This window comes from Pseudomonas citronellolis (assembly GCF_029335315.1).
Taxonomy (GTDB): domain Bacteria; phylum Pseudomonadota; class Gammaproteobacteria; order Pseudomonadales; family Pseudomonadaceae; genus Pseudomonas; species Pseudomonas citronellolis_A.
The window spans coordinates 1-46,618 of sequence record NZ_JARJLT010000184.1; the positions used below are offsets into that span (position 1 = coordinate 1).

Here is a 46,618-nt window from a genome sequence, read left to right on the forward strand (position 1 = left end):
CGGGCGCACGGCGAGGATGCTCGAGTGCACCCGGTACAGCGACTGCTCGGTGGTGCTGCCGATAATCTTCGCCAGCCCGGCGCGGTACAGGGTGCCCATGACCACCACATCCACCTGCTTCTCATTGGCGAACTCGGCGATCACCCGGGTCGGCGCGCCCTTGATCAGGTGCAGGTAGGGCCGGCCGATGCCGAAGCGCTGGGCGATGCGGTCCATGCGCTGGCGCGAGCGGCCGCTCATCTGCTCGGCGACTTCCGGCGACCAGGCCACCGGGCCGGCGGCGTAGGCCAGGAAGTCGCTGGGCACGTCGTAGGCCTGCAGCAGGTGCAGCTCGGCGCCGCACTGGCGGGCCAGGGCCTGCGCCGATTCGACGATGTGGTCGTTCAACTGGTCGACCCGCACGTCGTCCTGGGACAGGTCCAGGGCGGCGAGGATGCGCTTGGGCTTGGGCTCCTCGGCGGTGCTGACCAGGTGCAGCGGCACCGGGCTCTGGCGCAGCAGCTGCCAGTCCAGCGGAGTCATGATCGCGCGGCTCAGCGCCGGTTCGTACTGGGTGTCCTTGATCACCAGGTCGATCTCCAGCTCGCTCACCAGGCGCAGGGCGTGCTTGAGCGGGTCTTCGGTCCAGATCGCCTCGGTGGTCACTTCCACGCCGTGGGCACGCATTTCCTCGGCGCGCGCTTCCAGCCAGCGCTCCTGGCGCTGCCGGGTTTCTTCGCGGGCGCGGGTCTGCAGCACGCTGTCGAGTACCCCCAGGCCCACCGGCAGGGCGTCCAGGGCAACCATGTGCAGGCGCGCGCCGCTGGCCAGGGCCAGTGCGCAGGCGCGGTGCAGGGCGGCGGAATCACGCAGGAGCGGGTCGCAGATCAGCAGCAGGCGCGAGTAGGCATTCATGGGGACCTCCGGGTGGGACAGGGGTGGATGACCCTAGCCTGCACCCTCGCCCGGAAACCCCCGTTGATATGCATCAAGCGCACCGCCGGCGCTGCGGCGAATCGCCCCTCAGGCCCGCGCGGCGCGGGCCTCGGCCAGCAGGCAGAGGATTTCGAACATCAGCGTGGCGCCGTTCAGCGCGGTGCAGCCGCTGGGGTCGAGGTCCGGCGCCACTTCCACCACGTCGCCGCCGACCAGGTCCAGCCCGCGCAGGCCGCGCAGCAGCGCCAGCGCCTCGCGCATGCTCAGGCCGCCGGCCTCGGGGGTGCCGGTGCCGGGGGCGAAGGCCGGGTCGAGGCCGTCCACGTCGAACGACAGGTAGGTCGGCCCGTCGCCCACCACCTGCCGCGCCAGCTCCACCACGCCGGCCACGCCGAGGCTATCGAACTCGTCGATGAACACCACGCGCATGCCGCTGTCCAGGCTGAAGTTGGCCGAGCCGCTGTGCTCGGAGCCGCGGATGCCGATCTGGATGGTCCGTTTCGGGTCGAGCAGGCCGTCTTCCACCGCCCGGCGGAACGGCGCGCCATGGAAGAATTTCGAGCCGTAGAGGCTATCCATGGTGTCGGTGTGGGCGTCGATGTGGATCATGCCCAGCGGCCGCTCGGCGGCCAGCGCCTTGAAGATCGGGTAGGTGATGGAGTGGTCGCCGCCGGCGGTCAGCGGGGTGACGCCGTGGCGCACCAGCTCGCGGTAGAAGGCCTCGATGTTGGCGTGGGCGCCTTCCAGGCTGTACATGTCGTCCAGGTAGACGTCGCCCAGGTCGCGCACCCGGCACAGGTCGAACGGGCACACCGCCGAGAAGTGGTTGCGCGTGCGCATCAGGCACGACTGCGCGCGCAACCCGCGCGGGCCCAGGCGCGCGCCAGGGCGGAAGGACGTGCCGCCGTCGAAGGGCACGCCGACGATGCCGATGTCCGCCTCGGCGAAGCTTTCGGCGCGCGGCGCGCGCATGAAGGTGGCGATCTCGGCGAAGCGCGGGCGCTTCTGCGGGTCGTAAGGGGTGCCGCTGAGCGGGTCGGTGAGCATCTGCCGTTCTCCAGGCTATGGGCTGAACGGCGATTATTCGAGATGCGGCGCGGCGCGAACATTTCCGCCAGTGAAGTAAATACTTCAGCGATTACTGATGTATCTATCGCCGCCCCGGCTATTGAAAGCGCCGGGGCGCGCCGCGCAGACTGGCGGCCCCCGAACCACGAGAGCGGCCATGCAGGAACCCCGCTACAACCTCCGCCTGCTGCGCATCTTCCTCGCGGTGGTGCGCCACCAGGGCTTCACCGCCGCCCAGCAGGAGCTGAAGATGTCCACCTCGGCCATCAGCACCTACATGGCCCAGCTGGAAGGCCAGATGGGCGTGGCGCTGTGCAACCGCGGGCGCGCCGGCTTCAGCCTGACCAGCGCCGGCGAGCTGATCCACCGCCAGGCGCTGGAGATCTTCGAGCGCATCGAGCGCTTCGAGGATTATGTCGCCGACCTCCAGGGCGAGCTGCGCGGGCGCCTGGCCGTGGGCCTGCTGGACTCGATGCTGAGCGAACCGCGGATCAGCGTCGTCGACCTGCTCGGCGCCTTCACCAGCGAACACCCGCAGGTGCACCTGAACCTGCGTATCCTCAGCCCTTTCGAGTTGCAGCACGAGGTGCTGGAGTCGCGCCTGGACCTGGCCATCGGTTCGTTGCCCACGCGCCTGGCCGGGCTGAACTACCTGTTCCTCTACCAGGAGCGCCATGGCCTGTACTGCAGCGACCGCCACCCGCTGTTCGACCACCCGGCGCCGAGCCTGGCCGAAGTGACCCGCCAGCGCCTGATCGGGCGCGGCTACTGGAGCCAGTCGGAGGCCGAGCGCCACGGCTTCCAGGCCTATTCGGCGACGGTCGACAGCATGGAGGCGGAACTGATCCTGGTGCTTTCCGGCAGCTACATCGGCTACCTGCCGGAGCACCTGGCCGAGCGCTGGGTGCGCGCCGGGCAGTTGCGCCAACTGCTGCCGGAGACCTGCGGCTACGCCGCCGATTTCTCGGCCATCGTCCGTCGCGGGCGCACCCGCGAGCCGCTGATCCAGGCGCTGCGCGAGAAGATCAAGCGCAACTTCCAGCTGCCCTGAGGCCTCAGGGCGTGCGCGAGGCGGTGCTGCGCAGGCTGCGCGACACCTGGTTCTGGATGGCGTAGGCCGGGTCTTCGAGGGTGCTGGCGTTGCGCACGTACTGCTGGGCGAAGCCGTCCACGCCCAGCTCGCGGTACTGCTGCACATGCTTGAGTTCGTGGGCCCAGAGCGCCAGGTCGTGCAGCGCGCCGTCTTCGTTGCGGAACACCACCACGTCGATCAGGGTCACCGCGACCACGTCCTGGTTCTGCAGCATGGCGCTGGCGGCGTCGATGTCCTGGCCCTGGCCGACCCGGTAGCGCACCGACTGCAGCAGGTCGTCGGGGTACCAGGCCTGCAACTGCACGCGCAAATCCAGCGGCAGCGGCTGTACGCCGGCGGCGACCATCTGGTCGCGGGATTGCGTCAGCCACTGCGCCAGCGCGGGCGCGGCAACCTTGCGGGCGTCGTCCTGGAGCACCCCGAAGACCCCGTCGGGGTCGGCCACGCAGATGCAGCCGCCGAGGCAGACTTCCGACTGGCCGGGGGCGCAGGCGTGGGCGGCGAAGCTGGCGCCGAGGCAGGCGGCGAACAGCAGGCTAAGCAGCGGGCGGGATTTCGGCAAGGCGGGCTCCAGGGGGCGGCAGGCGGGCGAGTATACCCGCCCTGCTTCAGACAACGGCCGGGGGCGAATTGCTCCCGCAGATGCGGCGGACGGATGGTCGGGGGCGGAAGCGCGCTTTCCGGGGGCGCGAATTTCCGCCCCAACCGTAGGAGCGCGCCCTGCGCGCGATCGCGGGCGTGGCCCGCTCCTACGCCGGGGAGATGGGGCGGCTCAGTCTTCGTCGCTGGGGTGGTCGGCCAGGCCTTCCAGTTCGGCGCGCGCCACGGCGCGTTCGTCGAGCTTGCGGCGGGCCGCTTCGGGGAGGTCGGTGTAGCGGATCACGCCGCGTTCGACCAGGACGTTGACCACGTCTTCCAGCACGCGGATCACTTCCAGGTCGGACTGGCGCAGCAGGTCGAGGCGGCTACGCACTTCGGTGCGGGCGTCGAACCACAGCTTGAGCTCTTCGCTCTGGTAGGCCAGCGTGTCGTTCATGCCGCTGAAGGGCTGGCTCTCCACCCTCAACAGCTTTCCCTGCGCATCGCGTTGTACGTAAACCATGCGGATCGCCCCAACCGTCGTGACCAAAGGTGCGAACGAAGCTCATCCTGCTCGTCGCTTGCCTGCTGGGACCACCGATCGGCCCCAGGGTTCGGCGCAGCTTAACAAGACCGGCTCAAGAAAGCAGGCTGACCACCGCGAAGCGGCTCAGGTTGGCCTGGGCCACCACGGTCTGGGTCACCGCCGAGTAGCTCGAACCGCTGCTGCGCACCAGATTGAATACCGAAGACGCGTAGTCCTGCGCCCATTGCTGCTCGTCGCTGTCGGCCTGGCGCGCGAGGAACTCGCGGATTTCGCTCTGGCGCTGGCGCAGCTGCTCGCGCAGGGTGCCGATGCGGTCCAGGGCGTTGATCACCTGGTCGAGCATCCGGCGCATGTCGCGCTGGTCGCTGCCGGCCAGGCTCTCCGGCAGTTCCAGCAGGCTCTGCTCGCGCACCTGGGCGCGCCCGGCGCGCTCCTTGGCGAAGCGCTTGCCCTCGCCCTGCACGCTGAGCTGGCCGCCCTGCTGGCGCCACTCGGACTCGGCCATGGAGAAGCTCAGCTGGCCGTCCTCGCCGACTTCCGCGCGGATGCCGGCCGCCGCCAGGCCCTGGTTGAAGCTGCGCAGCAGCTGCTGGTCGCTAAGCGCCTCGTCGAGCACCACCACGCCCGGCTCGCCCTGGGCGCGCCCGGTGCTGAACAGCAGGGTCTCGCGGCCGCCGTCGCGGGCCTGGTCGAGGGTCTGCAGGCCGTCGATGGAGAAGCGCGTGCGCGCCGGCTCGTGCAGGTGCAGTTCGAGGTTGGCGTCGAGGTTGCCGGCGCTGCGTTCGCTGCGCTGGGCCAGCAGGTCGGCGGCCTGTTGCAGCGGCTGCTCCAGCTGCTTGCGGCCGCTGCCCTGGCCGCCGGCCAGTTCGCGACCGAGGCTGAGCTTGAGCTGGTTCAGGCGGTCGGACAGCTCGCCCAGGTAGCCTTCGGCGCTCTGCATGGCGCTGAGCTGCTGGTTGAGCTGGATGCTGAAGGTGGCGGCCTTGCCGTTGCCGCGCTCCAGGCGGGCCGTGCCGTCGCCGCGCGCGCTCTTGCGCTGGCGCAGGTTGCGCTCGCCCACCGGCAGCGGCGCCTGGCGCGGCTGCTGGGCGTCGATGGCGGTGACCGCCGGGAAGGGATTCTCGACCTTCATGGCCCCGGGGTCCTCAGAGCAGGCTGAACAGCGACAGGCCGTTGACCGTCAGGTAGGTCTTCTGCGTCGCCTGCAAGGCCAGCTTGTAGTTGCCCAGGTCGATGCTGGCCTTGCTGTAGTCCAGGGTCGACAGGTCGCCCTCGATCTTCTGGTTGACCAGCGACACGTCCTGGTTGCTGTTGTCCAGCAGGGTCAGGGTGTTCTGCCGGCCGCCGAGGTCGGTGATCGCCGAGAGCACCTTGCCCTGGCTGTCGTCCAGCAGGTTCATGGTGTCCTTGATGCTCTGCAGGGTCGCCGGGTCGGTGCTGTCCAGCGCCGGGTCCTGCAGCGTGGCCACCAGTGAATGCAGGTTGTTGAGGAAGTCCATGCCGCTGCCGAACAGCGGCTGCACGGCGACGTTCTCGTCGACCATCACGCCGTTGGCCACCACGGCCTGGCGGGTCTTGTCGTTGCCGGTAGCCGAGTAGGTGCCGGTGGCCGAGTCGTAGGTCACCGCCGGGCTGTCGGTCAAGGTGCCGGAGAACAGGTAGCGGCCCTCCTCGTCCTTGACGTTCAGGTAGCTGACCAGGGTCTTCTCCAGGTTCGACAGTTCGCCGGCCATGGCGCTGAGCTGCTCGTTGGAGTTCGAGCCGTTGGCGGCCCAGAGCAGCAGGTCGCGCATGTCGAGCATGGTGTCGGAGGTCGACTGCAGGTTGGTTTCCTGGATCGACAGGTTGCTGGAGACGCCGGTGATGTTGCTGCCGTACTGCGCCAGGCTCGCCTCCGAGCGCTGGATACGCAGGATGCGCACCGCGGCGATGGGGTCGTCCGAGGGGTGCTGGATGCGGTTGCTGCTCGACATCTGCTGCATGAGCTGCGACATCTTCTCGGTGTTGCGGCTCATCGAGTTGAGCAGTATGGCGGTGCTCTGCGAATTGGTGATGCGCATGGGGCGTCTCGTCGGGTTACGGGCTACGGCGCTCAGAAGGCCGCGAGCATGCTGTCGAACAGGTCCTTGGCGGTGCTGATGACCTTCATGTTGGCCTGGTAGGCCTGCTGGTAGGTCATCAGGTTGACCGCCTCCTCGTCCAGGTTCACCGCGCTGACGCTGTCGCGCTGGTTCTGCGCCTGCTGGGTCACGGCCTTGGCGGTGTCCAGGTCGGCCTGGTTCTGCCGGCTGTCGCTGGCCACCTGGCCGATCAGGCCGGCGTAGGCGTCGTTGAGGGTCACGGCGTTGCCGTCGACGGTGATGGTCTGGTTCTTCAGGTCGATCAGCTTGAGCAGGTTGCCGTTGTTGCCCTTTTCGCCGGTGGTGTCGGACAACGCCAGGTCGGAAGGCTGCAGGCCGGTCAGGCTGAGCAGCTTGCTGGTGCTGCCGGTGTTGACCTGCAGCAGCGCCTGGCCGGCGTTGCCGTTGAGGTCGTAGCCGCCGGCCAGGGTGTTGTTGACCAGGTCGGCGACCTGGGTGGCCATCTGCGTCAGGCTGTCGAGGTTCGGCCGCAGGGTCTGGTATTCGGTGTCGTAGAGCGCGCCCATGGCGCCGCCCAGGCCTTCCTGGTCGATGGAGAACTGGGTGCCGGCGAAGGACAGGCTGACGTCCTGCTCGCCGGTGCTGGTCAGGCTGACCTTCAGCTGCGCGGCGGAGGTGCCGGCCACCAGCGGCTGGCCGTTGGCCAGGGACACCGCCACCGAGCCGTCGGCGGCCGTGGTGGTGCGGATGCTGCTGTACTGGCTGAGCTGGGTGATCAGCGCGTCACGCTGGTCCTGCAGCGCCGAGGGGTCGGCGGCGGAGGCCTGGGCGGCGACGATCTTCTTGTTCAGCAAGGCGATGTTCGAGGTCAGGCCGTTGATCTCGCCGACCATGGTGCCGCGTTGTTCCTGCAGCGACTTGAGCTGGGTGGCGATGTTGCCCGACAGGGTGTTGAAGCGCTGCGCCAGGTTGCCGGTCTCGGCGATGATCTGCTGGCGCAGGGCGGTGGAATCCGGGGTGGCGCTGGCTTCGCTCAAGGCGGCGAAGAAGTTGTCGAGGCCGACGCTGATGCTGGCGCCGTCGCTGGACATCAGGTCCTCCAGCGCGCCGAGGTACTGCTGGGCGTTGCTGTAGTAGTTCTGCGAGGTGGTCGAGCGCCACAGCTGCTGGTTGAGGAAGTCGTCGGACATGCGCCGGATGCTGCTCACCTGCACGCCGCCGCCGGGGTTCAGCGAGCCCTGCCCGCCGAGCGAGCTCATCACCGGGTTCAGCCGGCTGAAACCGGGGGTGTTGACGTTGGAGGTGTTCTGCCCGGTTATCGACAGGGCGATCTCCGAGGCGCGTACGCCGGTGTAGGCGATCTGCGTCAAATTGCTCACGACTGCTTCCCTTTCGGCTGAAGGCGGATCGGTTGGGCGAAGGCGGCGGACAGCGCCTGGTGCTGTGCGCCCTGTTCCTGATAGGCGACGGGATCGGCCTGCGGCTTAAGCGCCGCTTGCGGTGCCGCCGTCGCGCCGCTCTGGCTCGCGGCCGCGTGGCCACGGCGGGCCAGGTCGTCGAGGATGCCGCGGGTGTAGTGGCGGGTTTCCTCGAAGGGAATGCGCTCGACCCAGGCGTCGCTGCTGACTTCGCCGGTGCGCGGGTCGCCGTTGCTCTTGAGCCACTCGTCGACGCGGCCGGGGCCGGCGTTGTAGGCGGCCAGGGCGAGGGCGCGGTGGCCGTCGTAACGTTCCAGCATCTCGTCCAGGTAGGCGCTGCCGAGCTGGCGGTTGTAGGCGCCATCTCGGGTCAGGCGCTCTTCGTCGAAGTCCAGGCCGAGCTTGGCCGCCATGTCCCGCGCGGTGTCCGGCATCAGCTGCATCAGCCCGCGCGCGCCGCGCGCCGAGACGGCGGCGACGTCGCCGGAGGATTCGTGGTCGATCAGGCTCTCCACCAGGTCGGAGAACGCCGCCGTGCCGCGCTGCCAGAGGCGCCCGACGCTCTGCACGCCGCGCTGCCAGTCGGCGGCCACGGCCTGTTGCAGGCTGCGCGGCAGGCCCAGGCGGTCGCCGCCGGCCAGCGCTTCGCCCTGAGCGTCGGCCTCGTGGCCGGAGAGCTGGCGCACCAGCAGCGCGGCGATGCCGGTCTGCTTGCGCTCGGCCAGGTTGTCGGCGAGCACGCCGTCGTAGAAGTCGCGCATGGTGTCGAGGTCGCGGCTGCGGGTGATGCCGCCGGCCGAGAGCACGTCGCCGGCCTTGCGCATCTGCTTGAGGATCTGCTGCAGGAACAGCGCCTCGAACTGCTCGGCCGCCGCCTCCAGGCGCGCCTGCGGCTGGCCTGGCTGGCCGGGGGCGACCTTGAGCGCGGTGGGTAGGGAAACGATGCTCATGCGCGCGCCTCAGATGATGATGAGTTCGGCGTTCAGCGCGCCGGCCTTCTCCAGCGCCTGGAGGATGCTCATGACGTCGTCCGGGGTGGCGCCGAGGCTGTTCACGGTGTCGATGATGCTTTGCAGGCTGGCGCCCTCGGGCCAGCGGAACATCGGTTTCTTGTCCTGGCTGACGTTGACGTTGGACTGCGGGGTGACGGTGGTCTGGCCGCCGGAGAACGGCGCCGGCTGGCTGACCTGGGGGTTCTCGCTGATGGTCACGGTGAGGCTGCCGTGGGACACCGCCGCCGCCTTCACGCGCACGCCCTGGCCGATGACCACGGTGCCGGTGCGGCTGTTGAACACGACTTTCGGGCGCTCGCGGCCTTCCTGCACCTCCACCCCTTCGAGCAGGGCCATGAAGCTGGTGCGCTGGTTCGCCGAGACCGGCGCGCGCACGCTGACCTTGGTGCCGTCCAGGGCCTGGGCGCTGCCGGCGCCGAGCAGGCTGTCCAGCGCGGTGACGATGTGCGCGGCGGTCTGGAAGCTCGGCTGGCGCAGGTTGAGCATGATGTCCGGGCGGCTGGCGAAGTCGCTGGGGATCATCCGCTCGATGCTCGCGCCGTTGGGGATGCGCCCGCCGTTGGCGGTGTTGATGCTGACGCTGGAGCCGCTCTGCCCGGTGGCGTTGAGGCCGCCCACGGCGACCGCGCCCTGGGCCAGGGCGTAGGTCTCGCCGTCGATGCCGCGCAGCGGCGTGAGCAGCAGCTGGCCGCCGCGCAGGCTCTTGGCGTCGCCCAGCGAGGAGACGGTGACGTCTACCGTCTGGCCGGGGCTATAGGACGGCGGCACCTCGGCGGTGACGCTGACCGCCGCGACGTTCTTCAGCTTGGGGTCGACGTTGGCCGGCAGGTTCACGCCGAACTGCTTGATCATGTTCACCACCGACTGGCTGGTGAACTTCACCTGGGTCTTGTCGCCGGTGCCGTCCAGGCCGACCACCAGGCCGTAGCCGATCAGCTGGTTGCCACGGACGCCTTCGACGTCCACCAGTTCCAGCAGCGGCACGCCATGGGCGACCGGCGACAGGCAGAACAGGGCCAGGGGCAGGAGGTACTTCAGGGTCAGGCGCATGGCCGGTGTCGCCTCACATCGGGAACAGGGGGTGGGTGAAGAAGCGCGTCAGCCAGCCGGCCGAGTTGCTGTCGTTGAGCACGCCGCGCCCGGCATAGGAGATGTTGGCGTTGGCGACGTTCAGCGAGGACACCTGGTTGTTGCGGTTGATGTCGTCGACCCGGACCAGGCCGGTGAGGCGGATGAACTCCGAGCCCTGGTTCAGGCGCAGGTTCTTCTCGCCACGGATCATCAGGGTGCCGTTGGGCAGCACCTGGTGCACGGTCACCGCGATGGAGCCGCGCAGGGAGTTCTGCTGCTCGCTCTTGGCGTCGCCCTTGAAGTCGCGCTTGCCGCTGGCCGAACTTTCCAGGCGGTCGTAGTCGTGGCCGAGGACCTTGGGAATGCCGATGCCCAGGGTCGAGCTCTTGTCGAAACTGGTGCCGGCGCTCTTGCTCGACTGGGTCTGCTCTTCCAGCACCACGGTGAGCACGTCGCCCACCCGCAGGGCGCGCTGGTCCTGCACCAGGCCGCCGTAGTAGCCGGGGCGGTAGAGGCCGCCGCCGGTGGTCGGCGGCAGGCTGTAGTCCAGGCGCGGCGGCTGGTAGGCGCTGGAGTCCTCGTCCGGGAGCATCTCGTTGAAGCTCGCGCAGCCACCCAGCAGCAGCATCGCGAGCAACGTCGGCAGGTGGCGGCTCATGACGGTCATACGGTCTGGTTGAGGAACTGCTGCATGCCGGAGGCGGCGTCCAGCACCTTGGCGTTGGCCTCGTAGGCGCGCTGGATGGCGATCATGTTGACCATCGCTTCCACCACCTGCACGTTGGAGCCTTCCAGCACGCCCTGCTTGAGGGTGCCCAGGCCTTCCTCGCCCGGCGTGCCTTCCACCGGCTGGCCGCTGGCCACGGTCTCGCGGTAGAGGTTGCCGCCCAGGGCCTCGAGGCCGGCCGGGTTGGTGAAGTTGACGATGGTGATCTGGCCCAGCTGGGTCGGCTGCGTCTCGCCCGGCAGGATCGCGGTGACGGTGCCGTCGCTGCCCACGGTGAAGCTGGTGCTGCCGGCCGGCACTTCGATGTTCGGCTGCAGCGGCAGGCCCTGGGCGTTGACGATCACGCCGTCGGAGTTCAGTTGCAGCTGGCCGTTCTCGGTGTACAGGGTGTCGCCGTTGGGCGCTTCCACCTGGAAGAAGCCGCGACCGACGATCGCCAGGTCCATCGGCTGGCCGGTGGTCTGCATGCTGCCTTCGGTGAACACCTTCTGCGTGCCGGCGACACGCACGCCGCTGCCCAGCTGGATGCCCGAGGGCACGGTGTTGACCTGGTCGGCCTGCGCGCCGGGCTGGCGGTCGATCGAGTAGAACAGGTCCTCGAAGACCACGCGGTCGCTCTTGAAGCCGGTGGTGTTGACGTTGGCCAGGTTGTTGGCGACCGCCGACAGCGCGGTGTCCTGCGCCGCCAGACCGGTCTTGCTGACCCAGAGTGCCGAACTCATGCTCAATCTCCTTCACGGGCCGCGTCCTGCGCGGCCGACACGTTGTATGGCCGCCGCGTCAGTCGCGCAGCAGGCGGTCGCCGGCGGAGGACAGGTCCTCGGCGGCCTTCATCATCTTCACCTGGGTCTCGAACATGCGGTTCAGGCTCATGGTGGCGGTGAGCTGGTCGATCGACGACACGTTGCTCGCCTCCAGGTAGCCGCTGACCAGGCGCACGTTGTCGGCGGCCTCGGCCGGCTGGCCGTCCTTGCGCACCAGCAGGCCGGCAGCGTCCTTCTTCAGGTCGGCGGCCGGGGCGTCGACCAGCTTGATGCGGTCCACCTCGGTCATCAGGTAGTCGCCGCGCGGCATCACCGAGACGGTGCCGTCCTCGCCGATGTTCACGCTGTCGTACTCGGGCAGGACGATCGGGCCGCCCTCCCCCAGCACCTGGCGGCCGTTGAGGGTCAGGCGCCCCTCGCTGTCCACCACCATGCTGCCCTGGCGGGTGTAGGCCTCGCCGTCGCCGTTCTGCAGGGCGATCAGGCCCTGGCCGCGAATCGCGAAGTCGAGGTCGCGGCCGGTCACGGTGAGGGTTCCCGGGGTCATGTCGACGCCGTTGTTCTCCAGGCTCGCCAGGTGCCGGCTGTCATAGCCGTAGCCGCTGACGTCGACCGCGCGGGCGCGCTCCATGTCGGCGCGGAAGCCCGGGGTGTTGGCGTTGGCCAGGTTGTTGGCGCGCACCTGCAGCGACTGCAGGGTGCGGCTGGCGGCGGTCATGGCGGTATAGGCCAGGCGGTCCATGGGTCAGCCTCAGATGGCGCTGAACAGCGCTTGGGTGAGTTCCTTGTCGGTGGTCAGCACCTTGGTGTTGGCCTGGTAGTTGCGCTGGCCTTCCATCAGGTTCACCAGTTGCGCGGTGAGGTCGACGTTGGAGCCTTCCAGGGCGCCGGCCACCAGGTCGCCGAACTGGCCGCCACCGGCCGCGCCGATCAGCGCGCCGCCGGAGGCCGAGGTCTCGGTCCAGGCCGTGCCGCTGACCGCTTTCAGGCCTTCGGGGTTGACGAAGTTGGCCAGCACCACCTGGCCCTGCAGCAGGCGCTCGCCGTTGCTGTAGTTGACGTAGACCATGCCGTCCTCGTCGACGGTCAGGCCGGTCTTGTCGCCGGAGGCGTAGCCCGAGGCCTTGTTGGTGGTGACGGCGAAGTCGGAGCCGTACTGGGTGGTGCCGGTGTAGTCGACGGAAATCGCCAGCGGGTTCACGCCACCGGCCAGGCCGGCGACGTTGAGGGTCGTCGGGGTGGTCGGCGAGGTCAGCATGCCGGCGGCGTCGAAGGTCAGCGCCTGGGTGCCGGCGGCGGCGCCGTCGACGTAGTAGTTGCTGGTCCAGTCGTTGTCGGCGTTCTTCACGAAATACTGGGTCAGGGTGTGTTCCTTGCCCTGGGAGTCGTAGACCTTGGTGGTGTAGGTCGAGTTGTAGCTGGCCGAGGTGGCCGGGTCGAAGGCCACGGTCGGCACGTCGCCGTCGGCGTCGAGGTTGGCGACGAACTGCAGGCTGTCGGTGGCCTTGGCCGGCAGGCTCGCGGTCTTCACCTGGATGTCGCCGAGCACGCCGGACTGCAGGTTGCCGGCGGCGTCCACCGAGTAGCCCTGCAGGCGCTGGCCGGCGGCGTTGACCACGTTGTTGGCGTTGTCGGTGTTGAAGACCCCGGCGCGGGTGTACTGGGTCTCGCCGCTGGCGCTCTTGACCACGAAGAAGCCGGCCCCGGAGATGGCCAGGTCGAGGCTGCGGCTGGTGTTGGTGAGGCTGCCGCCGAGGCTGATGCTCTGGGTGTTGCCCAGCACTTCCACGCCCATCGCCTGGCTGTCGGCGTAGACGCTGCCGAACTCGGTGCGCGAGGACTTGAAGCCGACGGTGCCGACGTTGGCGATGTTGTTGCTGACGGTGTCCAGCTGGTCGCTGACGGCGTTCAGGCCGGTCAGGGAGATGTTGAAGCTCATCGGTTCTTGCTCCTGGGCGGGCTTCAGGCAGTCGCGCTGCCGAATTCGACGATGTTGTAGAAGGGCACGGAACCGGCGCCCTCGACGTCCAGTACCGGGCCGCTGTCGCTGACCCGCACGTGGGTGACCTTGCCGCTGACCTCGACCTTGGGCTTCTCGCCGCTGCTGGTCTCGACCTCGACGCTGTACTTGCCCGGTTCCAGGCCCAGGGCCTGCGGGTCGACGCTGAAGCCGACGGTGCCGGCTTCCTGCGGGCCGAGGGCGACCTCGGTGACCTGGCCGGTGGCGGCGCTGGTGAGCTTCAGCGTGGTGGTGGTGGAGGCGTGCTCCAGCTGCACCTGGGCGTCGACCTTGGCGTCGTCCAGCTGCAGGCTGTCCACCGAGACCGCCACCTTCTGCCCCACCAGCCCGGCGGCGGTGAGGTTCTGCAGGTTGTCGGCGAGCACCAGGCTGTTCTTCTGGATGGTGTTGAGGTTCTCCAGGCTCTGCACCTGGGACAGCTGCGAGTACTGGTTGACGAACTGGGTGCTGTCCACCGGATCGGTCGGGTCCTGGTACTGGATCTGCGCGACCATCAGGGTGATGAAGTTGTTCTGCAGCTCGGACACGTCGGTCAGGTTGACCGCGACGTTGTCGCCGCCGCTGCTGCCGGTGCCGCTGGAACTGGTGCCGTTTACGGTGGTGCTCATGTCTCGTCTCCCAGCTTCAGCAGGCCCTGCTGCATGCTGCGCACACGGTTGAGGACGTCGACGTTGGTCTCGAAGCTGCGCGAGGCCGACATCATGTCGGTCATTTCCTCGATCTCGTTGACGTCCGGGTAGAACACGTAGCCGTCGCGGTCGGCCAGCGGGTTGTTGGGCTCGTAGCGACGCTGCGGCTGGGCGCCGGAGGTGACCACGTCGAGCACCTGCACGCGCGCCCCGCCCAGGCCGGCGTCACGCACCAGTTCGTCGTTGCCGTAGACGGCGGCGAACATCGGCTTGCGCGCCTGGTACACGCTGTCGGCGCTGGAAGAGGCCGACTCGGCGTTGGCCAGGTTGCTGGCCACGGTGTTCAGGCGCACGGTCTGCGCGGTCATCGCGGAACCGGCGATGCGGTAGATGGAATCCAGGGCCATGCTCAACGTCCTTCGATGGCCTGCTTGAGGCCGCGGAACTTCATGCCGAGGAAGGTCAGGCTGGTCTGGAAGCCCATGCTGTTGCGCGAGAACTCCGACTGCTCGACGCCCTGCTCGACGGTGTTGCCGTCTTCCGACGGCTGGTTGGGAATGCGGTACTTGGCCTGCGCCGGGCTGTCGGCGAAGGCCAGGTCGGCCTGCCCGCCGTGGGGGTCCAGGCGCTGCATCTCGTCGGCGAAGTCGATGTCGCGGGCGAGGAACCCCGGGGTGTCCTGGTTGGCCAGGTTGGCGGCGAGCAGTTCGCTGCGTTCGCTGCGTACCTGCAGGGCGCGGATGTGTACGCCCAGGGATTCTTCTACACGGATGCTCATCGGTTGGCGGTCTCCGGCCTGACTCTTGCTGGCATCCGTGTGAGCAGGAACCGTGCCTAACTTGAGCATAGCGAGCAAAGCCTTGATTTCATTGAGTTTAATTCGGAAACACGGACAACCGCCGGCGCCCCGGCTTCCGCTTTGGCGGTGCCCGGCGGCGCCAGGCGGAAAAACCCTTTCCGCTCTTTTCCTGGTCCTCGCCGGCACCCTCGCCAGCCCCGCGACCCAGGCCGCCAGCGAAGTCCGCGAGCAGGTCGAGAAGGCCGTGGTCGCGCAGCTCGACGCCCAGCTGCGCGACGAGGCGCGGCGCAACGGCTGGCAGGGCCTGCGCAGCCAGTACAGCCACGAGCTGCTCGGCACCCTGCCGGCGACGCCCTGCTCCACGCCCCTGCAGGCGCAGCGGCGCAGCGACGACCCCTCGGCGCTGGCGCGGCAGCGCTACGAAGTGCGCTGCGCCGACGGCGAGGGCTGGTCGGTGATGGTCAGCAGCCAGGCCGACGTGTTCCTCCCGGTGCTGGTGACGGCGGCCATCGTCGACCGCGGCCATGTGCTCGAAGCCGGCGACCTGCAACTGAAGGCGACCAACATCGCCCGCGCCCACCACGGCTTCTTCACCCGCCCCGAGCAGGTGCTGGGCCAGGGCGTGCGCCGCCGCCTGCGCGCGGGCCAGTTGCTGACCCCGGCGCTGCTCGGCGCGGCGCAACTGGTCAAGCGCGGCCAGCAGGTACGCATCAGCGCCAACCACGACGGCATCCAGGCCAGCACCCCCGGCCAGGCCCTGGCCGACGGCCAGCAGGGCGAGGTGATCAAGGTGCGCAACCTGAGCAGCGAGAAAGTCATCCAGGCCCAGGTGGTCGAGGCCGGGGTGGTCAGCAGTACATTCCAGTGAGCCCGACCGTGCTCTGCGCAGGATGGCCGCCCGGCCCGAACGCGAGGTTGGCGGGGAGATCGGTGAAACGGCGGATAACCGCGAACGGTTATCCGCCCTACGTTGCGGTCGAGCCTGGTGTAGGGCGAATAACCCGGAGGGTTATCCGCCGCCTCGGCGCGGTCATTCGTCCCGCGTGTCGGCCAGGTAGGCCTGCTCCAGTTCCAGCAGGTCGCGGCGGCGCTCCTTCAGGCGCCGCGCCGGCACGCCGAAGTACACGCCCCAGGGCTGGGTGCTCTTGCTCACCAGGGTCATGGCGCCCACCGAGCAGCCCTCGGCCACGGTGACGCCGGGGAAGATCACCGACTGGGTGCCGACGATCACGTGGCGCCCCAGGCGCACGTCGGCCTCGCTCAGGCCCTTGTACTGCAGCGGCACCGTCGGGTTGGTCAGGGTGCGCCCGCTGTAGTCGTCGCTGCCGGTGAACACGTGGCAGCCGTAGGCCATCCCGGAGAAGTCCTCGAAGGTCACGCTGCACTCGCCGGCGGAGACGTTGCAGTACGCCGCCAAGTGCACGTTGCGACCGAAGCGGATGCGCCCGGACAACAGGCAGAAATCATCGATGCGCACGTTGTCGCCGATTTCCATCTCGTGCGGCCGGTACAGCGCCGCGCGGGTGCTGATGCGCACGTTGCGGCCAAGCCGGGCGAAGCCCAGTTCGCGCAGTTCGTCTTCGCTATAGAACGCCATGCCACCCTCCCCTCATTCCACCTGGACGCAGATGTCGCGCTCCATCGCCGCCATCGATGCGCGCATGTCCGCCACGTCGGGGAAGCGCAGGATCAGGGTGCCGAGGATGTCGTGGGAGCCGGCGTAGCGGCGCACCGAATCGCCCGGCCGCACCTGCAGGTCGCGCTCGACGATGCACTCGTCCAGGCGCGGGGACACCCGCAGCCCGCTGAACGCGCCATCCTCCAGGGCGTGGATCATGTAGCTGGCCCACGCGCCCTGCACCGGGCGCTGCTCCAGCGCCGGCAACGGCAAGCCCAGCGCGGCGTCCACGGTGTAGCGCACCAGGTCGACACCGGTGGCGTGCCGGATCACTTCGGGAATCAGGCAACCGCCGTTGCGCGGCCCCAGTTCGAGGAAGTGGAAGCCGCCGTCGGCGTCGAAGACGAAATCGAAGTTCAGCGCGCCGTTGCGCATGCCCAGCAGGTCGAGCAGGCGCTGGGTCTCGGCGTGGGCGTGGGCCAGCCAGTCCTCGCGATGGGAACTGGGGAAGCTTTCGCCGATGGGCACCAGGCCGTTGCACAGCCCGTCGAAGTTCTCGTCGGCCCAGCAGCGGAAGGCCAGGCGGCCGTCGATCACGAAGCCGTCGCCGGCCACCTGCGGCCCGTGTCGCGGGATGCGCGCCTCCACCACCACCTTGCGCGCCCGCGAGAACGCCAGGGCGTGGTCGAAGGCGGCATCGAAGGCGTTGGCGTCGAGCAGCTGGGTCACGCCCTTGCTGCCGGAGGAATCCACCGGCTTGACGAAGGCCGGCACGCCGATCTCCGCCAGCCAGGCGCGCGCCGCTTCACGGTCCTCGAAGGACGCCGAGCGCGGCGTGTTGAAACCGTGCTCGGCGAGGAAGGCGCGGAACAGGTCCTTGCGCGCCAGGGTTTCCACCGCCGCCAGCGGGTTGCCCGGCAGGCCCAGGCGCTCGGCGACATAGGCCGCGGTGGGCGCGGCCGGGTCCGAGGCGTAGGCCACCACCGCGTCTATGCGCAGCTGCGTGGCCAGCGCCAGCACCGCTTCGCGGTCGGTGGTGGAGACGTTGTGCGCCTCGTCGGCCAGGCGGTGGCCGGGGTTGTCCGGCAGGTAGTCACAGGTGATGACGTAGTGACCCTGCTTGCGCGCGTAGCGGATCGGCGGCAGCTGCGAGGGCGCCGCGCCCAGGAAGAGTATGCGTTTCACCCAAAGCCTCCTTGATGACATCGACCACCGCCTGCGCGTCCGCCAGCTCCAGGGCCGGGTAGATCGGCAGGCACAGCACCTGGGCGGAGACGCTTCGGGCCACCGGCAGGTTGTCGGGATGCGCCGAAGGCATCCCGCGATACATGGGAAAATCGGAAATCAGCGGGTGGAAGTAGCGCCGCGAGTAGATGTCGCGCTCCTTCAGCCGCAGGTAGAGGTCGTCGCGCGACAGCGCGGCGCCCGGCTCGACCAGCACCGGGAAGTACGAATGGTTGGCCCCGGCGTGCTCGCCGAGCAGGCGCAGGCCGGCGACCTCGGCCAGCTCCGCGCGGTAGTGGCGGTCGATCTGCCGGCGGCGCTCGATGGCCGCGTCCACGTGCTTGAGCTGGAGCATGCCGAAGGCGGCGTTGATCTCGCTCATCTTGCCGTTGATGCCCGGCGCCACCACGGTCAATTCATCGACGAAGCCGAAGTTCTTCAGGTGGTCGATGCGCTGCTTGGTCTTGGCGTCCGGGCAGACGATGGCGCCGCCCTCGAAGGTGTTGAACACCTTGGTGGCGTGGAAGCTCAGCACCGACAGGTCGCCATGGCGCAGCACGCTGCCGCCGGCGTCCTCGACGCCGAAGGCGTGGGCGGCGTCGTAGATCACCCGCAGGTTGTAGTTGTCGGCGATGCGCTGGATCGCCTCCACCGCGCACGGCCGGCCGTAGCAGTGCACCGGCAGGATCGCCGTGGTCTGCGGGGTGATGGCCGCCTCGATCTGCCGCGGGTCGAGGTTCAGGCTGTGCGGGTCGATGTCGACGAACACCGGCTTGATGCCGTTCCACAGCAGCGAGTGGGCGGTGGCCACGAAGGAGTACGGCGTGGTGATCACCTCGCCGGTGATGCGCAGCGATTGCAGCGCGGTGACCAGCGCCAGGGTGCCGTTGGCGAACAGGGCGATGTGCTCCACGCCCAGGTAGTCGCACAGCGCCTGTTCCAGTTGCTGGTGGAACGGCCCGCCGTTGGTCAGCACGCGGCTGGCCCAGATTTCCTCCAGGTACGGCAGGAATTCCTCCAGCGGCGGCAGGTGCGGCTGGGTGACGAAGATGCTCTTGTCGCTCATGGGATTTCCCCGCCTCAGTTGGGCAGCCAGGCCTGGCGCCAGCGCTGCAGGTTGTCGCCGCGCAGCATGTAGTCGCGGCGCACCGCCGCCTGCAGTTCGTCACCCAGGCGCGCGCTGGCGTCGAGGTCGGCGAGGTGCATGCGGATGGCGTCCACCCAGTCGCGGAAGCGGTTCTTCACCAGGGTCGCCGGCAGCTCGCCCTGGTAGCAGCGCACATCGCTGGCCACCACCGGGAAACCGCAGGCGCCGTACTCCAGCAGGCGCAGGTTGCTCTTGCACTCGTTGAACAGATTGTTCTCCACCGGCGCCAGCGCCAGGTCGAGGTTCAGCGCCGCCAGCGCCGCCGGATAGCGGGCGATGGGAATGCCGCGATGGAATTCGTGGACGTAGGGCCGCAGCTTTTCCGGGCACATGCCGAAGAACACCCACTCCACCTCGCCGGCCAGTTCCTTGACCACGTCGGCGATCAGCTCCAGGTCGCCGGTGTGGCTGGAGCCGCCGGCCCAGCCCACGCGCGGCTTGGCCGAGGTGCGGCGCTGGCCGCTCAGGCCGTCCCACCAGGCCGGGTCGAGGCTGTTGCGCATCACCCGCACGTCGGCGTGCAGGTGCGCGAGGGACTCGGCCAGCGGTTCGGTGGAGACCACGAAACGGTCGACGAAGGACAGCCCGCGACGCAGGTAGCGCATCATCTCGCTGGGGTCGAGCTGCTTGCGGTGCACGCTTTTCAGCGGCACGCCGGGCAGGTAGTCGTCCAGCTCGTAGACCTTGAAGGCGGCGGAGAACGCCTTGTAGCGACGCATGCTTTCCAGGCGCTCGTCGCCCAGCTGGCGTTGCAGCAGGATGACGTCGGGCTGGAAGCGTTCCAGGCTCGGCACGTCCAGCAGGCCCAGGGACAGGCTGCCATCCAGCAGGCCCTCGGCGCGCAGCGCGTTGAACGGCTGGATGACTCGGTAGTGGCCGCAGCCGAACAGGTCGCCGGGGTGCGCGAGCATGTTCGGCACGCCGCTCCAGGGCTGCAGCGGGCGCCAGATCAGCAGCGGGTCGTCGAGGGCGAAGCCCTGGCGCACCGACACCGCGAAGCCGGCGTTGGACGAAGGGTCGCGCGCCAGCAGCGGCAGCCAGCGGCGGTACAGCGCATCCTCCTCGACGGCGCTCGGCGCGACTTGCGCCGGCGCGTCCAGCATCAGCTGGGCGCGTGGCGTCCAGACGTTCAGGTAGCCGGCCTGGTGCAGGCGCAGGCCGAGGTCGACGGCGGCCCAGCGCGCCAGCGCAGGGTCCAGTTCGAAGCCGCCGGCCTCGAGGAACAGCGCCTTGCGCAGCAGCAGGCATTCACCACCGATCGCCGCGTGGTTCTGGTCCAGCAGCAGGCGGCTCATGTAGCCGGCGGAATCCAGCGGCGCGCCTTCGAAGGCGCCGGCCACCGAGCCGGCCAGGCCGAGTTGCAGGCCGCCCTGGTAGACCTTGCCGTCGGCGGCGAGAAGTTTCGCGCCCACCGCGCCCACTTCCGCGCGCAGGCCATGGTTGAGCAGTTGCTGCAGCCAGTCGCGCTGGAGGATCGCCGCGCCGGCGTCGAGCCACAGCAGGAAGTCGCCGAGGGCCAGTTCCGCCGCCTGGTTGCGCACCGCGTGCCGCGAGGCCCCGGCGAACTGCCGCAGCACGCGCAGGCGCGCCTGCTGCAGGCCGTCGATGCCGCGCAGCCAGGCCTCGGTCGCGGCGTCGGGCTGGTCGGCGAGCAGCAGCAGGACTTCGTAGTTCGGGTAGGCGGTCTGTTCCATCAGGGTCTGCAGGCAACGCTGCAGCGCCGCGAGCTCGCCTTCCACCAGGATCATCACGCTGACGCCGGGCACCTCGGCATGCCCGTAGTCGATCTCGTAGCGACCGGGGAAGCGCGACAGCACCTGCGCCTGGGTGTAGCCGCGGGCGGCCAGGTGGCGCTGGATGGCCCGGCGCTGCGCCGGGTCGTCCAGCAGCGCCGGCTGCTCGGCCAGCAGCAGCGGCTCGCCGATGTGGCCGAAGGCGCCCAGGCCGCGCTCCTCCACCAGGCGCAGCTGGTAGTCGAATTCGAAGGCCTCGCCGCTGGCCTCGTCGAAGCCGCCGGTGGCGCGCAGGCCTTCACGACGGAACAGCCAGTGCCGGGACATGGCGCCGGGGAAGCTGAGCAACAGGTCGAGGTTGACGTCCGGGCGCAGCGCCGTGCCCAGCTCGCCGTCGTCGACGCGCACGGCTTCGTCGGCGTACACCGCCAGGCACTCGGCCGGCGCTGCGAGCAGGTCGAGGGCGGCCACCAGCAGGCCGCTGGCGCTGAACTCGACGCCGGCGTCGGCCAGCAGCAGCCAGTCGGCGCCGGACGTGGCCAACGCGGCGTTGACCGCGCGCACCGGCGCCTCGCCCGCCAGCGGCAGCACGCGCACCACGTGGCGGCGGTACAGGTTGCGCTCGGCCAGGCTCTGCAGGCTGCGGCGGACCGCCTCGGCGTCAGCCTGGCGATCGAGCAGCAGGATTTCCACCAGCGGCCCGCCGCCGTGTTGCGCCAGGCGCTCGTCGATCAGGCGGCGCTGGACGGCGCTGGGCTGGCGCGCGTCCAGCCAGGCGGCCAGCGAGAAGCCCCCCTGGTGGAAGGCCGCCTTGAGCGCCCTGGGCAGGTCGCAGGGTTTGAACACCCGCGCCTTGAGGCGGGTGATGGGCGCCACCCGTACATGATGGCGGGCGACCTCGGCGCGGTCCCAGCCGAGCTCGCGCAATGCCTGCTGGAAGCGCTGGTGATGGCCGCGGACTTCCGCCTGCCGCTCCGCCGCCAGGCCACTGGCCTGGGCGCGGCTGACCCGGTAGTCGGTCAGCGGCTCGGCGAGCAGCGCGAGGTTGCCGTTGCGCAGCAGTTGCGTGTACAGCGCGAGGTCACCGACCCACTCGATGCGCTGCCCGGCCAGGCACATGAGTTCCTCGCCCAGGGCCAGCAGGTCGGCGCGCCGGCACAGCACCGCGCTCGGCTCGCCGACGAAGTTCACCAGGTGCTCGGCGAAGTAGGCCGTGAGGTCGCGACCGTCGACCAGCATGTCCTGGACGAAGGGGAAGGCCGTCTCGGGGGTGTCCGGCAGCGGCGCCCCTTCTTCATCGATGCGCCGGCGCCGCGAACTGGCCAGCGCCACGTTGTCCTCGCCCAGCAGCGCGCCGAGCAGGGACTCGACGCAGGCCGGCGCCAGGCGGTCGTCGTCGTGCAGCAGCTTGATGAAGTCGCCGCTGGCCAGCCTCACTCCGGCGAGGGTGTTGTAGCGCTCCAGCAGCGGCTCCGGGTTGTGCGTGTAGACGACCGGAAAATCCGCGCGCTCGCGGAAGGCCTCCACCACGGCGCGCACCCCATCGCCCCGGCAATCGTCGCTGACCACCAGTTCCAGCGGCCGATGGCTTTGCAGCAGGACGCTGTCGAGGGCCTCGGCGAGGAAATCCGGGCGGTACGCCGGGATCACCACGCTGACGAGCGGGCCGGCTTCTATGGAGTGACTCAACACACACCTCTCAGGCTGCGAACGCAAGAACATCCGCCGCCCGGTGCACAAACCGAGCCACTCCGCCAAAGGCCGGCAAAGCCTCTATATAGAGCACTCGCGTCCGCCGCGCCTGGGCGCCGGGCTTCCGCTCGGCGCGCCACAGCGGAAAGCCCGTTTCCGCCCGCCCATGGCCCTGCGCCCGCGCGCGAAACGCCCCGCGAAGGGCGGCGAATTTTTTTCGAAAGAGGATTTAAGTGCGGTGCGGGAGGTGTCGCCCTACCCCTTCAGCAGCCGAGCAAAGCCGGCCACAACAGCCCACTCGAACGAAGGATCAAGTCATGGCTCTGTCGATTCAAACCAACTACTCCGCCCTGGTCACCCAAACCAACCTGAACAAGACCAACGCCAAGCTGGCCACCAACCAGCAGCGCCTGGGCACCGGCTACCGCGTGAACAGCGCCGCCGACGACGCCGCCGGCCTGCAGATCGCCACCCGCCTGGACGCCCAGTCCCGCGGCATGGGCGTTGCCACCCGCAACGTCAACGACGCCGTTTCGCTGCTGCAGACCGCCGAAGGCGCCTTCAGCGAAATGACCGACATCGTGCAGCGCATGAAGGACCTGGCCACCCAGTCCGCCAACGGCACCAACAGCACCAAAGACCAGGATTCCATGCAGGCCGAGTACGACGAGCTGGGCAAGGAACTGGGCAACATCATGAAGAACACCAGCTACGCCGGCACCAACCTGTTCTCCGACGCCACCACCACCGACGGCACCGGCGGCAAGTTCTCCAGCTCCGTCAGCTTCCAGATCGGCGCGAGCAGCGGCGAGACCCTGGACCTGGACGCCTCGACCAACGTCTCCGGCGTGGCCACCGCCCTGGCCGGCATCTCCGCCACCTACAGCGGCGGCACCTCGGGCAGCGAGATCGACGCCACCAACGCCAACGCCACCATCGGCGCGCTGAGCGACGCCCTGGACAGCATCGGCACCCTGCGCGCCCAGTTCGGCGCCAACATCAACCGCCTGAACCACACCGCCAACAACCTGGCCAACATGAAGGACAACACCGACGTGGCCAAGGGCACCATCATGGACGCCGACTTCGCGTCCGAATCGGCCAACATGACCAAGAACAGCATGCTGCTGCAGTCCGGCATCTCCATGCTGAAACAAGCCGGCCAGATGCCGGGCATGGTCATGTCCCTGCTGGGCTGATACCCCGCCAGAGCGTGACACCGCAAGCGCCCCGACTCGTTCGGGGCGTTTGCCGTGGGCGCGGGAAAATCTGTCGACAAAACGGTCATTCGTCGCTGTCAAGACCGGAAAATACAGATATGGGACTTGTCTCTACATTTTATTGACGCCAGAATGTCGGCCTTTTCTTACACGCTGAACAAAATTTCCTACAAGGACGGGCCGGTGCCTTCCCCATGCACATGACTCAGATCGCGCCCATGGATGGCGCCCGTCCCGTTCCCGCGCGTGTCATCCGCACCGGCCTGGCCGACGGTTGCCTCGCCCACTTCCAGCCCGAGCAGTACCAGTTGGTGCTGCGCCGCGACGGCTTCGAGGAAAAGGTCGAACTGGGTTTTTCCGGCAGCCGCCTGCTCGAACGCCTGCTGCGCGACCCCGGTGAAGTGGTGCCGCGCGACGAGCTGCTGGCCCACGCCTGGAGCGACCGGGTGGTCGGCCAGGGCAGCCTGAACCAGCAGATCTACACCCTGCGGCAGATCCTCGGCGACGAGAAACGCCGCGAGATCATCCAGACCCTGCCCCGCCGCGGCTACATGCTCAACCCGCAGTACGCCGTGCGCGCAGTGCAACCCGCCGAACTCGTCGAAGCCGACGCCGCGCCCGCATCCGCGCCCAGCCACGAAGCCCCCGCGCCCGCCGCGCGCAGCCGTGCGCTCGGCTTCCTGGCCCTGGGCGCGCCGCTGCTGCTGGCCGGCGTGGCCGCGGTCGGCGCGCTGCTCTGGAGCCAGCAACGAACCCAGGACCTGCGCCAGGACATGGACATCGGCAACAAGCATTTCACCTACCTGGACCCCAGCGCCGGGGAACTCCAGCAGCTGCGCGAACGCACCGGCGAGCTGAGCGCCCGCCTGGCCGCGCTCGACCCGCAGCCGATGCGCTTCGTGCTGTCGCGCCACAGCGGCTTCTACGAACTGGCCTGCCACGGCGCGAGCAACGCCACCCACCTGCTGGTGATCCACCAGGAGCAACTGCGCAGCGTCAGCGACGCGCAATTGCGCGAGTGCCTGCGATGAAGCGCGCCTGCCTGCTCGCCGGCAGCGCCGTGCTCAGCCTCGGCCTGCTCGGCGGAATGCTCGCCACCTGGCTGAACTACCGCTCCGCCAGCGAATTCGAGGGGCGCTACCACAGCAGCGGCCAGTTGATCCTCAGCGACGGCCGCAGCCTGCGCCTGGAACACAACCTGCTGCTCAAGGACGGCCACTTCTACGCGGTGACCCGCCAGGGCGACACCGTGCAGAAGACCTCCGGCAGCGTCGAGTCGGGCTTCCTCGACCACCTGCGCCTGCGCGTGGAGAAAAGCGAAGTGAGCGAACTGGGGCAGGCCGCGCAGCTGGACAACGAGCTGCTGTTCAACCTGCTCTACGGCGGCGAGGCGAACAGCCTGCTGGAGCTGCAACCCCAGGGCGATTGCCTGCTCGCCGTGGAAACCCGCCAGCTGTACTGCGTGGAACGCTTCGCCGGCGGCAACTGAGGCTCAGAGCCGGGTAGCGCCCGGCTCCGCCGCGGCCTTGCCCGCCTCGCTCCCCGGCTCCGGCGGCACGCTCGGTTTGGCCGGCTCGGGGCTCGGCACCGCTTTGGGCGCTACCTGGCCGGCACTGAACTTCGCGCCCTTGGCGCCGATCTCGACCTGCGCCTGGTCCTCGCTGAACAGCTGGCGGTACAGATGCTCGGCGCTGTCTGTCAGCAACAGCAATTCAATCCGGCGGTTGGCGCCGTTCTGCGGGTCGTCCGGGAGCAGCGGCATGCCGTCGGCCTGGGCCGTCACCTGCAGCACGTTCTTGCCCGGCAGCCCGGAATCCACCAGCACGTTGCGCGCGCGCAGGGCGCGGTCGCCGGACAGGTTCCAGTTGTTGTAGCCGTTGGCGCCGCGGTACTGCACCGCGTCGGTGTGGCCGCTGAGGATCAGGCGGTTGTCGACCTTCGCCAGCACGCCACCGAGGGCGCCGAGCAGGGTGCGGAAATGCGGGTCGAGGTTGGCGCTGCCGCGCTCGAACATGAAGCGCTGCTGGTCGTCCTTGATCAGCACCCGCAGGCCCTGGGGCACCACCTTGACCTCGATGTTGGCCAGCGCGTCGGCCTGCGCGGACACCGCGCGGATCAGCGCCGCCAGCTCCTGCAGGTCGACGTTGGAATCGTAGTGGCGCGGCTCGGCGGCTTCGCCCGGCTGCTTGCCGTCGACGCTGGCGCGGCTCGCCTCGGGGTTGCGCGGCGGGTCCGGCGGGCGCACCGGCATCGGCAGGCCGTCGAGCTCCAGCGGCGAACGGCTGGAACCGTCGAACACGCCGGCGCCGCCGTCCACCAGCGGGTTGCTTTGCAGCTCGCCCGAAGAGGGGTTCTGCAGCGCACTGCGCGGCTGGACGATCCACAGCACCATGAACAGCGCCATCATCGCCAGGGTGAAGTCGGCGAAGGCGACCTTCCAGGCCGAGCTGTGCTCCTCGGCGTGGCCCTTCTTGCCACGCCGCTTGACGATGATTTCGTGGCTTTGCTCGCCGCCGCGCTTCCTCATGCCGCTTCCCTTTCATCCTCGTACTGGTTGACCCAGGTCTCGAGCTGACGGAAGGCCGGCTTGACGTCCTGCTCGATCAGCTTGCGCCCGGCGTCCACCGCCAGCAGCGTGGGCTTGCCGGCGACGTGGGCGACCAGGGTGGTGCGCACGCACTCCAGGGCCGACAGCTCGGTCTTCACCCGTTGCGCCATGGCGTTGGACAGCGGGTCGAGCACGCAGTAGCAGAAGAAGATGCCGAGGAAGGTACCGACCAGCGCCGCCGCCACGTGGGCGCCGACCTCGGCGACGGTGCCGCCGATGCTGCCCATGGTGATGATGATGCCCATGATCGCCGCCAGGATGCCGAAGCCGGGCATCGCCTCGCCGACCTTGTGCAGCGACTTCGACGGCTGCAGCAGGGTATGTTCCATGGCGTCCAGCTCCTGTTCGAGGAAGCCTTCCAGTTCGTGGGCGCTGATCTTGCCCATGGCCATCAGGCGGAAGTTGTCGGCGATGAACGCCATCAGGTTGGGCTCCTGGAGGATCAGCGGGTAGCGGCCGAACAGCTCGCTCTGCTCGGGCTCCTCGATGTGCTCGTCGAGCACCTTCAGGCCGCCCACCTCGACCATCTCCAGCAGCTGGTAGAGGAGCATCAGCAACTGCCGCTGGAACTCCTCGCCGCGGCGCCTGAAGACGAACACGCCCTTGATCTGCGAGAGCATCTCCAGCAGCACTTCGCGGGGGTTGGCCACCACCAGGCTGCCGAGGCCGGCGCCGAGGATGATGAGCACTTCCGACGGCTGCCAGAGCACGCTCATCTCGCCGTGGGCCATGGCGTAACCGCCGAGGACGCAGGCGACGATGATCAGCGCGCCTATGACTTTCTGCATGATTCAGCTTCTCTCGCTCAGGTAGCGGCAGGCCTTCTGCAATGCCTGCTTGCTCAATTGACAGACCCTGGCGTCGCTCACTTCGAGCACCAGGGCGATTTCCTTCAGGCTCAGCTCGTGCTGGTAGTACAGCGTCAGCACCAGCCGCTCGCGTTCGTTCAGTTGCGCCAGGGCCTGGGCCAGCATGCGCTCGCGCAGCACCCGCGCTTCCAGCGCCGACTCGCCGTCCACCAGGTTCTCCAGACCTTCGCCGAGCAGCGCGTCGAGGCTCTCGATGGCCTCGGACGACTCGGCCTGCAGGTAGTCCTGGTAGCCGCGCTCGTCGAGCCCGGTGTGGGCAAGGATTTCCTTGTCGCTCGGCACCCGGCCCAGGCGTCGGGCCAGGTCGCGGATGCTGTCGCGCACCTTGTGCGCCTGCAACCGCACCTGGCGCGGGCGCCAGTCCTGGCGGCGCAGCTCGTCGAGGATGGCGCCACGGATGCGCAGCACGGCGAAGCCGGCGAACTGCTCGTCCGGGGTGCCGTAGCGGCGCAGGCTTTCCAGCAGGCCCATCAGGCCGATCTGCTCCATGTCCTCGCGGTCCAGCACCTGGTTGGCCTGCAGCGACAGCTGGCTGACCACCCGCTTCACCAGCGGCAGGTAGCGCAGCAGCCACTGCTGTTCGGCGCCAGGGGTCAGCGCCGGATGCGCCGGGGCGCCGGCGGGGTCCTGGTAGTCGAGGGCGCAGTGAGCGTTCATGGCGCGGGCCTTACTGCACGATCAGCTTGCTGACCAGCACATGCTGGAAGGGCGCGGCCACCTTGCGCGCGGCGAAGTCGGCCAGCAGCACCTGCTCCAGCTCCTCCTGCAGCGCCGGGATGGTCTTGCCGCGCAGCTGCTCGAAGGTCAGCGCGGAGAGGTGCGCCACCGCCGAGTTGCGCACCATCGGGTCGATCTGCTGGAGCTTCTTCTGCTGGGTGCCCAGCTCGGCCTGCAACACCAGGTCGATGACGAAGTAGTGCTCGCGCTGGTCGGCGCCACTCAGGCTGACGATGATCTTGGTCACCGGGAAGAACTCGAACTCGCCCGGCTCTTCCTCTTCCTTCTTGCCCGCCTCGCCGGGCTTGGCTTCACCGGCCTTGGCGGCCTGCGCCTCGGCCTGGGCGGCCAGCAGCGGGCGCGCGAGGAAATAGGTGCCGGCCACGCCGCCACCGGCGATGAGCAGGTTGATGACACTGAACAAGACTAAGATGCGCGGCATCGTCATGACGGATTCCCGATCCACAAATTCCATTGATTACCCATCACTAGACGGTGACCAGCACGTCGCCCGGGCGCCGCTCGGCGGCTTCCGGCGCGGCGCGCTCGGCGGCGGCGGCGCTGACCGGGGCGTCATCCAGCCAGCGCGCGGCGCGGCCCTGCTGGGCCTGTTGCTGGGCCTGCTGCTGGCCGGCGCGGCCATCGGCGACCTGCACCTCGACCGCTTGCGGGGTGGCTCCGGCGATATCCTGGCGCAGGCGCTCGACGCCCTGCTGGAGCAGGCGCGCGACGTCGCCCTGGGCGGCGTGGATCTGCACCGACAGGCGCCCCGGGTCCTGGTTCAGGTAGATTTCCAGGCGCCCCAGCTCCGGCGGGTCGAGGCGGATGGTGGCGCTCTGCAGGTTGTGCTTGAGCTGCAGCTCGACGCTGTCGCGCAGGGCGTTGAGCATCTGCTCGCCCCAGCGCTCGGTGGGCGCCTGCAGGCTCAGCTGGCGCTCCAGGCCGTGGCTGGCCGGCGCCTGGGCCACGCTCGGCGGGTTGTTGCTCGGCTGCGCCGCGGCGGCCTGCTGCGCGGGTGGCGTAGCGACCTGGCTGGCGAGCTTGTCCAGCTGGCTTTGCAGGTGTTCGTCGAGCGGCGTGTCGTCCTTGCTCGCCAGGCTCTCTTCCAGGCGCGCGGCCTTGGCCGGCACGCCCTTGGCTTGCGCCGGCAGGCTCGGCAGCGGCTGGCCCTGGGCCGGGGTCTGCACGGCTTCCGGCAGCCCCTGGGGCAACTGCGGCAGCGGCAGGTTGCCGGGCATGCCACGGGCGACCACGGCGGACGCGGCGTCGGCGGCGTCCTGCGGGGCGCCGTCGCGGGCCTGCAGGGTCACTTCGCGCTGGCCGAGCATGTTCGCCAGCCACTGTTCGGCGGCCGGCGCCGCGCCCAGCGCGGGGTCGGGCTGGGCCTGCGCGGCATCCGCCGCGGGACGCTGCTCGTCGGGTTTGGCGGCCGCTTCGGCATCGCTATCGGCGCCGGCGGAGGCCTCCGCACTCTGCGCCAGCTGCGCGCCGAAGGCCGGCGTCAGCAGCTCGGGCGCGGCGTCGCCGGTGGCCGGCGCGGCAGCCGCGGCGCCACGCGCGGCGACCTGGCGGCCCATGGCGTGCGCCTCGCGCGGCGCGGCCATGGCCGGCAGCGGCGCGTCACTGGTAGGCGCGCTGTCGGTGGCCAGTCGGGGAGTCACTTGCAACACATTCACCTCGCCGCCAGCAGGCGGTCTATCTGCATGTAGGCGGTGCGCCCTTCGGCGTAGTCCAGGTGGCTGGCCAGCAGCACGCGCAGGCGCTCCACCTCGCGCGCGCAGGCGTTGCGCGCCTCGCCGTGAAGCTCGCCGAGGCGCCGCTTGGCCAGTTGCCCGGCAGCGTCCAGCGCGGGCCCGGCGGCCAGGCGCTCGAGCAGCGCGCGGATGCTCGCGTCCACCTCGCCCAGGCGCGCCCACTCGCCGCGCGCCAACACTTCGGCCAGGCGCGCGTGCTGGCTGCGCAGTTCGAGCAACGCGTCAGCCACGGGCGCTGTGGACACCGGCCCACCCTTCGCGCAGCGTGCCGAGCAGCCCGGTCACTTCATCCAGGCCTTCCAGCGACAGGCTCACGCTGACGTCGGAAAGGCGGTAGATGCAGTAGTCGTAGAGCCGCGCCAGGTCCTGCACGACCTGGCCACCGCTCTCGTAGTCGAGGGCGCTGGAGAGGCCGTTGAGGATGTTCATGCACTTCTCCAGGGAGCGCCCCTTCTGCTGGAAGCGCTTGGCCTCGATATGGCCGCGGGCGCGGGCCAGCTCGTCGAGCAGGCCGTCGAACAGCACCAGCACCAGTTCGTAGGGGGAAGCGGCGGCGGAGCGGGCCTCGAGGTCCACCGAGCGGTAGCTGTCGTAGCCGTCGTTCATCGAGTAGGTCATGTGAACATGCTGGAGGTCTGGTCCATGGAATTCATGACTTGCATGAGGTTGGTGTACTGCTTCAGGTAGCGCGAATAGGAGTTGTCGTAGCGGGTCTGTAGGTCTTCGAACTGGTCGTCGATGTCGGCGAGCTTGTCGTTCAGGCTGTTGACCCGGCCGGTCAGCAGGCCGCTGGTGGAGTTGGTGTAGACCTTGAGCGCGCTGTCGAGGCTGTCGATCAGGTTGCCCTTGCCGCTGAACAGTTGCTCGAAGCCGTCGGGGTCCTTCGCCAGGGCGGCCTCGAACTTGGTGCTGTCCAGGGTCAGCTTGCCGCTGCTGTCGGCGCTGACGCCGAAGGCGATCAGGCTGCCGCTGCCGAAGTTGGTGCGGATCAGGCTGTTCACCGCCGACTTGATCGCCTGCACCGCCGAGTCGCCGGCCAGCGCGCCACGGTCGGTGCTGCTGGTGCCGCTGGCGGTGAGCGTGCCGACGGTGCCCATCAGCGCGTTGTAGGCGTCGAGGAAGGTCTGCAGCTTCTTGGTGGTCTCGCTCGTGTCGCGACCGATGTCCAGGTTCAGCGGCGCGTCGGCCGGGTCGCTGACCTTGCTGAAGGTCAGGCTGACGCCGTCGATGGCGTCATCGAAGGTGTTGCTCGAATTGCGCAGCTCGATGCCGCCCTGGCCGCCCAGGTAGACGATGGCGTCCTGCGCGGTGGACAGCTGCTTGCGGCCGTCGACGGCGGTCTGCACGGCGGCGTTGGTGCTGGACAGGCTGATGGCCTGGTCGGCGCCGCTCTCTTCGCTGGTCAGCACCAGGCTGACGGCGCCGTTGCTGCGCACCAGGGTGGCCTGCACGCCGCTGTTGTCCGAGGCGGCGTTGATCTTCGAGGCCAGCGCGCTGAGGCTGGTGACGCCGCTCATGTCGACGTTGAAGCTCTTGCTGCCCTGGCCGATGGTCAGGCTGCCGCTGCCCAGGTCCGAATCGCTCAGGCCCTGCAGCGCCACCTGGTCCTTGGCGGCCAGTTGCTTGACGAAGAACTGGTAGCTGCCGGCGACCGCGGTGGAGCCCACCGAGGCGGTGGCGTAGCCGTCTTCGCTGAAGGTGGCGCTGTTCACCAGCATGTTGCTGGCGTTGGTGGTGCTGCTTTTCAGGCCGGTGACCGCCGAGGAGAAGGTGCTCAGCGCACTCTTCAGCTGGGTGATCGCCGACAGCTCGTTGCTGTAGTTGGTCTTGTTGCGGTTCAGCCGCGTCTGCCCGGCCTGGATGTCGTACTGGGCCAGCTGGGTGGCCATCTGCTGTACGTAATCGGAATCTATGGTTGCCATGGTCGGATACCCCTTTGCGAGCCTGAGAGCAATATCGGTGCCAACGCCTGGAAGGCCCGTATTCCGGGCACTTCAGCCTGCGGCGAGGTGAAAGGACGCTTCCGCCCGAGGGAACCGGAAGCCGGGCCGGAAAGAACCTTTCCGCCTGCCGGCGCGGGAGCTGCTTCCCAGTCAAGGCGACCGGGTGGTCGAAAGGGTTAAGCGGAGAATGGCCCCGTAGGGCGCATAACGCCTGCGGCGTTATCCGCCGTCGAGCCCGACTCCGGCGCCCGGGCCTGCGGCGGATAACCGCGAACGGTTATTCGCCCTACGTGTCGATTCACGCAGGGGCTGGGACTTACGCGCCATGCCCGCGAATCGCGCGCATGGCGCGCTCCTACATGCCTGGCCGCCAGGCAAAAAAACGGCGCCCGCAGGCGCCGTGGAATGAAAACCCGTTTCAGTACTCGGGGGCGTACACCCCGTGTCCGCCCTGCCCGGCCAGCAGTTGGCCGATGATTTCGTTGTGCATCGCCAGCAGGCGGCCGTTGCGCTCGTTGAGCAGGCGGCATTCCTCGACCTGTTCGGCCAGTGCCTGCCAGTCGCGCTGCAGGGCCTGGCGGCCGGCGCCGGGGAAGTGTTCGAGCAGGCGCTGCATGCCCGAGCGATTGATGTCCAGGGCGAAGGCCTGGAGCACCTTGGCGCGGCGTTCGGCGCGCTGGCGCACGGCGTCCACCAGTTCTTCGATACGCTGGTTGCTGCGCGCGATGGATTCGCTGTCGCGCGCCAGCAATTGGTCGTGCAGGTCCAGCAGCGCGCTGCGCAGATACAGGTAGTCGGCGCGATCGAGGCGGATGTCCGCCTCGATCATCTGCAGCAGCCGGGCGCGTCTTTCGCTCATGCACCGCCGCCGTGGAAGTCGAGCATGCTGCGCGACAGCGCCTCGACGTCGAGGGAGATCTCGCCGCGCGCCAGCGCGTCGCGCACCGCCGCGACCTTGTCCAGGTCCACGTCCGGCAGCGCGCCCAGGGCGTCCTGCAGCTGCTCCAGCGGCAGCGCCGCGCCAGCGCTGGCGTTGGCGTTGCCGGCCGGCGCCACCGCGGCCTTGGCCGCGTCGCTGCGCTGGCCGCGCTGGGGCGCAACACTCTGCTGCGCGGCGCTGACGGCGGACTTGAGTTGGCGGGTGATTTCCATGGTCGAATCCAGAAAAAGGGGGTCTATCCAGCCACAGGCGACCGTGGCGACGCAGAACTTAAATCCTGCCTCATGTGCCCTGCCCGCGCCACCAGCTCTGCGCCGCCAGGCCGTCCTGGATCTTCTGCTCCTGGCGCGCCAGCTGCGACTGCCATTGCTCCAGGCGCGATTCGATGACCTGCTCCAGCACCTTCTCGCCGCGCATCGCCTGCATCAGCTCGCCCTGGATGCGCTCCAGGGCCTGCTCGGCGACTTCCAGCTCGCGCTTCTGCAACGCCAGCATGCGGAACAGCGTGGCCTTGTACTGCTGCTGGTTGCCGCGCTGCAGCTCGGTGCTGGTCGGCACCACGAAGCCGCACAGGCGGGTCAGGCCGGTGATGTTGTTGCGGTAGCGCTGGCACAGGCCGCGCTGGTAGTTGACCCGGCCGAGCATCTCGCGCACGCGGTTCTGCCGCACGCTGGCCAGGCGCCGCAGGGTATCGAGCTGTTCCTTCATTGGCGCAGGACCTGTTGCAGGTGTTCCAGGCTGGCGCCGAGTTCGGCGCCCTCGCCCACTTCCTGGCGCAGGAAACGTTCCAGCGCCGGGGCCAGTTGCACCGCGCGGTCGGTGCGGGCGTCAAGGCCGGCGGTGTAGCCGCCCAGGGGAATCAGTTCGCGGATTTTCTCGTAGCTGCCGTGCAGTTCCTTGAACTGCCGCGCCGCGCGCAGCGGTCCCGGCTGGCCGACCTGGGCCATGCAGCGGCTGACCGAGGCACCGATGTCGATCGCCGGGTAGTGGCCGACGTCGGCCAGGCGCCGCGACAGCACGATGTGGCCGTCGAGGATGGCGCGGGCGCTGTCGGCGATCGGGTCCTGCTGGTCGTCGCCCTCGGCGAGCACGGTGTACAGCGCGCTCAGGCTGCCGCTGCCGGCCACGCCGTTGCCGGCGCTTTCCACCAGCTCCGGAAGCATGCCGAACACCGACGGCGGGTAGCCCTTGGTCGCCGGCGGCTCGCCCAGGGCCAGGGCGATCTCGCGCTGGGCCATGGCGTAGCGGGTCAGCGAGTCCACCAGCAGCAGCACGTCGCGGCCCTGGTCGCGGAAATAGGCGGCGATGCTGTGGCACAGCTCGGTGGCCTTCAGGCGCATCAGCGGCGATTCGTTGGCCGGCGCCACCACCACCACGGCCTTGCGCCGGCCTTCTTCGCCGAGGGAGTGCTGGATGAATTCCTGCACCTCGCGGCCGCGCTCGCCGATCAGCCCGACCACCACCACTTCGGCCTTGGTCTGCCGGGTGATCATGCCCAGCAGCACGCTCTTGCCCACCCCGCTGCCGGCGAACAGGCCGACGCGCTGGCCCTTGCCGAGGGTCAGCAGGGCGTTGATGGCGCGCACGCCGACGTCCAGCGCCTCGGTCACCGGGCGCCGCTTGAGCGGGTTGACGCTGGGCAGCTGGGTGGCCAGGGTGTCGCGCCCGCCGAGGCGGCCGAGCTCGTCCAGCGGTTCGCCGAGGCCGTTGACCACCCGCCCCAGCCAGGATTCGTCGATGCGCAGGGCGGCCTGGTCTTCGGCCGGGAACACCCGCGAGCCGGCGGCCAGGCCGATGGGTTTCTTGAACGGCATCAGGTAGGTGGTGTCGCGGTTGAAGCCGACCACCTGGGCGTCCAGCAGGCTGCCGTCGGCCTGTTCGACCAGGCAGCGCTGGCCGGTGGCGCGGCGGCAGCCGAGGCTTTCCAGGAGCAGCCCGGAGACCCGCACCAGACGCCCGCTGACCTTGGCCAGCTGGACCGAGTCCAGCGAGCGCAGGGCCTGGTCGAGGTCGAGGCTGAAGCTTTCGCCCAGGGCCATCGTCAGTCGTCGCCGAGCAGGTGTTCGTCGAGCACCTGCATGCAGCTGTCCAGGCGCTGCTGGCAGCCGATGTCGGTTTCTTCCTCGGCGGTGAGCAGGCGGCATTCACCCAGCGCCAGGCGCTCGTCGGGCACCAGGCGCCAGGCCGCCGCACGTTCCGGGGCCAGCTCGCGGATGCGCGTGCACTCCTCGGGGTTGAGCAGCAGCTGCACGCTGTCGGGCTGTTCCGGCATCGCCGCCAGGGCTTCGTCGGCCAGGCTGAGCAGCTGCGTGGGGTGCAGGGTCAGCTCGACGCGGATCACCTGCCGGGCCACCTTCTGCACCAGCTCCAGCAGTTGCTCGCGGCGCTGCGCCTCGAAGCTTTCGGCGAAGCGGCGGAATTCGTCGCACAGGCGGTCCAGCGGCTGCGCCGCCGTCTCGAACAGTTGGCGACCTTCCGCCCGGCCTTCCTCGCGACCCTGGCGCAGGCCTTCCTGGCGGCCCTGGCGCAAGCCTTCCTCGCGCCCGGCCTCGCGGCCCTGCTCCAGGCCTTCGTGGTAGCCCTTGTCGCTGCCCTGCTGGTAGCCCTCGGCCACGGCCTTCTGCAGCTCGGCGGGGTCGCCGCCGTGCCATTGTTCCTGCAACGCCCCGCTGCAGCGCGGCGGGAAGCGGTACGGCCGCCAGTCGCGGGCGCCGCCGCGGATCACCTTGACCGTCATGCGCGCCTCACTCCACCGTCTGTTCGCGGAACAGTTGCAGCTGGATCTCGCCTTCGGCGGCCAGCTCGCGAACCATGCCCATGATGTCGCGCCGCACCTGCTCGACGCGGCTCAGCGGCACCGGCCCCTGGCGCCGCTTGATCGACTCCATCTGCTGCGCCTGGCGCTTGGGCATGGCGCCCTGGATGGCCTTGACCAGCGCCGGCTCCGCGCCCTTGAGCGCCACCACCCACTCCTCCAGGGGAATGGCTTCGAGCAGCGCCTGCAGGGTGTCCTGGGTCTGCCGGGAGAGGATGAAGAAGTCGTACATCTCCTCTTCGATGCGCTCCACCAGGTTCTCGTCGTGGCCGCGCAGCAGCTCGAACATCTGGTTCCGGTCGCCCTTGAAGCGGTTCATGATGTCCGCCGCCTGCTTGATCCCGCGCACCTGCGAGCCCTGCGCGGAAAGCACCGAGAGGCTGCGGTCGATCAGCTGCTCCAGCTCGGCGATGACTTCGCTGCTGACCTCGCTGAGGTTGGCGATGCGGTACAGCAGCTCGTCCTGGCGCTCCGGCGCCAGGCATTCGAGCACGTCGCTGGCCATCGACGGCGGCAGGAAGGCGAGGAACACCGCCTGCATCTGCGCGTGCTCGTTGGCGATGAGCGCGGCGAACTGCTTGGGATCGAGCCACTCCAGGCGGGCCATCTTGGCGCGGATTTCCTCGCCGTAGATGCTGTCCAGCAGGCTGCGGGTGATGTCGCTGCCCAGGGCCTTGCCGAGCATGCCGGCGAGGTAGCCGCGCGAGGCGCCCTTGATGCTGCTCTGTTCCTTGTAGTCGTCGAAGAAGCGCCCGATCACGTCGGACACCATCGGCAGCTTGACGTTGTTCAGGCGCGCCATGGCCTGGCTGATGCTGATGATCTCCTCGCGGGAGAAGTGCCGCAGCACCCCGGCCGAGGTCTCGTCACCCATGCTCAGCATGAGGATCGCCGCCTGTTCCATGGAGCTCATCGCGCGCCGGCGCGCCGGCATGCGTGGCTCGTCAGCCGACTGGGTTGAGGTCTCGCTCATTGCGCCCTATCCATTGCTTGATGACTTCGGAAACCCGCTCGGGATCGTTCTTGGCCAGCATCTGCAGGTGTTCGATCTGGTGTTCCAGGCCCGACCCCGGCGCCGGCAGGCGGATTTCCGAGAGCGGGTTGAGTTCGCTGAACAGGCCCAGGGCGCGCGGCTGGTCGCCGACCCGGGCGAGCAGGCGTTCGCCGAGCTCGCCAGCGAGCAGCGGGTTGCCCGCGCCGGCCTCGCCTTCCACGGCTTCCGGCTTGCGCGCGGCCAGGCTGCGCACCGCCGGTCGCACCACCAGCAGCAACAGCAGCAGGCTGATCAGGGTGAAGGCGCCGAGGCGCACCCAGCCCTGCAGCTGTTCGTCGTCCCACCAGCGCACCGGCTCGTCCAGCGCGGCGGCGGCGACGAAGGGCAGCACCGACAGCGACAGGCTGTCGCCGCGCGTGGCGTTGAAGCCGACGGCATTCTTCACCGCCGCTTCCAGTTGCTTGCGGGTTTCCTCGCTCCAGCCGCCCTGGGGCGCGGCGGCGGCGTTGATCATCACCGCCACGCTCTGCTGGCGCAGGTTGAAGGGCGCGTGCTTGACGTGGGTGATGTTCTGGTCGTAATCGAGCTGGCGGTTGGACTCCGAACGCTTGGAGGTCGCGGCCTTGTCCTGGGCGCTTGGCGCAGCGTTCGGCGCGGCGCCGGCGGCCTGCGGGTTGGCGCCCTGCTGCTCCGGCGGCTTGACCGGCGCGCGGTTGCTCAGCGAGCCGGGCACGCCGAGGGCCAGCTCGTCGAGGGTGCTGTCGTCGCGCAGGGTCTCGCGGCGCAGGCGCGGCGTGTCGCCGTAGGACTGCAGCGTCTCTTCCTTCTGGCTGAAGTCGATGTCGGCGGCCACGCTGACGCGGTAGTTGCCGGGGCCGACGATGGGCGCCAGTACCTGCTCGACGTTGGCCACCGCCTTCTGCTGGAACTCGTCCACCAGCTGGCCGTTCTGCTGCGCCCCGCCCCAGGCGGCGAGCCCGCGGGAGAGCAGCAGGCCGTGCTGGTCGACCACGCTGACGTTCTCCGGCTGCAGCTGCGGCACGCTGTTGGCCACCAGGTTGACCACCGCCGCCACCTGCTCCGGCTTGAGCCGGTAGCCGGGCGCCAGCTGCAGCATTACCGAGGCCTTGCCCGGCTCGCGCTGGCTGATCACGAAGGAGCTCTGCTGGTCCAGCGCCAGGTGCACGCGGGCCTGCTGCACGCCTTCCATGGCCATCACGGTGCGCGCCAGCTCGCCTTCCAGGCTGCGCTTGAGGCGCACGTCCTGGACGAACTGGCTGGTGCCCAGCGGCTCGTCCTTGTCGAACAGCTCGTAGCCGGCCGGCACCGCGACCTTCACGCCCTTGGCCGCCAGCAGCATGCGCGCGCGCGCCAGCTGGTCGTCGCGCACCAGCACCTGGCCGCTCTGCGGGTGCAGGCGGTAGGCGATGTTGTCGGCGTCCAGCACCTGCATCACCTCGGCGGCCGGGAAGGCTTCACCGGCGCCGTACAGCGGGTGGAAGGCGCCCTGGTCACGCCACAGGTACCAGGTGCTGCCCACGGCCAGCAGCGCCGCGCCGCCGGCCAGGCCCAGCAGGGTCAGGCGCGGGTCGAAGCGGAGCTTGTCCAGGGGCAGGCGGTTCTTGATCTTCTGCAGCACGGTTCAGCCCTTGTGCGCCGTCACAGCGGCATGTTCATGACTTGGTCGAAGGCGGTGGTCAGCTTGTTGCGCACCTGCATCAGGGCGCTGAAGGAGACGCTGGCCTTCTGGCTTTCGATCATGGCGCCGGCGAGGTCGTCGCTGCGCCCGCTGTCCACCGCCGCCGCGGCTTCGCTGGCCTGGTGCTGCTGGGCGTCGACGGCGCGCAGGGCGTCCTCGAAGGCGTTGCCGAAGCCGGGCTCGGCGGCCGCGCCCTCGACCTGCATGGCCGGGCGGATCGGCGCCGCCGACAGCGCGCTCAACTGCTGCATCTGCCCGAGCATGTCGCTCCGGGCCTGCTCAATCGGGTTCATCGGGACTCTCGCATCAGAAGGACAGGTTCACGCCCTGCTCGCGCATGGCGTTGAGCCGGTAGCGCAGGGCGCGCGGGGTCATGCCGAGGCTCTCGGCGGCCTTGGTCTTGTGCCCGCCGAAACGGCGGATGGTGTCGATCACGTGCTGGTACTCGGCCCACTTGCCGCTGGCGCGCAGCGCGGCCTTGCCGCCCTCGCCCGGGCTCGGCGCAAGCACCGCCAGCGGCGCCGGCTGGCTGGCCGGGGCGGCCAGGCCGAGGTCGGCCGGCTGGATGAACAGCCCGGCGCGCAGCACCAGGGCGCGCTGGATGACATTCTCCAGCTCGCGCACGTTGCCCGGCCAGTCGTGGGCCAGCAGCGCCTGCCGGGCCGGCTCGGTGAGCAGCTCGGCGTGGCGTTCCTGCGGCGCGTACTGGCGGATGAAGCGCTGCACCAGCGGCAGGATGTCGTCCTTGCGCTCGCGCAGCGGGCTGATGTGCAGCGGCAGCACGTCGAGGCGGAACATCAGGTCGGAGCGGAAGCGCCCGGCGGCCACTTCGGCCTGCAGGTCGCGGTTGGTGGCGGCGATGATGCGCACGTTCAGGCGGATCTCGCGCTGCCCGCCCAGGCGCTCCACGCGCTGCTCCTGCAGCACGCGCAGCAGCTTGGCCTGCAGGCCCAGGGGCAGTTCGCCGATCTCGTCCAGCAGCAGGGTGCCGCCGTTGGCCTGTTCGAACTTGCCCGGCTGGGCGGCGACCGCGCCGGTGAAGGCGCCGCGTTCGTGGCCGAAGAGGATGGATTCGAGCATCTGCTCGGGGATCGCCGCGCAGTTCACCGCGACGAAGGGCGCCTGCGGCTCGGCGGAGAAGCGATGGATGTAGCGCGCCATCAGCTCCTTGCCGGTGCCGGTCTCGCCACTGATCAGGATCGGCGCGCGGGTCTGCGCCACGCGCTGCGCCAGCGCCAGCAGGCGACGCCCGGCGCGCGACTGCGAGACGAAGCCCTCGCCGGCGGCCAGGGCCTGCTCCTGGCGGTGCAGCAGCGCCGCCAGCTGGCTTTCGCTGAAGGGCGCCAGCAGGTAGTCGACGCAGCCCATTTCCAGCAGTTGCGCGGCCATTTCCTGGTCGGCGTACTCCACCACCGGCACCAGGCTCAGTTGCGGCACGCGCTGCAGCAGTTCGGCGATCTGCGGGAAGCTGCGCGTCGGGTGGCGTTCGGCGAAGACGAACACCGGGCCGCCCTGCAGGTCGGCGCCGCCCAGTTCGGCCGCGTTCTTCACCCGCAGCACCCGCCGGCCCAAACGAGCCAGGCCGTCATTGAGCAGGTCCAGGCCGATTTCGCCGGCGCCGCCGACGATCACCACCTGTTGATTCGCCAGGGTCGCTTCAGCGCCGCAACTGGCCAATTGACTGAACTGTTTCAATGCAACTTTCCTGCTTCTCGGCCGCCCGTGGGCGACACTCGGTTATTCCATCGAACCTGGTGCGACGTAGAACTTTCGTCGATATGGGAAGGCAGCTCGGAAATGTTTCGCGGCTATCAATCGCGGCCATATAAGGAAGGCCGTGCGCGTTTTTCCTTTTTTTCTGGACGGGGCTTAAAAAGTTGCACTTTCGTGTCGCCCTGTTCAGATGCCAGGGAACTTTTCCTGCTGAACCCCGTCACAGCACGAACGTTAACCAGCTCACACGAAAAACGCCGAGTCAGTTCTCGTCAAATCCGCTCAGGCGCCCCCGAATGACGATCAAAAACGTCATTTGATTTCTATTGATTTAACCGCAAGCCCCCGCCGCCCTAGACTCCCGCCCCATCTGCAGGCCCTGCCGCGTGTTTTTCGCAACGCGCCGCCGGGCTCCCCAGGTTCGCCGTGCGCCGGATGTGCCGGATCGTCCTCCGCCGCTGTGCCGAACGCCTTCGCAGCCCATTCCCGGAAGTCGACCCAACCCATGACTGGCCATTCCAAAGTCCACCACGGCGTAGCGCCGGAAAGACTCATACGCCTGCAACCGCACAAGTTGGGCCGGCATTACCATCGGGTCCCGCAATACATTCGCGAAATCGCCAACAAGCATCCGCGCATCATCAGCGACTACTTCCTGCGCAACTATCGAATCAACCTGGAACTGCAAAAAGTCGACGTCCAGGAAACTTCGCCGCGCCCGGCCGAATGCATCTTCCGCTGCCCCACCGGCAAGGTCGGCTTCGCCATCGACCGGCCGCTGCTGACCGAGGCCCTGGAGTGCTATTACGGCGGCACCTCGCTGCCCAGCCACGACACCCCGCCGATCAGCACCTCGGAACAACGCATGCGCCGCCGCCTCGGCGTCGACGTCAGCCAGTTGTTCGCCCGCTCGCTGCTGCTGGGCGACACCTTCGGCGAGCTGACCCCGCACGACAACGACTACGAGCTGGTGCACTGGGAGTACGTCGCCCAGTTCCAGTTCCTCAGCCACATCACCGGCAGCCAGGCCTCGCTGTTCATCTACCTGGACGCGGAGCTCGCCGACGAACTCACCACCCGCCTGGCCGGCCCGCCGCCGGCGCGCCTCAACGGCAACCCGACGCAGCACCTGCTGCACCTGCCGGTGCGCCTGGACTGCGTCATCGCCGCCCTGCAGATGCCGCTGTCGCAGGCGCTGGAGCTGCGCCCCGGCGACATCCTGCCGATCCGCCTGCTGGAACGCAGCGAGGTGATGGTGAACCAGCAGAAACTCTTCCGCGGCACCCTCTTCGAAGAAGACGGCGGCCTCTTCCTGACCTCCCTCGAGAGCGTGAAAAGCCCATGAGCCAAGTGACCGACAGCGAACTGGACAGCCTCCTCAACGACGCCGGCCTGGCCCTGGACGAGGCGCCCGCGAGCAGCCCCGAGGCGCTGCCGGCGCCGCGCCAGGACCTGAGCTTCTTCGGCAAGATCCCGGTGAACCTGACCCTGGAGGTCGCCTCCACCGAGATTTCCCTGAAGGAGTTGATGGACGTCGACACCTCCAGCGTCATCGTCCTCGACAAACTGGCCGGCGAGCCGCTCGACCTCAAGGTCAACGGCGCCCTGTTCGCCAAGGCCGAGGTGGTGGTGATGAACGGCAACTACGGCCTGCGCGTGCTGGAACTGTGCGGCGCCGGGCTGGACGATTTGACCCGATGAACCGCGCGCGGCACTGGCTGGCCCTGGGCCTGGCGCTGGCCGGGATGCTTCCCGGCGTGGTCCTGGCCGCCGGCGGCGAGATTTCGCTGCTGAGCCTGAACGACACCGGCCACGGCCAGGAACTGAGCGTCAAGCTGCAGATCCTGGTGGTGATGACCCTGCTCGGGCTGCTGCCGGCCATGCTGCTGATGATGACCAGCTTCACCCGCTTCATCATCGTGCTGGCGATCCTGCGCCAGGCCATGGGCCTGCAGCAGAGCCCGCCGAACAACGTGCTGGTGGGCATCGCCCTGTGCATGACCCTGCTGGTGATGCGCCCGGTATGGAAGGAGGTCTACACCGAGGCCTTCGAACCCTTCCAGGCCGACGCCATCACCCTGGAGGAAGGCCTGGGCCGCGCCAAGGGCACCCTGAGCCGCTTCATGCTCGCGCAGACCGGCAAGACCTCGCTGGACACCATGCTCGCCCTGGCCGGCGAGAAGATGCCGGAGAACAAGGCCGAGCTGGATTTCTCCCTGCTGCTCCCGGCCTACGTGCTCAGCGAGCTGAAGACCGCGTTCCAGCTCGGCTTCATGATTTTCATCCCCTTCCTGGTGATCGACCTGGTGGTGGCCAGCGTGCTCATGGCCATGGGCATGATGATGCTCTCGCCGATGATGATCTCGCTGCCGTTCAAGCTCATGGTGTTCGTCCTGGTCGATGGCTGGGCGTTGCTGATGGGCACCCTCACCTCCAGCATCCAGCCGTTCTGAGGTCGCCATGCTCACCCCGGAATACGCCGTCGAGATCATTGCCAACGCCGTGCACATCACCGCCGTGGTGGTCTGCGTGCTGGTTCTGCCGAGCCTGCTCGGCGGCCTGCTGGTGAGCATTTTCCAGGCCGCCACGCAGATCAACGAGCAGATGCTCAGCTTCCTCCCGCGCCTGCTCATCACCTTGGGGATGCTGGTATTCGCCGGGCACTGGATCCTGCGCACCCTGAGCGACCTGTTCATCGAGAGCTTCAAGCAGGCCGGCCACCTGGTCGGCTAGGCGGGACGGGCCGGATGAACGCCAACGAATCCCTGCTGCAGGCCAGCCAGTACCTGCAGGAACTGCAGCGCTACTGGTGGCCGTTCTGCCGGATCATGGCGCTGCTGGCCCTGGCCCCGGTGCTCAACCACAAGTCGCTGCCCAACCACGCGCGCATCCTCCTGGCGCTGAGCCTGACCCTGGCCCTGGGCGCCGCCCTGCCCCGCCCGCCGCAGATCGACGCACTGTCGCCGGCCGGCATCCTCGCCAGCATCGAGCAGATTGCCGTGGGCGCGGTGCTCGGCCTGACCCTGCAGCTGGTGTTCGTGGTGTTCAGCCTGATCGGCGAGATCGTCTCGACGCAGATGGGCATGAGCATGGCGCGCTACAACGACCCGGTGAACGGGGTGTCGTCGTCCTCGGTGGTCGGCCAGCTGTACTTCCTGCTGCTGGCCCTGCTGTTCCTCGCCAGCGACGGCCACCTGCTGGTGGTCAGCGTGCTGTACCAGAGCTTCAGCTACTGGCCGGTGGGCGGCGGCCTGGCCTACGCCGGCTTCGCCACGCTGATCTACGCCATGGCCTGGGTGCTCTCGGCGGCCACCCTGGTCAGCCTGCCGCTGGCCTTCTGCATGTTCCTCGTGCAGTTCTGCTTCGGCCTGCTCAACCGCATCTCGCCGGCGATGAACCTGTTCTCCCTGGGCTTCCCCATGGCCATCCTCACCGGCCTGGCGTGCATCCGCCTGACCCTGCCGGACCTGCCCGACACTTACCTGCAACTCACCCGCGAGCTGCTCGACAACCTCGGCCACCTGCTGCGGGGCGCCAGCCATGGCTGAACAGGGCGGTTCCCAGGAGAAAACGGAAGAGGCCAGCGCCCACAAGCTGCAGAAAAGCCGGCAGCAGGGCCAGGTGCCGCGCTCCCGCGACCTCGCCGGCACCGTCGCGCTGCTGTGCACCCTGCTGGTGCTCAAGGCCTGCGTCGGGCGCTTCTTCGACGGCCTGGCCGAGAGCTTCCGCTTCGCCTACCTGGACCTGAACCACAGCGAGGTCGGTCTGGAAGACCTGGCGCTGATCGTCGGCCAGCACATCTGGCTGATCGTCCAGCTGCTCCTGCCGCTGCTGATCACCCCGCTGCTGGTGGTGGTGTTCGGCATGGTCCCGGGCGGCTGGATCTTCGCCTCGGCGAACCTGGCGTTCAAGGCCAGCAAGCTCAACCCGATCGCGGGCCTGGCGAAGATGTTCTCGGCGCAGAACCTCACCGAGCTGCTCAAGTCGCTGCTGAAGATGGCGCTGCTGCTGACCGTGGCCTGGTACCTGTTGCTGGACTCGCTGCCGCGCCTGATCGCCCTCGAACGCAGCGACATCCGCAGCGCCATCGGCGGCTCGCTGGGCCTGCTGTTCGACACCCTGATCGGCCTGCTCACGGTGTTCATCTTCTTCTCCCTGCTGGACATCCCGCTGCAACGCTTCCTGTTCCTCAAGCGCATGCGCATGACCAAGCAGGAGCGCCGCGAAGAGCACAAGAACCAGGAAGGCCGCCCGGAAGTGAAGGCGCGCATCCGCCAGGTGCAGCGGCAGATGCTGCAACGCCAGATCAACCGCGTGCTGCCCAAGGCCGACGTGGTGCTGACCAACCCGACGCACTTCGCCGTGGCGCTGAAATACGACCCGAAGAAGGCCCAGGCCCCCTACGTGCTGGCGCGCGGCATGGACGAAATGGCCCTGTACATCCGCCAGATGGCCGCCAAGCACGACCTTGAAGTGCTGGAGCTGCCGCCGCTGACCCGCGCCATCTACTTCAGCACCCAGGTCAACCAGCAGATTCCCGCCGGCCTCTACACCGCCGTGGCCCACGTGCTGACCTACATCCTGCAATTGCGCGCGTTCCGCCAGGGGCGCCGGCAACGCAGGCCGGAACTCGCCAAACACCTCCCCATCCCCGACAGCCTGGCAAGCAGAGGCCAACCATGAATTTCCTCGAGCAGCTCCTGCCGACGTTGCGCAGCGGGCGGATCGGCATCCCGCTGGTCATCCTCTCCATCCTCGCGATGATCATCCTGCCGCTGCCGCCGCTGCTGCTGGACGTGCTCTTCACCTTCAACATCGGCATCGCCCTGCTGGTGCTGATGGTCAGCGTGTCCTCGCGCAGCCCGCTGGACTTCTCGCTGCTGCCGACCGTGGTGCTGGTCACCACCCTGCTGCGGCTGTCGCTGAACGTGGCCTCCTCGCGGGTGGTGCTGCTCGACGGCCACACCGGCTCGGGCGCCGCCGGCAAGGTGATCGAATCCTTCGGCCACGTGGTCATCGGCGGCAACTTCATCGTCGGCCTGATCGTCTTCGTGATCCTCACCATCATCAACTTCATGGTGATCACCAAGGGCGGCGAGCGCATCTCCGAGGTCACCGCGCGCTTCACCCTGGACGCCCTGCCCGGCAAGCAGATGGCCATCGACGCCGACCTCAACGCCGGCCTGATCGACCAGGCCGAAGCCAAGCGCCGGCGCGCCGAAGTGGCCAAGGAAGCCGACTTCTACGGGGCCATGGACGGCGCCAGCAAGTTCGTTCGCGGCGACGCCATCGCCGGTATCCTGATCCTGCTGATCAACCTGTTCGGCGGTGTCGCCATCGGCGTGTTCGTCTACGCCATGGCCGGCGGCGACGCCTTCCGCCAGTACGCCCTGCTGACCATCGGCGACGGCCTGGCCGCGCAGATTCCCGGCCTGCTGCTGTCCACCGCGGCGGCGATCATCATCACCCGGGTCAACGAGTCGGCCGAGATCACCGCGCTGGTGCGCAAGCAGATGCTCGCCTCGCCGTCGCTGCTGTACACCGTGGCCGGCATCGTCAGCGTGCTGGCGATAGTCCCGGGCATGCCGCACCTGGCGTTCTTCAGCTTCGCCGCGCTGATCGCCTTCGTCGCCTGGCGCGTGTCGCAAAGCGAGGCGCCGAGCGAAGCGCAGGACCTGGAGCAGGTCGAGGCGATCGGCAAGGCCATGGACCAGGAGCGCGCGCAGAACCTCGGCTGGGAAGACATCCCGCTGGTCGAGCGGCTGTCCATCTCGCTGGGCTACAAGCTGGTCGGCCTGGTCAACGACGCCGGCGGCGCGCCGCTGGTGCAGCGCGTGCGCGGGGTGCGCCAGACGCTGTCGGAGAGCCTGGGCTTCCTGCTCCCGGAAATCCACATCCGCGACAGCCTGCGTCTGAAGGCCTCGCAGTACAGCATCCACATCAGCGGCGAGCGCATCGACGGCGCCGAGTTGCACGCCGACCGCCTGATGGCGATTCCCTCGGCGGAACTCTACGGCGAGATCGACGGCATCCTCGGCCACGACCCGGCCTACCGCATGCCGGTGGTGTGGATTCGCCCGGAAGACAAGCCGCGCGCGCTCAACCTGGGCTACCAGGTGATCGACTGCGCCAGCGTGATCGCCACCCACCTGAACAAGGTGATCCGCGAGCACCTGCCGGAAGTCTTCAAGCACGACGACGTCGAACACCTGATGCAGCGCCTTGCGGCCCAGGCGCCGAAGCTCGCCGAGCACCTGCGCGCGCAGCTGAGCTTCAGCCTGCAGCACCGCGTGTACCGCCAGCTGCTGCAGGAACAGGTGCCGCTGCGCGACCTGGTGAGCATCGCCACCACCCTGGTGGAAGCCGCCGAAACCACCAAGGACCCGGTGCTGCTGGCCTCCGACGTGCGCTACGCGCTGCGCCGCAGCATCGTTTCGAGCATCGCCGGCGAGCGCGGCGAACTCTCCGTGTTCATCCTCGAAAACGGCCTGGAGAACACCCTGCTCAGCGCCCTGGCCATCGCCCAGCAGGCCGGCCCGGTGAGCCTGGACAACATCCCGGTGGAGCCCAACCTGCTCAACCAGCTGCAGAACACCATGCCGGTGGTGAAGGAAAAGCTGCGCAAGGAAGGCCACCCGCCGATCCTCACCGTGATGCCGCAGCTGCGCCCGCTGCTCGCCCGCTATGCACGGGTCTTCAGCCCGGGGCTGCACGTGCTGTCGCAGAACGAAATCCCCGAGCGGGTGGCGGTGAACGTGCTCGGTACTCTTGGTTAGAGCTGCGGCTGCGGCTGCGGCCGGGCTCAGCCGGGCGTCGGGCTGCGTCGCCCGGCGCGCAGCTCGGTCATCAGCTCGTTGTAGGAAACCGAAGGCTGGTCCAGCGCCAGGCCAGCCTCGTACTGCCCGGTCTGGGCATTCTCGCCGGACCACACGCAGCGCACCCGCACCTCGGCCTCGCGCATGCGGTCCTCGCGATCGCGCATGCGCAGGCGCAGCTCCAGCACGCTCTCCGCCTCCAGCAGCAGGTCGCAGCGAATCTTCAGGCCGCTCTCCGACAGGTCGGCGACATAGCCCAGCAGCTTGCCACTGGCGGCGTCCAGCACGCGGATGCGGAACATGGAACGGAATACGATACGGTTGTGCTGACGCATACCCGACCTCATCGTGCAGGGGATTTGAAACACAAGGCGACCGGGACGCGGAGAAAAT

Annotated in this window: 50 protein-coding genes; 12 read left to right on the top strand and 38 right to left on the bottom strand. The window is 68.8% G+C overall.

Features of this window, described 5'->3' with window-relative positions; all coding sequences use genetic code 11:
* Both P3W75_RS14370 and speB read right to left on the bottom strand, forming a co-directional pair.
* Positions 1–894: universal stress protein (locus P3W75_RS14370; protein WP_276228031.1), on the bottom strand; the 894-nt coding region annotated here is incomplete at its 3' end.
* A gap of 108 nt (positions 895–1,002) precedes the next feature.
* Entirely contained in the window at positions 1,003–1,962 is a 960-nt protein-coding gene (speB, locus tag P3W75_RS14375; RefSeq protein WP_276228032.1) for an agmatinase, read from the bottom strand.
* Positions 1,963–2,140: 178 nt separating this feature from the next.
* Here speB and P3W75_RS14380 point away from each other — a divergent pair, with 178 nt between their 5' ends.
* Complete coding sequence (locus tag P3W75_RS14380; protein ID WP_276228033.1) at positions 2,141–3,034, top strand: LysR family transcriptional regulator; 894 nt, start codon at positions 2,141–2,143, stop codon at positions 3,032–3,034.
* A 4-nt stretch (positions 3,035–3,038) separates the two neighbouring features.
* Here P3W75_RS14380 and P3W75_RS14385 read toward each other — a convergent pair whose 3' ends face one another.
* The 14 genes from P3W75_RS14385 to flgB all read right to left on the bottom strand — a co-directional run bounded on the left by P3W75_RS14385 (position 3,039) and on the right by flgB (position 14,703).
* The gene (locus tag P3W75_RS14385; protein ID WP_276228034.1) at positions 3,039–3,638 is read right to left on the bottom strand and encodes a DUF4157 domain-containing protein; all 600 of its coding nucleotides are present in this window, start codon (positions 3,636–3,638) and stop codon (positions 3,039–3,041) included.
* A 210-nt stretch (positions 3,639–3,848) separates the two neighbouring features.
* Positions 3,849–4,178: a tryptophan synthase subunit beta gene (locus P3W75_RS14390; protein ID WP_276228035.1), complete on the bottom strand. Its 330-nt coding sequence runs from the start codon at positions 4,176–4,178 to the stop codon at positions 3,849–3,851.
* Positions 4,179–4,293: 115 nt separating this feature from the next.
* Positions 4,294–5,334, bottom strand: a complete 1,041-nt coding sequence (locus P3W75_RS14395) for a hypothetical protein (protein WP_276228036.1) — start codon at positions 5,332–5,334, stop codon at positions 4,294–4,296.
* Positions 5,335–5,347: 13 nt separating this feature from the next.
* On the bottom strand, positions 5,348–6,262 hold the full coding sequence (flgL, locus tag P3W75_RS14400) for a flagellar hook-associated protein FlgL (protein ID WP_276228037.1): 915 nt from the start codon (positions 6,260–6,262) through the stop codon (positions 5,348–5,350).
* Positions 6,263–6,294: 32 nt separating this feature from the next.
* Positions 6,295–7,662: a flagellar hook-associated protein FlgK gene (flgK, locus tag P3W75_RS14405; RefSeq protein WP_276228038.1), complete on the bottom strand. Its 1,368-nt coding sequence runs from the start codon at positions 7,660–7,662 to the stop codon at positions 6,295–6,297.
* Positions 7,659–8,651 carry a transglycosylase SLT domain-containing protein gene (locus tag P3W75_RS14410; protein ID WP_276228039.1) on the bottom strand — a complete coding sequence of 331 codons (993 nt, stop codon included), beginning with the start codon at positions 8,649–8,651 and terminating at the stop codon, positions 7,659–7,661. The genes flgK and P3W75_RS14410 overlap by 4 nt, the downstream gene beginning before the upstream one ends.
* 9 nt (positions 8,652–8,660) lie before the next feature.
* A complete protein-coding gene (locus P3W75_RS14415) occupies positions 8,661–9,764 on the bottom strand; it encodes a flagellar basal body P-ring protein FlgI (protein ID WP_276228040.1) in 1,104 nt (367 codons plus the stop codon).
* 13 nt (positions 9,765–9,777) lie between these two features.
* Positions 9,778–10,452, bottom strand: a complete 675-nt coding sequence (flgH, locus tag P3W75_RS14420; protein WP_276228041.1) for a flagellar basal body L-ring protein FlgH — start codon at positions 10,450–10,452, stop codon at positions 9,778–9,780.
* A complete protein-coding gene (gene flgG / locus P3W75_RS14425; protein ID WP_276228042.1) occupies positions 10,449–11,234 on the bottom strand; it encodes a flagellar basal-body rod protein FlgG in 786 nt (261 codons plus the stop codon). Before flgG ends, flgH begins: the two co-directional genes overlap by 4 nt.
* Positions 11,235–11,292: 58 nt before the next feature.
* The gene (locus P3W75_RS14430) at positions 11,293–12,018 is read right to left on the bottom strand and encodes a flagellar basal body rod protein FlgF (protein WP_276228043.1); all 726 of its coding nucleotides are present in this window, start codon (positions 12,016–12,018) and stop codon (positions 11,293–11,295) included.
* A 9-nt stretch (positions 12,019–12,027) separates the two neighbouring features.
* Positions 12,028–13,215: a flagellar hook protein FlgE gene (gene flgE / locus P3W75_RS14435; protein WP_276228044.1), complete on the bottom strand. Its 1,188-nt coding sequence runs from the start codon at positions 13,213–13,215 to the stop codon at positions 12,028–12,030.
* 23 nt (positions 13,216–13,238) lie between these two features.
* Positions 13,239–13,904 (bottom strand): flagellar hook capping FlgD N-terminal domain-containing protein, encoded by a 666-nt coding sequence (locus P3W75_RS14440; protein WP_276228045.1) that lies wholly within the window; start codon positions 13,902–13,904, stop codon positions 13,239–13,241.
* A complete protein-coding gene (flgC, locus tag P3W75_RS14445) occupies positions 13,901–14,332 on the bottom strand; it encodes a flagellar basal body rod protein FlgC (protein ID WP_276228046.1) in 432 nt (143 codons plus the stop codon). The genes P3W75_RS14440 and flgC overlap by 4 nt, the downstream gene beginning before the upstream one ends.
* Positions 14,333–14,334: 2 nt before the next feature.
* Complete coding sequence (gene flgB / locus P3W75_RS14450; RefSeq protein ID WP_276228047.1) at positions 14,335–14,703, bottom strand: flagellar basal body rod protein FlgB; 369 nt, start codon at positions 14,701–14,703, stop codon at positions 14,335–14,337.
* 265 nt (positions 14,704–14,968) lie between these two features.
* Here flgB and flgA point away from each other — a divergent pair, with 265 nt between their 5' ends.
* Positions 14,969–15,592, top strand: coding sequence for a flagellar basal body P-ring formation chaperone FlgA (gene flgA / locus P3W75_RS14455; protein WP_276228048.1), 624 nt, complete (start codon positions 14,969–14,971; stop codon positions 15,590–15,592).
* A gap of 162 nt (positions 15,593–15,754) precedes the next feature.
* Here flgA and P3W75_RS14460 read toward each other — a convergent pair whose 3' ends face one another.
* The 4 genes from P3W75_RS14460 to P3W75_RS14475 are packed head-to-tail and all read right to left on the bottom strand — an operon-like array spanning position 15,755 to position 22,168.
* Positions 15,755–16,321, bottom strand: coding sequence for an acyltransferase (locus P3W75_RS14460; RefSeq protein ID WP_276228049.1), 567 nt, complete (start codon positions 16,319–16,321; stop codon positions 15,755–15,757).
* Positions 16,322–16,333: 12 nt separating this feature from the next.
* Positions 16,334–17,527 carry an ATP-grasp domain-containing protein gene (locus P3W75_RS14465; RefSeq protein ID WP_276228050.1) on the bottom strand — a complete coding sequence of 398 codons (1,194 nt, stop codon included), beginning with the start codon at positions 17,525–17,527 and terminating at the stop codon, positions 16,334–16,336.
* Positions 17,436–18,632, bottom strand: a complete 1,197-nt coding sequence (locus tag P3W75_RS14470; RefSeq protein ID WP_276228051.1) for a DegT/DnrJ/EryC1/StrS family aminotransferase — start codon at positions 18,630–18,632, stop codon at positions 17,436–17,438. Before P3W75_RS14470 ends, P3W75_RS14465 begins: the two co-directional genes overlap by 92 nt.
* Positions 18,633–18,646: 14 nt before the next feature.
* The gene (locus P3W75_RS14475; protein ID WP_430765375.1) at positions 18,647–22,168 is read right to left on the bottom strand and encodes a glycosyltransferase; all 3,522 of its coding nucleotides are present in this window, start codon (positions 22,166–22,168) and stop codon (positions 18,647–18,649) included.
* A 287-nt stretch (positions 22,169–22,455) separates the two neighbouring features.
* Between P3W75_RS14475 and lafA the strand changes: the two genes are divergently transcribed.
* From lafA to P3W75_RS14490, 3 genes are all read left to right on the top strand, one after another.
* On the top strand, positions 22,456–23,337 hold the full coding sequence (lafA, locus tag P3W75_RS14480; RefSeq protein ID WP_276228053.1) for a lateral flagellin LafA: 882 nt from the start codon (positions 22,456–22,458) through the stop codon (positions 23,335–23,337).
* 215 nt (positions 23,338–23,552) lie between these two features.
* Positions 23,553–24,389 (top strand): winged helix-turn-helix domain-containing protein, encoded by an 837-nt coding sequence (locus P3W75_RS14485; protein ID WP_276228054.1) that lies wholly within the window; start codon positions 23,553–23,555, stop codon positions 24,387–24,389.
* Positions 24,386–24,847, top strand: a complete 462-nt coding sequence (locus P3W75_RS14490; RefSeq protein WP_276228055.1) for a hypothetical protein — start codon at positions 24,386–24,388, stop codon at positions 24,845–24,847. The genes P3W75_RS14485 and P3W75_RS14490 overlap by 4 nt, the downstream gene beginning before the upstream one ends.
* Before the next feature lie 3 nt (positions 24,848–24,850).
* Here P3W75_RS14490 and P3W75_RS14495 read toward each other — a convergent pair whose 3' ends face one another.
* The 17 genes from P3W75_RS14495 to P3W75_RS14575 all read right to left on the bottom strand — a co-directional run bounded on the left by P3W75_RS14495 (position 24,851) and on the right by P3W75_RS14575 (position 39,392).
* Positions 24,851–25,885, bottom strand: a complete 1,035-nt coding sequence (locus P3W75_RS14495) for an OmpA family protein (RefSeq protein ID WP_276228056.1) — start codon at positions 25,883–25,885, stop codon at positions 24,851–24,853.
* The gene (motA, locus tag P3W75_RS14500) at positions 25,882–26,754 is read right to left on the bottom strand and encodes a flagellar motor stator protein MotA (protein WP_276228057.1); all 873 of its coding nucleotides are present in this window, start codon (positions 26,752–26,754) and stop codon (positions 25,882–25,884) included. Before motA ends, P3W75_RS14495 begins: the two co-directional genes overlap by 4 nt.
* Before the next feature lie 3 nt (positions 26,755–26,757).
* On the bottom strand, positions 26,758–27,492 hold the full coding sequence (locus P3W75_RS14505) for a FliA/WhiG family RNA polymerase sigma factor (RefSeq protein WP_276228058.1): 735 nt from the start codon (positions 27,490–27,492) through the stop codon (positions 26,758–26,760).
* 10 nt (positions 27,493–27,502) lie between these two features.
* Positions 27,503–27,994: a flagellar basal body-associated FliL family protein gene (locus P3W75_RS14510; protein ID WP_346429859.1), complete on the bottom strand. Its 492-nt coding sequence runs from the start codon at positions 27,992–27,994 to the stop codon at positions 27,503–27,505.
* A gap of 46 nt (positions 27,995–28,040) precedes the next feature.
* Positions 28,041–29,213 (bottom strand): flagellar hook-length control protein FliK, encoded by a 1,173-nt coding sequence (locus P3W75_RS14515; protein WP_276228080.1) that lies wholly within the window; start codon positions 29,211–29,213, stop codon positions 28,041–28,043.
* Positions 29,214–29,224: 11 nt separating this feature from the next.
* Positions 29,225–29,536, bottom strand: coding sequence for a hypothetical protein (locus P3W75_RS14520; protein ID WP_276228060.1), 312 nt, complete (start codon positions 29,534–29,536; stop codon positions 29,225–29,227).
* Positions 29,529–29,924: a flagellar export chaperone FliS gene (fliS, locus tag P3W75_RS14525; protein ID WP_276228061.1), complete on the bottom strand. Its 396-nt coding sequence runs from the start codon at positions 29,922–29,924 to the stop codon at positions 29,529–29,531. Before fliS ends, P3W75_RS14520 begins: the two co-directional genes overlap by 8 nt.
* The gene (fliD, locus tag P3W75_RS14530; RefSeq protein WP_276228062.1) at positions 29,921–31,228 is read right to left on the bottom strand and encodes a flagellar filament capping protein FliD; all 1,308 of its coding nucleotides are present in this window, start codon (positions 31,226–31,228) and stop codon (positions 29,921–29,923) included. Before fliD ends, fliS begins: the two co-directional genes overlap by 4 nt.
* Positions 31,229–31,667: 439 nt before the next feature.
* Entirely contained in the window at positions 31,668–32,108 is a 441-nt protein-coding gene (flgN, locus tag P3W75_RS14535) for a flagellar protein FlgN (protein WP_276228063.1), read from the bottom strand.
* Complete coding sequence (gene flgM / locus P3W75_RS14540; protein ID WP_276228064.1) at positions 32,105–32,401, bottom strand: flagellar biosynthesis anti-sigma factor FlgM; 297 nt, start codon at positions 32,399–32,401, stop codon at positions 32,105–32,107. Before flgM ends, flgN begins: the two co-directional genes overlap by 4 nt.
* 70 nt (positions 32,402–32,471) lie before the next feature.
* On the bottom strand, positions 32,472–32,897 hold the full coding sequence (locus P3W75_RS14545; protein WP_276228065.1) for a flagellar FliJ family protein: 426 nt from the start codon (positions 32,895–32,897) through the stop codon (positions 32,472–32,474).
* Positions 32,894–34,228 carry a flagellar protein export ATPase FliI gene (gene fliI / locus P3W75_RS14550; RefSeq protein WP_276228066.1) on the bottom strand — a complete coding sequence of 445 codons (1,335 nt, stop codon included), beginning with the start codon at positions 34,226–34,228 and terminating at the stop codon, positions 32,894–32,896. The genes P3W75_RS14545 and fliI overlap by 4 nt, the downstream gene beginning before the upstream one ends.
* A 2-nt stretch (positions 34,229–34,230) precedes the next feature.
* On the bottom strand, positions 34,231–34,926 hold the full coding sequence (gene fliH / locus P3W75_RS14555; protein WP_276228067.1) for a flagellar assembly protein FliH: 696 nt from the start codon (positions 34,924–34,926) through the stop codon (positions 34,231–34,233).
* 7 nt (positions 34,927–34,933) lie between these two features.
* A complete protein-coding gene (locus tag P3W75_RS14560; protein WP_276228068.1) occupies positions 34,934–35,977 on the bottom strand; it encodes a FliG C-terminal domain-containing protein in 1,044 nt (347 codons plus the stop codon).
* Positions 35,949–37,637, bottom strand: a complete 1,689-nt coding sequence (fliF, locus tag P3W75_RS14565; RefSeq protein WP_276228069.1) for a flagellar basal-body MS-ring/collar protein FliF — start codon at positions 37,635–37,637, stop codon at positions 35,949–35,951. Before fliF ends, P3W75_RS14560 begins: the two co-directional genes overlap by 29 nt.
* A 20-nt stretch (positions 37,638–37,657) precedes the next feature.
* A complete protein-coding gene (locus tag P3W75_RS14570) occupies positions 37,658–37,990 on the bottom strand; it encodes a flagellar hook-basal body complex protein FliE (protein ID WP_276228070.1) in 333 nt (110 codons plus the stop codon).
* Positions 37,991–38,003: 13 nt separating this feature from the next.
* The gene (locus P3W75_RS14575) at positions 38,004–39,392 is read right to left on the bottom strand and encodes a sigma-54 dependent transcriptional regulator (protein ID WP_276228071.1); all 1,389 of its coding nucleotides are present in this window, start codon (positions 39,390–39,392) and stop codon (positions 38,004–38,006) included.
* Between the two features lie 523 nt (positions 39,393–39,915).
* Between P3W75_RS14575 and P3W75_RS14580 the strand changes: the two genes are divergently transcribed.
* From P3W75_RS14580 to P3W75_RS14610, 7 genes are read left to right on the top strand one after another with little or no spacing between them, the layout of a single operon-like run.
* Positions 39,916–40,755, top strand: coding sequence for a FliM/FliN family flagellar motor switch protein (locus P3W75_RS14580; RefSeq protein ID WP_276228072.1), 840 nt, complete (start codon positions 39,916–39,918; stop codon positions 40,753–40,755).
* Positions 40,752–41,111: a flagellar motor switch protein FliN gene (locus P3W75_RS14585; RefSeq protein ID WP_276228073.1), complete on the top strand. Its 360-nt coding sequence runs from the start codon at positions 40,752–40,754 to the stop codon at positions 41,109–41,111. Before P3W75_RS14580 ends, P3W75_RS14585 begins: the two co-directional genes overlap by 4 nt.
* Entirely contained in the window at positions 41,108–41,863 is a 756-nt protein-coding gene (gene fliP / locus P3W75_RS14590; RefSeq protein WP_276228074.1) for a flagellar type III secretion system pore protein FliP, read from the top strand. Before P3W75_RS14585 ends, fliP begins: the two co-directional genes overlap by 4 nt.
* 7 nt (positions 41,864–41,870) lie before the next feature.
* A complete protein-coding gene (locus P3W75_RS14595; RefSeq protein WP_276228075.1) occupies positions 41,871–42,143 on the top strand; it encodes a flagellar biosynthetic protein FliQ in 273 nt (90 codons plus the stop codon).
* A 14-nt stretch (positions 42,144–42,157) separates the two neighbouring features.
* Positions 42,158–42,958, top strand: a complete 801-nt coding sequence (gene fliR / locus P3W75_RS14600; RefSeq protein WP_276228076.1) for a flagellar biosynthetic protein FliR — start codon at positions 42,158–42,160, stop codon at positions 42,956–42,958.
* Entirely contained in the window at positions 42,951–44,093 is a 1,143-nt protein-coding gene (flhB, locus tag P3W75_RS14605; RefSeq protein WP_276228077.1) for a flagellar type III secretion system protein FlhB, read from the top strand. Before fliR ends, flhB begins: the two co-directional genes overlap by 8 nt.
* Positions 44,090–46,186 carry a flagellar biosynthesis protein FlhA gene (locus P3W75_RS14610; protein ID WP_276228078.1) on the top strand — a complete coding sequence of 699 codons (2,097 nt, stop codon included), beginning with the start codon at positions 44,090–44,092 and terminating at the stop codon, positions 46,184–46,186. The genes flhB and P3W75_RS14610 overlap by 4 nt, the downstream gene beginning before the upstream one ends.
* Positions 46,187–46,212: 26 nt before the next feature.
* Here the strand turns inward: P3W75_RS14610 and P3W75_RS14615 are convergent, their stop codons facing one another.
* Complete coding sequence (locus tag P3W75_RS14615; protein WP_276228079.1) at positions 46,213–46,560, bottom strand: PilZ domain-containing protein; 348 nt, start codon at positions 46,558–46,560, stop codon at positions 46,213–46,215.
* Positions 46,561–46,618: the final 58 nt, after the last annotated feature.

What these genes read in the sequence shown, in the direction of transcription:
- flgL (WP_276228037.1), bottom strand. Translation starts at nt 6,262, where the DNA reads ATGCGCATCACCAATTCGCAGAGCACCGCCATACTGCTCAACTCGATG.
- P3W75_RS14580 (WP_276228072.1), top strand. Translation starts at nt 39,916, where the DNA reads ATGACTGGCCATTCCAAAGTCCACCACGGCGTAGCGCCGGAAAGACTC.
- P3W75_RS14545 (WP_276228065.1), bottom strand. Translation starts at nt 32,897, where the DNA reads ATGAAGGAACAGCTCGATACCCTGCGGCGCCTGGCCAGCGTGCGGCAG.
- motA (WP_276228057.1), bottom strand. Translation starts at nt 26,754, where the DNA reads ATGCAGAAAGTCATAGGCGCGCTGATCATCGTCGCCTGCGTCCTCGGC.
- P3W75_RS14460 (WP_276228049.1), bottom strand. Translation starts at nt 16,321, where the DNA reads ATGGCGTTCTATAGCGAAGACGAACTGCGCGAACTGGGCTTCGCCCGG.
- P3W75_RS14380 (WP_276228033.1), top strand. Translation starts at nt 2,141, where the DNA reads ATGCAGGAACCCCGCTACAACCTCCGCCTGCTGCGCATCTTCCTCGCG.
- P3W75_RS14595 (WP_276228075.1), top strand. Translation starts at nt 41,871, where the DNA reads ATGCTCACCCCGGAATACGCCGTCGAGATCATTGCCAACGCCGTGCAC.
- P3W75_RS14560 (WP_276228068.1), bottom strand. Translation starts at nt 35,977, where the DNA reads ATGAGCGAGACCTCAACCCAGTCGGCTGACGAGCCACGCATGCCGGCG.
- P3W75_RS14430 (WP_276228043.1), bottom strand. Translation starts at nt 12,018, where the DNA reads ATGGACCGCCTGGCCTATACCGCCATGACCGCCGCCAGCCGCACCCTG.
- P3W75_RS14475 (WP_430765375.1), bottom strand. Translation starts at nt 22,168, where the DNA reads ATGTTCTTGCGTTCGCAGCCTGAGAGGTGTGTGTTGAGTCACTCCATA.
- flgB (WP_276228047.1), bottom strand. Translation starts at nt 14,703, where the DNA reads ATGAGCATCCGTGTAGAAGAATCCCTGGGCGTACACATCCGCGCCCTG.
- fliH (WP_276228067.1), bottom strand. Translation starts at nt 34,926, where the DNA reads ATGACGGTCAAGGTGATCCGCGGCGGCGCCCGCGACTGGCGGCCGTAC.
- lafA (WP_276228053.1), top strand. Translation starts at nt 22,456, where the DNA reads ATGGCTCTGTCGATTCAAACCAACTACTCCGCCCTGGTCACCCAAACC.
- P3W75_RS14415 (WP_276228040.1), bottom strand. Translation starts at nt 9,764, where the DNA reads ATGCGCCTGACCCTGAAGTACCTCCTGCCCCTGGCCCTGTTCTGCCTG.
- flgN (WP_276228063.1), bottom strand. Translation starts at nt 32,108, where the DNA reads ATGAGCGAAAGACGCGCCCGGCTGCTGCAGATGATCGAGGCGGACATC.
- P3W75_RS14570 (WP_276228070.1), bottom strand. Translation starts at nt 37,990, where the DNA reads ATGAACCCGATTGAGCAGGCCCGGAGCGACATGCTCGGGCAGATGCAG.
- P3W75_RS14510 (WP_346429859.1), bottom strand. Translation starts at nt 27,994, where the DNA reads ATGCCGCGCATCTTAGTCTTGTTCAGTGTCATCAACCTGCTCATCGCC.
- flgG (WP_276228042.1), bottom strand. Translation starts at nt 11,234, where the DNA reads ATGAGTTCGGCACTCTGGGTCAGCAAGACCGGTCTGGCGGCGCAGGAC.
- P3W75_RS14490 (WP_276228055.1), top strand. Translation starts at nt 24,386, where the DNA reads ATGAAGCGCGCCTGCCTGCTCGCCGGCAGCGCCGTGCTCAGCCTCGGC.
- P3W75_RS14395 (WP_276228036.1), bottom strand. Translation starts at nt 5,334, where the DNA reads ATGAAGGTCGAGAATCCCTTCCCGGCGGTCACCGCCATCGACGCCCAG.
- flgE (WP_276228044.1), bottom strand. Translation starts at nt 13,215, where the DNA reads ATGAGCTTCAACATCTCCCTGACCGGCCTGAACGCCGTCAGCGACCAG.
- fliS (WP_276228061.1), bottom strand. Translation starts at nt 29,924, where the DNA reads ATGACCTACTCGATGAACGACGGCTACGACAGCTACCGCTCGGTGGAC.
- P3W75_RS14410 (WP_276228039.1), bottom strand. Translation starts at nt 8,651, where the DNA reads ATGAGCATCGTTTCCCTACCCACCGCGCTCAAGGTCGCCCCCGGCCAG.
- fliD (WP_276228062.1), bottom strand. Translation starts at nt 31,228, where the DNA reads ATGGCAACCATAGATTCCGATTACGTACAGCAGATGGCCACCCAGCTG.
- speB (WP_276228032.1), bottom strand. Translation starts at nt 1,962, where the DNA reads ATGCTCACCGACCCGCTCAGCGGCACCCCTTACGACCCGCAGAAGCGC.
- P3W75_RS14610 (WP_276228078.1), top strand. Translation starts at nt 44,090, where the DNA reads ATGAATTTCCTCGAGCAGCTCCTGCCGACGTTGCGCAGCGGGCGGATC.
- flgM (WP_276228064.1), bottom strand. Translation starts at nt 32,401, where the DNA reads ATGGAAATCACCCGCCAACTCAAGTCCGCCGTCAGCGCCGCGCAGCAG.
- P3W75_RS14470 (WP_276228051.1), bottom strand. Translation starts at nt 18,632, where the DNA reads ATGAGCGACAAGAGCATCTTCGTCACCCAGCCGCACCTGCCGCCGCTG.
- P3W75_RS14615 (WP_276228079.1), bottom strand. Translation starts at nt 46,560, where the DNA reads ATGCGTCAGCACAACCGTATCGTATTCCGTTCCATGTTCCGCATCCGC.
- flgH (WP_276228041.1), bottom strand. Translation starts at nt 10,452, where the DNA reads ATGACCGTCATGAGCCGCCACCTGCCGACGTTGCTCGCGATGCTGCTG.
- P3W75_RS14585 (WP_276228073.1), top strand. Translation starts at nt 40,752, where the DNA reads ATGAGCCAAGTGACCGACAGCGAACTGGACAGCCTCCTCAACGACGCC.
- flgC (WP_276228046.1), bottom strand. Translation starts at nt 14,332, where the DNA reads ATGGCCCTGGATTCCATCTACCGCATCGCCGGTTCCGCGATGACCGCG.
- P3W75_RS14440 (WP_276228045.1), bottom strand. Translation starts at nt 13,904, where the DNA reads ATGAGCACCACCGTAAACGGCACCAGTTCCAGCGGCACCGGCAGCAGC.
- P3W75_RS14495 (WP_276228056.1), bottom strand. Translation starts at nt 25,885, where the DNA reads ATGAGGAAGCGCGGCGGCGAGCAAAGCCACGAAATCATCGTCAAGCGG.
- fliR (WP_276228076.1), top strand. Translation starts at nt 42,158, where the DNA reads ATGAACGCCAACGAATCCCTGCTGCAGGCCAGCCAGTACCTGCAGGAA.
- P3W75_RS14505 (WP_276228058.1), bottom strand. Translation starts at nt 27,492, where the DNA reads ATGAACGCTCACTGCGCCCTCGACTACCAGGACCCCGCCGGCGCCCCG.
- P3W75_RS14390 (WP_276228035.1), bottom strand. Translation starts at nt 4,178, where the DNA reads ATGGTTTACGTACAACGCGATGCGCAGGGAAAGCTGTTGAGGGTGGAG.
- flhB (WP_276228077.1), top strand. Translation starts at nt 42,951, where the DNA reads ATGGCTGAACAGGGCGGTTCCCAGGAGAAAACGGAAGAGGCCAGCGCC.
- fliI (WP_276228066.1), bottom strand. Translation starts at nt 34,228, where the DNA reads ATGGCCCTGGGCGAAAGCTTCAGCCTCGACCTCGACCAGGCCCTGCGC.
- fliP (WP_276228074.1), top strand. Translation starts at nt 41,108, where the DNA reads ATGAACCGCGCGCGGCACTGGCTGGCCCTGGGCCTGGCGCTGGCCGGG.
- P3W75_RS14485 (WP_276228054.1), top strand. Translation starts at nt 23,553, where the DNA reads ATGCACATGACTCAGATCGCGCCCATGGATGGCGCCCGTCCCGTTCCC.